General features: G+C 55.9%; 47 protein-coding genes (2 of these 47 running past the window's edge). 20 read left to right on the top strand and 27 right to left on the bottom strand.

Annotated features, from left to right (window positions below; all coding sequences use genetic code 11):
* The 12 genes from ubiG to ACHZBF_RS07865 all read left to right on the top strand — a co-directional run.
* Positions 1-368, top strand: the 3' portion of a protein-coding gene (gene ubiG, locus ACHZBF_RS07920) for a bifunctional 2-polyprenyl-6-hydroxyphenol methylase/3-demethylubiquinol 3-O-methyltransferase UbiG (RefSeq protein WP_321528136.1). 349 nt of this gene lie to the left of the window's left edge; the window shows 368 of its 717 coding nt (coding positions 350-717); its start codon lies off the left edge, out of view; its stop codon occupies positions 366-368.
* The gene (locus tag ACHZBF_RS07915) at positions 361-1,071 is read left to right on the top strand and encodes an HAD family hydrolase (protein WP_321528135.1); all 711 of its coding nucleotides are present in this window, start codon (positions 361-363) and stop codon (positions 1,069-1,071) included. The genes ubiG and ACHZBF_RS07915 overlap by 8 nt, the downstream gene beginning before the upstream one ends.
* Positions 1,072-1,090: 19 nt before the next feature.
* Entirely contained in the window at positions 1,091-1,897 is an 807-nt protein-coding gene (locus tag ACHZBF_RS07910) for a YciK family oxidoreductase (protein ID WP_462691997.1), read from the top strand.
* Between the two features lie 458 nt (positions 1,898-2,355).
* Entirely contained in the window at positions 2,356-3,276 is a 921-nt protein-coding gene (locus ACHZBF_RS07905) for a GGDEF domain-containing protein (RefSeq protein ID WP_321528134.1), read from the top strand.
* A gap of 314 nt (positions 3,277-3,590) precedes the next feature.
* Entirely contained in the window at positions 3,591-4,175 is a 585-nt protein-coding gene (locus ACHZBF_RS07900) for a pseudouridine synthase (RefSeq protein WP_037374689.1), read from the top strand.
* A 43-nt stretch (positions 4,176-4,218) separates the two neighbouring features.
* Complete coding sequence (locus ACHZBF_RS07895) at positions 4,219-4,668, top strand: NUDIX hydrolase (RefSeq protein WP_029132411.1); 450 nt, start codon at positions 4,219-4,221, stop codon at positions 4,666-4,668.
* Positions 4,655-5,269: a hypothetical protein gene (locus tag ACHZBF_RS07890; protein WP_321528133.1), complete on the top strand. Its 615-nt coding sequence runs from the start codon at positions 4,655-4,657 to the stop codon at positions 5,267-5,269. The genes ACHZBF_RS07895 and ACHZBF_RS07890 overlap by 14 nt, the downstream gene beginning before the upstream one ends.
* Positions 5,266-5,829, top strand: a complete 564-nt coding sequence (locus ACHZBF_RS07885) for a hypothetical protein (RefSeq protein WP_321528132.1) — start codon at positions 5,266-5,268, stop codon at positions 5,827-5,829. Before ACHZBF_RS07890 ends, ACHZBF_RS07885 begins: the two co-directional genes overlap by 4 nt.
* A gap of 3 nt (positions 5,830-5,832) precedes the next feature.
* Positions 5,833-6,921 carry a tRNA 2-thiouridine(34) synthase MnmA gene (gene mnmA, locus ACHZBF_RS07880; protein ID WP_321528131.1) on the top strand — a complete coding sequence of 363 codons (1,089 nt, stop codon included), beginning with the start codon at positions 5,833-5,835 and terminating at the stop codon, positions 6,919-6,921.
* On the top strand, positions 6,921-7,538 hold the full coding sequence (hflD, locus tag ACHZBF_RS07875) for a high frequency lysogenization protein HflD (protein ID WP_037374688.1): 618 nt from the start codon (positions 6,921-6,923) through the stop codon (positions 7,536-7,538). The genes mnmA and hflD overlap by 1 nt, the downstream gene beginning before the upstream one ends.
* Before the next feature lie 360 nt (positions 7,539-7,898).
* A complete protein-coding gene (locus ACHZBF_RS07870) occupies positions 7,899-8,327 on the top strand; it encodes a hypothetical protein (protein WP_321528130.1) in 429 nt (142 codons plus the stop codon).
* 372 nt (positions 8,328-8,699) lie between these two features.
* The gene (locus ACHZBF_RS07865; RefSeq protein ID WP_321528129.1) at positions 8,700-11,282 is read left to right on the top strand and encodes an EAL domain-containing protein; all 2,583 of its coding nucleotides are present in this window, start codon (positions 8,700-8,702) and stop codon (positions 11,280-11,282) included.
* A 99-nt stretch (positions 11,283-11,381) separates the two neighbouring features.
* On the opposite strand, the gene acnB is transcribed toward ACHZBF_RS07865, so the two are convergent.
* A complete protein-coding gene (gene acnB / locus ACHZBF_RS07860; protein WP_288106688.1) occupies positions 11,382-13,970 on the bottom strand; it encodes a bifunctional aconitate hydratase 2/2-methylisocitrate dehydratase in 2,589 nt (862 codons plus the stop codon).
* 354 nt (positions 13,971-14,324) lie between these two features.
* On the opposite strand from acnB, the gene purB reads away from it, so the two are divergent.
* On the top strand, positions 14,325-15,692 hold the full coding sequence (purB, locus tag ACHZBF_RS07855; RefSeq protein WP_288106660.1) for an adenylosuccinate lyase: 1,368 nt from the start codon (positions 14,325-14,327) through the stop codon (positions 15,690-15,692).
* Positions 15,693-15,913: 221 nt separating this feature from the next.
* Here purB and ACHZBF_RS07850 read toward each other — a convergent pair whose 3' ends face one another.
* Complete coding sequence (locus ACHZBF_RS07850) at positions 15,914-16,681, bottom strand: OmpA family protein (protein WP_321528128.1); 768 nt, start codon at positions 16,679-16,681, stop codon at positions 15,914-15,916.
* Positions 16,682-17,027: 346 nt separating this feature from the next.
* Positions 17,028-17,513, bottom strand: coding sequence for a YchJ family protein (locus ACHZBF_RS07845; RefSeq protein ID WP_029132404.1), 486 nt, complete (start codon positions 17,511-17,513; stop codon positions 17,028-17,030).
* A 218-nt stretch (positions 17,514-17,731) separates the two neighbouring features.
* On the opposite strand from ACHZBF_RS07845, the gene ACHZBF_RS07840 reads away from it, so the two are divergent.
* Positions 17,732-19,141, top strand: coding sequence for a diguanylate cyclase domain-containing protein (locus ACHZBF_RS07840; protein ID WP_321528127.1), 1,410 nt, complete (start codon positions 17,732-17,734; stop codon positions 19,139-19,141).
* A 31-nt stretch (positions 19,142-19,172) separates the two neighbouring features.
* On the opposite strand, the gene hrpA is transcribed toward ACHZBF_RS07840, so the two are convergent.
* Positions 19,173-23,081: an ATP-dependent RNA helicase HrpA gene (gene hrpA / locus ACHZBF_RS07835; RefSeq protein ID WP_321528126.1), complete on the bottom strand. Its 3,909-nt coding sequence runs from the start codon at positions 23,079-23,081 to the stop codon at positions 19,173-19,175.
* Positions 23,082-23,325: 244 nt separating this feature from the next.
* Here hrpA and ACHZBF_RS07830 point away from each other — a divergent pair, with 244 nt between their 5' ends.
* On the top strand, positions 23,326-24,954 hold the full coding sequence (locus ACHZBF_RS07830; RefSeq protein ID WP_029132402.1) for a methyl-accepting chemotaxis protein: 1,629 nt from the start codon (positions 23,326-23,328) through the stop codon (positions 24,952-24,954).
* Positions 24,955-25,014: 60 nt separating this feature from the next.
* On the opposite strand, the gene ACHZBF_RS07825 is transcribed toward ACHZBF_RS07830, so the two are convergent.
* On the bottom strand, positions 25,015-26,742 hold the full coding sequence (locus ACHZBF_RS07825) for an aminotransferase class V-fold PLP-dependent enzyme (RefSeq protein WP_321528125.1): 1,728 nt from the start codon (positions 26,740-26,742) through the stop codon (positions 25,015-25,017).
* A 178-nt stretch (positions 26,743-26,920) separates the two neighbouring features.
* Between ACHZBF_RS07825 and ACHZBF_RS07820 the strand changes: the two genes are divergently transcribed.
* Complete coding sequence (locus ACHZBF_RS07820) at positions 26,921-27,946, top strand: class I fructose-bisphosphate aldolase (protein WP_321528124.1); 1,026 nt, start codon at positions 26,921-26,923, stop codon at positions 27,944-27,946.
* A 66-nt stretch (positions 27,947-28,012) separates the two neighbouring features.
* On the opposite strand, the gene ACHZBF_RS07815 is transcribed toward ACHZBF_RS07820, so the two are convergent.
* The 7 genes from ACHZBF_RS07815 to acnA all read right to left on the bottom strand — a co-directional run bounded on the left by ACHZBF_RS07815 (position 28,013) and on the right by acnA (position 36,210).
* Positions 28,013-28,459 carry a MarR family winged helix-turn-helix transcriptional regulator gene (locus tag ACHZBF_RS07815; protein WP_321528123.1) on the bottom strand — a complete coding sequence of 149 codons (447 nt, stop codon included), beginning with the start codon at positions 28,457-28,459 and terminating at the stop codon, positions 28,013-28,015.
* 26 nt (positions 28,460-28,485) lie between these two features.
* Positions 28,486-28,893 carry a bacteriohemerythrin gene (locus ACHZBF_RS07810; protein ID WP_051301833.1) on the bottom strand — a complete coding sequence of 136 codons (408 nt, stop codon included), beginning with the start codon at positions 28,891-28,893 and terminating at the stop codon, positions 28,486-28,488.
* Between the two features lie 13 nt (positions 28,894-28,906).
* On the bottom strand, positions 28,907-30,208 hold the full coding sequence (locus tag ACHZBF_RS07805) for a TRAP transporter large permease (protein ID WP_029132400.1): 1,302 nt from the start codon (positions 30,206-30,208) through the stop codon (positions 28,907-28,909).
* Positions 30,209-30,238: 30 nt separating this feature from the next.
* The gene (locus tag ACHZBF_RS07800; RefSeq protein ID WP_051301832.1) at positions 30,239-30,733 is read right to left on the bottom strand and encodes a TRAP transporter small permease; all 495 of its coding nucleotides are present in this window, start codon (positions 30,731-30,733) and stop codon (positions 30,239-30,241) included.
* A 76-nt stretch (positions 30,734-30,809) separates the two neighbouring features.
* Positions 30,810-31,835: a TRAP transporter substrate-binding protein gene (locus tag ACHZBF_RS07795; RefSeq protein WP_321528122.1), complete on the bottom strand. Its 1,026-nt coding sequence runs from the start codon at positions 31,833-31,835 to the stop codon at positions 30,810-30,812.
* Positions 31,836-32,066: 231 nt separating this feature from the next.
* Positions 32,067-33,416, bottom strand: coding sequence for a DUF2254 domain-containing protein (locus ACHZBF_RS07790; RefSeq protein ID WP_321528121.1), 1,350 nt, complete (start codon positions 33,414-33,416; stop codon positions 32,067-32,069).
* Positions 33,417-33,498: 82 nt separating this feature from the next.
* A complete protein-coding gene (gene acnA / locus ACHZBF_RS07785; RefSeq protein ID WP_321528120.1) occupies positions 33,499-36,210 on the bottom strand; it encodes an aconitate hydratase AcnA in 2,712 nt (903 codons plus the stop codon).
* 268 nt (positions 36,211-36,478) lie between these two features.
* Between acnA and ACHZBF_RS07780 the strand changes: the two genes are divergently transcribed.
* From ACHZBF_RS07780 to ACHZBF_RS07770, 3 genes are read left to right on the top strand one after another with little or no spacing between them, the layout of a single operon-like run.
* Positions 36,479-36,961, top strand: a complete 483-nt coding sequence (locus ACHZBF_RS07780) for an ATP-dependent zinc protease family protein (RefSeq protein WP_273437711.1) — start codon at positions 36,479-36,481, stop codon at positions 36,959-36,961.
* 15 nt (positions 36,962-36,976) lie between these two features.
* Entirely contained in the window at positions 36,977-37,882 is a 906-nt protein-coding gene (rimK, locus tag ACHZBF_RS07775) for a 30S ribosomal protein S6--L-glutamate ligase (RefSeq protein ID WP_321528119.1), read from the top strand.
* Positions 37,883-37,885: 3 nt separating this feature from the next.
* On the top strand, positions 37,886-38,929 hold the full coding sequence (locus tag ACHZBF_RS07770) for a succinylglutamate desuccinylase/aspartoacylase family protein (RefSeq protein WP_394707569.1): 1,044 nt from the start codon (positions 37,886-37,888) through the stop codon (positions 38,927-38,929).
* Between the two features lie 86 nt (positions 38,930-39,015).
* Here ACHZBF_RS07770 and ACHZBF_RS07765 read toward each other — a convergent pair whose 3' ends face one another.
* The 5 genes from ACHZBF_RS07765 to ACHZBF_RS07745 all read right to left on the bottom strand — a co-directional run bounded on the left by ACHZBF_RS07765 (position 39,016) and on the right by ACHZBF_RS07745 (position 44,173).
* A complete protein-coding gene (locus tag ACHZBF_RS07765; RefSeq protein ID WP_321528118.1) occupies positions 39,016-40,419 on the bottom strand; it encodes an NAD(P)(+) transhydrogenase (Re/Si-specific) subunit beta in 1,404 nt (467 codons plus the stop codon).
* 15 nt (positions 40,420-40,434) lie between these two features.
* Positions 40,435-40,719, bottom strand: coding sequence for a proton-translocating transhydrogenase family protein (locus ACHZBF_RS07760; protein WP_273437720.1), 285 nt, complete (start codon positions 40,717-40,719; stop codon positions 40,435-40,437).
* A 143-nt stretch (positions 40,720-40,862) separates the two neighbouring features.
* The gene (locus ACHZBF_RS07755) at positions 40,863-41,963 is read right to left on the bottom strand and encodes a Re/Si-specific NAD(P)(+) transhydrogenase subunit alpha (RefSeq protein WP_321528117.1); all 1,101 of its coding nucleotides are present in this window, start codon (positions 41,961-41,963) and stop codon (positions 40,863-40,865) included.
* A 350-nt stretch (positions 41,964-42,313) separates the two neighbouring features.
* Entirely contained in the window at positions 42,314-43,129 is an 816-nt protein-coding gene (gene ppsR / locus ACHZBF_RS07750; RefSeq protein WP_288105952.1) for a posphoenolpyruvate synthetase regulatory kinase/phosphorylase PpsR, read from the bottom strand.
* Positions 43,130-43,144: 15 nt separating this feature from the next.
* Complete coding sequence (locus ACHZBF_RS07745) at positions 43,145-44,173, bottom strand: type I glyceraldehyde-3-phosphate dehydrogenase (RefSeq protein WP_321528116.1); 1,029 nt, start codon at positions 44,171-44,173, stop codon at positions 43,145-43,147.
* 133 nt (positions 44,174-44,306) lie between these two features.
* Here ACHZBF_RS07745 and ACHZBF_RS07740 point away from each other — a divergent pair, with 133 nt between their 5' ends.
* Complete coding sequence (locus tag ACHZBF_RS07740) at positions 44,307-45,062, top strand: class I SAM-dependent methyltransferase (protein WP_273437728.1); 756 nt, start codon at positions 44,307-44,309, stop codon at positions 45,060-45,062.
* Between the two features lie 42 nt (positions 45,063-45,104).
* On the opposite strand, the gene rhlE is transcribed toward ACHZBF_RS07740, so the two are convergent.
* The 10 genes from rhlE to ACHZBF_RS07690 form a co-directional block, all read right to left on the bottom strand.
* Positions 45,105-46,553 carry an ATP-dependent RNA helicase RhlE gene (gene rhlE, locus ACHZBF_RS07735; protein ID WP_321528115.1) on the bottom strand — a complete coding sequence of 483 codons (1,449 nt, stop codon included), beginning with the start codon at positions 46,551-46,553 and terminating at the stop codon, positions 45,105-45,107.
* A 350-nt stretch (positions 46,554-46,903) separates the two neighbouring features.
* A complete protein-coding gene (locus ACHZBF_RS07730; protein WP_273437731.1) occupies positions 46,904-47,758 on the bottom strand; it encodes a ferredoxin reductase domain-containing protein in 855 nt (284 codons plus the stop codon).
* Positions 47,759-47,852: 94 nt separating this feature from the next.
* Positions 47,853-48,029: a hypothetical protein gene (locus ACHZBF_RS07725; RefSeq protein ID WP_169720360.1), complete on the bottom strand. Its 177-nt coding sequence runs from the start codon at positions 48,027-48,029 to the stop codon at positions 47,853-47,855.
* Positions 48,022-48,612: an electron transport complex protein RnfA gene (locus ACHZBF_RS07720; protein WP_029132388.1), complete on the bottom strand. Its 591-nt coding sequence runs from the start codon at positions 48,610-48,612 to the stop codon at positions 48,022-48,024. Before ACHZBF_RS07720 ends, ACHZBF_RS07725 begins: the two co-directional genes overlap by 8 nt.
* Positions 48,602-49,264 (bottom strand): electron transport complex subunit RsxE, encoded by a 663-nt coding sequence (rsxE, locus tag ACHZBF_RS07715; protein ID WP_288105963.1) that lies wholly within the window; start codon positions 49,262-49,264, stop codon positions 48,602-48,604. Before rsxE ends, ACHZBF_RS07720 begins: the two co-directional genes overlap by 11 nt.
* Positions 49,265-49,274: 10 nt before the next feature.
* Positions 49,275-49,964, bottom strand: a complete 690-nt coding sequence (locus ACHZBF_RS07710; protein WP_029132386.1) for an FMN-binding protein — start codon at positions 49,962-49,964, stop codon at positions 49,275-49,277.
* Positions 49,961-51,019, bottom strand: coding sequence for an RnfABCDGE type electron transport complex subunit D (locus tag ACHZBF_RS07705; protein WP_029132385.1), 1,059 nt, complete (start codon positions 51,017-51,019; stop codon positions 49,961-49,963). The genes ACHZBF_RS07710 and ACHZBF_RS07705 overlap by 4 nt, the downstream gene beginning before the upstream one ends.
* Positions 51,020-51,268: 249 nt before the next feature.
* Positions 51,269-52,624, bottom strand: coding sequence for an electron transport complex subunit RsxC (rsxC, locus tag ACHZBF_RS07700; RefSeq protein WP_321528114.1), 1,356 nt, complete (start codon positions 52,622-52,624; stop codon positions 51,269-51,271).
* Between the two features lie 75 nt (positions 52,625-52,699).
* Positions 52,700-53,200, bottom strand: coding sequence for a thiol peroxidase (tpx, locus tag ACHZBF_RS07695; protein ID WP_029132383.1), 501 nt, complete (start codon positions 53,198-53,200; stop codon positions 52,700-52,702).
* 26 nt (positions 53,201-53,226) lie between these two features.
* Positions 53,227-57,671, bottom strand: the 3' portion of a protein-coding gene (locus ACHZBF_RS07690) for a 2-oxoacid:acceptor oxidoreductase family protein (RefSeq protein WP_321528113.1). The gene runs 472 nt beyond the window's last position; the window shows 4,445 of its 4,917 coding nt (coding positions 473-4,917); its start codon lies off the right edge, out of view — the gene reads right to left on this strand; its stop codon occupies positions 53,227-53,229.

The raw sequence follows: 57,671 nt of genomic DNA, 5'->3' as shown, positions 1-57,671 counted from the left end.
CATTCGATATCGTCACCTGCATGGAGATGCTGGAGCATGTGCCGGACCCGTCATCCGTGGTGGAGGCCTGCGCCAGCCTGACAAAGCCGGGGGGCCACGTATTCTTCTCCACCCTGAACCGCAACCCCAAATCCTATCTGTTCGCCATTGTGGGCGCGGAGTACCTGTTGCGGCTCCTGCCCAGGGGCACCCATGACTTCTCCAAGTTCATCAAGCCGTCGGAACTGGATGCATGGATCCGCCGAGCCGAACTGCTGACTCATGAAATGATCGGCCTGACCTACAATCCACTGACAGGCCAGTATCGCCTGGCGCCCGGCGATGTGGATGTCAATTACATGGTGAGCTGTCGTAAAGCACATGACTGATCACCCAGTGATTAATGGCGCCCGCTTTCGCGGACAACCAATCAGGCTGGTGCTGTTCGACCTGGACGGCACCCTGGCCGATACCGCGCCGGATCTCGCCTATGCACTGAACCAGACGTTGATTCGGCATGGCCGTAAAGCGCTGCCCTTTGAGCAGATACGCCCTCATGTCTCTCACGGTGGTATCGCGCTGATTCGCGCCGGCTTCGGCATTGAACCGAACCATCCGGAGTTCCAGGGTTACCGTGATGATATGTTGGCCATCTACCAGGACAACATCGCCCGTGAAACCACCCTGTTTCCTGGAATGGAGCAGGTTCTGGCACAGCTTGAGCAACACGCTATCGGCTGGGGCATTGTCACCAACAAACCCGCCTGGCTGACCGATCCGCTGATGGTGGGCATGGGGTTGAACCGACGTGCCGCCTGCATCATCAGTGGCGACACCACCCCGAACAGCAAACCCCACCCAGGACCAATACTGCATGCCTGCGAACTGACCCGCACACTCCCTCGAGAGTGCCTCTATATCGGTGATGCGGAACGCGACATCATTGCCGGCCGGGAAGCGGGAACCACCACCCTTACCGCCCTGTTTGGCTACCTGGATGCCGCGGACCGCCCGGATACCTGGGGCGCCGACGACAGTGTCGCCTCACCCACCCAGATACTTGAGAAGCTGGGACTCAAATCAAACGGCTGATTAACGGGCACCCAAGCCCATGAAGACTCGAATCGGGGACGCCGCCCGGTTAGAATATTCGGACAACAAACATCAGGACCCCGACATGCGCGACTATCACCCACCAAAAGATCTGCTGGCCGGACGCACCATTCTAGTCACCGGTGCCGGTGACGGCATCGGCCGGGCGGCGGCTATCGCCTTTGCCACTCACGGGGCCACCGTGATTCTGCTGGGTCGGACCATCGCCAAGCTCGAGGCGGTCTACGACGCGATCGAGAACGCCGGCGGGGTCAAGCCTGCGATCTACCCGATGAATCTCGAAGGGGCCAGCCCGCACGACTACACTGAACTGGCGGAGACCCTGACCAAGGAGTTCGGTTCCCTGGAGGGATTGCTGCACAATGCCGCGATGCTGCCCTACCTGAGCCGTCTCGACGACTACGATCCTGAAATCTGGCATCAGGTGATGCAGGTAAACCTCAATGCCCCGTTTCTGTTGACCCAGGCCTGCCTGCCGCTGTTACGCAAGGCGAAGGACGCCTCGGTGGTATTTACCGGAGACCAGGTGAGCCGTCAATCGAAGGCCTACTGGGGCGCCTACGGTGTCTCCAAGTTCGGACTGGAGGGACTGATGCTACTGCTCGCCGAGGAGACCCGTGATAGCAGCGACATAAGGGTCAACAGTTTTGCCCCCGGACCAACCCGCACCAAGTTGCGCCTGCTCGCCTTTCCCGGAGAAGAGATCGAGAGCCTTAAAACCCCCGACAGTCTGATACCCGATTACCTCTGGCTCATGGGACCGGACAGCATTGGCACCAGCGGAGAAGCATTGGAATACAGTTGATATTGGGAGGAAACAGATGATCAAACCTTCCTCTACCAGGCCGATTACCTTAAATGCGGGGGGTAGTGTGATACTCATAATTCCCGGGAATTGATGGGAACGCAAGCTTTGCCCATCCTACCTATCAATACGCGTAATTCCACGTCACGCTCCGTAGGATGGGCAAAGCCAGCATTCGCGATGAAACACACTCTTCACATCTTGTGCCGTAGCCATTGATTGCAGCGTAGCGTGCCCATCTATCCGCTGATAGATGACGGCAGTAGGCGGCCAATACTGCCGCCTGCATGCCATCCGGCGGCAACAAACGGCCACAATTATCCGTCATTTTTTTGGCTATTTAAGTATTGATGCTTATATCTATCTGTTTTTTTAATGTTTTTTACTAATGGCACAGAAATAGCATATTTAACGGCGCATATTCTGTGACATACAAAAACAAGTTGGAAACAGTGATTATGACAAACCAGATGCAGCATGTTTCAGGCAACACCAAAAGGGTCACACCCCATCCATCCCATCCGGATCGGAATCCGGAAAGCCATTATCGGTTTGCCTCAAAAATACTGGCCCTCAGCGGCGTTCTTCAGAGCACCCTGGAGATTAATGAGTTACTGGCACTGTTTGCTAAAGAGATCCGGCAGTTCATCCAGTATGATGGTCTCACTTATAACTTCCCGTCACTCAAAATTGACATCAAGCTGGGCGACCAGCCGGCCAATAACTGCGCCTATGAACTGGTAGTTGCCGGGGATCATCTGGGTGACCTGAACTTCTTCCGCAGCTATCCATTCGAGACATCTGAACTGGAGATGATCGAAAATCTGCTGGCCGGGCTACTCTATCCGCTTCGCAACACCCTGCTCTATCAACGGGCGGTAGAATCAGCCACCATTGACCCGCTAACCGGAGTGAGAAACCGCGCAGCCATGGACAGCGCAATGAAACGAGAGATCGGCCTCGCCCTGCGGCATAAAACTCCACTCTCGGTCATATTGATGGATATCGACCACTTCAAGTCTATTAATGACCGGCATGGTCATCTGTATGGCGACCAGGCGCTGAAGGCGGTTGCCCAATGCGCCGAACAGAGCGTACGTGAGTCTGACATGATCTTCCGCTATGGTGGCGAAGAGTTTCTTATTTTACTGACCGGCACCGATTTGAGCGGAGCTGAACTGCTGGCGGAGCGTATCCGTCAAAATATCGAGACTATGTCACCACAGACGGATAAGGCGATTCAGATGACGGTCAGCCTCGGCGTCACTACCCTGATCCAGGGCGATGATATCAACAGCCTGTTCCAGCGCATGGACAATGCCCTCTATCGCGCCAAGGATGCCGGAAGAAACCGGACAGTCATCGACAAAGCAGTATAATCCTAGAAACCTCAGCTGACCGCTCAGAGGAATAGATAAGGCAATGACGCAAGTGGATATTGTGCAGTTTAACCGCTTCACCCGTTGGGTGAACACGCTACGTGATCGATTGCGCGATTCTGGCGGCACATGGCCGCGTTGCAACTCCTTGGAATGGAACAACCATTCCGCGTCATTGCGCCTTGCCCTGCACCCCCATAACCGTACACTCCATCTCGTCCAACTGAGGTTTCTAGGATAATCATCTCCAGCGTCTTGACGTATGGACAGGGCTGCCGATAATCGGACAGCCCTTTTCTTTGCAAGAACTGATAATGTCCCGATTGATTCTGTTCAACAAACCCTATGGTGTACTCACCCAGTTTACCGATCAGTCGGGACGCAGAACTCTCGCTGAGTTCGTCCCTATCAGCGGGGTCTATCCCGCCGGCAGGCTGGACCGGGACAGCGAAGGACTGCTACTGCTTACCGATGATGGCAAGCTGCAACACCGACTGGCCAATCCAAAGGAGAAGACCTGGAAGCGCTACTGGGTTGAGGTTGAACGCGTTCCCGACACCACCGCTATTCAGCAACTCCGTGACGGCCTGGAGCTGAAAGACGGCCCGACACTGCCGGCACGAGCACGACTGATCGATCCACCGACACTCTGGGAACGCGATCCGCCGGTGCGGTTTCGTGCCAATATTCCGACCCAGTGGCTGGAAATCGAGATTCGCGAAGGCCGCAACCGGCAGATTCGCCGAATGACCGCCGCTATCGGCTTTCCTACACTGCGCCTGGTGCGCGTCCGTATCGGGGAATGGGAACTTGGCGGACTCCTGCCCGGCCAGTATCAAGTCATTGAGTTGCCTGAGGATGGCGCAAAACCCCGGCCCGGAAAAAAGAAACGCCGCTGATCCCACGTACGCCACCAGGCCAATTTCAGGTTAAAATGATCCTATGATCTGGACTCCACACACCACCGTCGCTTCTATTATTGAACAATCCGGACGTTTTCTTATGGTTGAAGAGCTGGACGCTGACGGCAAGACGGTCTTCAATCAGCCGGCGGGCCATCTGGAAGAGGCGGAAAGCTTGCTGGATGCAGTCATCCGGGAAACCCGGGAAGAGACCGGCTGGGGTTTTACTCCACAGACCCTCATCGGTATCTACCGCTGGCAGGTCCCGCCAGCCGAGACCACTTATCTGCGTTTCTGCTTTCACGGCGACTGTCACGACCATCAACCGGAACTGCCGCTGGATGACGGGATTCTGCGTGCTCTCTGGTTGAGCCGTGATGAACTGGCAGCCAATCCGCAACAACTGAGAAGCCCTATGGTGCTGCGCTGCATTGATGACTACCTGGCCGGATGCCGATACCCGCTGGGGTTGATCAATGACCTTAAGTAAGGCAGCCAGTCTCTGTTTCTTACTCTGGCAGCTGACCGGTTCCGGCGGTGCCAACGCCGTGGTATTTGTCAGCAGCGAGATCAACACCACACCTGCTCCCGATAACTTCTCCATCTGTTTTGATAACAGCTGCCAATCCATCAGCCAGCTGGCGCTGTCGGATGATCAATGGCAGGGTATCCGGGCTATTTTCCTTCCTGGCTCGGAGACAGCTGGCGAGGAACGCGCGATGATCGGAAAAGCGGTGGCCAGGTTGGAACAGATCGTCGGTCCCATGACCGGCACCGAGAATGACAAAGGCTTGAACAAATCCAGCGACAATCCGGCAGGACACCGAATGGACTGCATTGATGAGTCCACCAACACCACCACCTATCTGTATATGATGCAGCAGGATGGACTGCTAAAATGGCACCGACTTAGAGACCCGGTGACCCGCGGCTTTTTTTTCTTCGGCTGGCCGCACACCACCGCGGTGATAGAAGCGAGGGAGGATCACAGCCTCTGGGCGGTCGACTCCTGGTTTTATGACAATGGTCTGGCCCCTGAAATCCTGCCACTGGAGCAGTGGCAGGAGGGCTGGCGTCCGGCCGGGTCATGATGTATCGGGCAATCACGCTATTCTGCTGTCTCCTTCCTGCCGGTCAGTTGCAGGCCCGGGGAGCACCGCCGCCATTTCAGGCCTGCACCGATTTTCACTGCGATATTCGGAAACCTGTTACACTTCGCGACCATCAATGGCGGGAGATCCGTACCCTGTTTTCCGCTACCCGGACAGCCGCGGAGGAGCGGCAGCAGATCCAGGCCGCTATAGCGAAAATGGAACAACAGGTGGGCGAACAGACCGGCAGTTGGCGCGACCTGGCGGAAAACGACGGCGAGGGATCCGAAGTCGGTCAGCTGGACTGCATTGCCGAGTCAAAGAATACCACCATCTATCTGCAGCTCATTGCAAAGGACAACCTGTTAAAATGGCATCAGGTGAAGGAACGGCGACGTCGCAATCCCTGGCTGTTCGATATTCACTGGACCGCCACCATCATGGATATCCAGACCAAACAGCAGTACGCGGTAGATTCCTGGTTTTTTGCAAACGGCCAACCGCCTGTCTTGCAGCCGATCGAAGCATGGCTGGCGGGGCAGGATTTCAGACTGAAGTGAATCATGGCTAAAAAAGAAAAGATAATCGTCGGCATGTCCGGCGGTGTCGACTCCTCCGTTGCCGCCCTGCTGATGATTGAGCAGGGCTATCAGGTCGAAGGTCTGTTCATGAAGAACTGGGAGGAAGACGACTCCCGGGAGTACTGCTCAGCCGCAGTTGATCTGGCCGACGCTCAATCCGTTGCCGACCAGCTCGGCATCCGGCTGCACACCATTAATTTCTCTGGGGAGTACTGGGATCATGTGTTCGAGCATTTTCTTGCTGAATATCGCGCCGGGCGCACACCCAATCCGGATGTCCTGTGTAATCGTGAAATCAAATTCAAGGCCTTTCTGGATTACGCCCTGCACCTGGGCGCCGCCGGCATCGCCACCGGGCATTACGCCAGTATCGGCCGCCGGGAAGATAGCTGGCAGATGTTGCGGGCACGTGATGAAAACAAGGACCAGACCTATTTTCTCTATATGCTGGGTCAGGAACAACTCCGCCACAGCCACTTTCCCCTGGGTGACCTGGAAAAGCCGGAAGTGCGAAAAATTGCCGAACAGGCTGGTCTGCCCAACCACAAAAAGAAAGACAGCACCGGTATCTGCTTTATCGGCGAACGTAAATTCAGCGAATTTCTCAGCCGCTATCTGCCGGCCAGACCGGGCCAGATGGTCACCCCTGAGGGGAGCGTGATCGGTGAGCACCAGGGTCTGATGTACTATACCCTGGGTCAGCGCAAGGGCCTGGGCATCGGCGGACGGGCGGACAGTGAAACCGATCCCTGGTTTGTCGTCGACAAGGATCTTGAGAGCAACCGGCTGATTGTCGCACAGGGACATGATCACCCACTGCTGCTGAAACAGGAGTTGGATGCGAGTCAACTACACTGGGTTGCCGGTTCTGCTCCGCCACTACCCGTCACCTGCATGGCCCGTATCCGGCACCGTCAGCCACTTCAGGCCTGCACCCTGTCACCGCTTGAAAACGGTCATCTGCGGGTCCAATTTAATAAAAAACAGCGCGCCGTGACACAGGGACAATCCATCGTCTTTTATCAGGACCAGGTGTGCCTCGGCGGCGGCATAATCGAACAGGCATATTAATGAAGAGTGACCGTGATAGATGCATCGCCCTAGCTGGTGTTTTCCAGGCTGCCAACATGGCAGCACAGATCGCCGAGCAGGGCATTGTGGATACCCAGTCGATGGAGGCCAGCATCCACAGCCTGTTCAAGATCGATGCAGACAGTGTGGATAACGTCTATGGTGGCCTGCAGGGCGTGGAATCCGGACTGCGCCTGATTCAACAGCAGTTGGGAGAAAAACGCACAGATAACGTTCTGGTCACCCAGTATGTCATCGCCCTGCTCCACCTCGAACGCAAGCTGAGTAAAAACAGACCCATGCAGCAACAGATCCAGGAGGGTATCAGATCGGCCGAAGGCAGGATCACTCATTTTCACCTGCTGCATACCAACATCATCGCCCAACTCGCGGACATCTATGCCCATACGATAAGCACCCTCAAGCCACGCATCATGGTCAAGGGTGAACCGCTACACCTGCAAAATCCTGACAATGTGAATCGAATCCGGGCGCTGCTGCTGGCGGGCATCCGCTCCGCCATGCTCTGGCGTCAGTGCGACGGCGGTAGATGGCAGGTGATCTTGGGGCGCAAAAAAATGGCCGAGCAGGCACGGCGGCTTCTGCATATTCTTTAGGAGTCTGTCGGACTTAACACTGATCTACTGCGGAAAAGCCGGATTTGGCCATATTTTCCGATCTTCCTCGTTGAATAGGTCCACTATTCGCCTCGAAAGATCAAAAAATCTGTCTCATTCAATCGCCTGGAGCGATTGACGTGCCAACCCCGAAGGGGTGGAGCACAGGGACGTGCGGAACAAATCAGCTTTCCCTCGCTACGATCGGTCAAGCCCGACAAACTCCTAGGCAACTGTGTGGGGAGTCACAGATCTTCTCACGCTTAGCCATGATCCAACGAAAAGTGGGAACGGTTCGATAACCCCCAGCTTCTGTGGCATGCGACAATGCCGTAAAACCAACACCTGGAACTGATTGCTATGCAAAAAAGACACGTTCAACTGCTGATAGTTATGCTCTTGTTTTCACTCATGAGCCTCTCCGCCTTTGCAAACAGCGACGCGGGACAGGATCAAAGCCAGCCCTCCGCGGCGAGCGATACGGATAAAACCGGGGCATGGGATAAAACCCGTGAGGTGGGATCGAGTACGGTTCAGAGCGGTCAGGAATTTGGCTCAACGGTCGCGCAGAAGTCGAAAGAGGTTTATCAGACCGTCAAGGAGAAAGGAAGCGCGGCCGGCGAGGTAATTGCCGACACATCACGCAACGCCTGGAAAAAGACCAAACAGACCGGGGCACTGGTAGCTGAGAAGGCAAGCGAATTCGGCTCCAGTATTGCGGAGAAGTCAAAATCCCTCTACCGCCAGGCCACCCAACCTGTTGAGTCGGCCCCCAGACAGGATATCTGAGACAAATTTTCCTCTATCAATCACCCCCTCACACGCGATGTTGCGCTAGTGATCCGGGCAACCCACGCGGTTGCCTGTACTTTTGCGGCGCACTGTGACAGCTTCCGGATCAGCAAACAATCCTCCCCCGGCGAAGCCCGGGATCGCCTAAATTTGATTAGTGGCATTTTTTTGCTGCAAGTCAATTATCTGGCGTAGATACCCCCGTAAACTGCCAATAATTGTGTCATTTGACACAGTATCCTGAACAACACTCACTGTACGGCCAATATATCCGCTATATATAACCGAGTTGAGTTAAATCCAGAGACCCAGACCAGCAATGAATTGGCACAACCTTTCTTATCCTTATCACCCGGTTTACCTATTCCGATGCTGGGTCTGAAGTCCAGATTGCTGCTCACTATCGGTACGGTATTTCTGATTGCATTTGGAGTTCTCACCTATATTGACTACCAGGACACCCGCAAGGAGATCGCCGAATCTCTGATCAACGAAGCCCGTTCCATCCGTGGCATGATGGCAGCCACCCGCCGGGTCTATCGTCACCAGTTTATGACCAGCGGATTACCTCTGAATGAGAACACTCTCGGCTTTCTGCCGGCGCACGCACTGAGCCGGATATCCAGGGAGTTTTCTAACTGGGTTACCACGGGTCTCTCATTCAACAACGTCTCCGACCGGCCGCGCAATCCGGACCTCAAAGCCGACAGGATAGAGATGGAGGCGATACAGCATTTCAGAGACAACCCCGGTCAACAGGAGCGAATGATCCCGTTTACGACCCCCGAGGGAAAATCCTTCTATCACTTCTCGAGTCCCATCTGGATCACCAAGGACTGCCTGAAATGCCACGGCAAACCCGAAGACGCGCCACCCGGCATTCGTGAGATGTACGAAGCATCCTATCATTACCAATTGGGTGATCTGAAAGGAATTTTCAGCATCAAACTCCCGGCCGAGGAACTGGAAAGACGCGCTATCAATCAGGTCTGGAACTCCAGCCTGAATTATCTGTTCGGCTTTTTCTGTACCTTTCTGGCGGTCTTTCTGTTGATCAGGCACACGGTATTGAACCGTATCACGGCCCTCACCTCGGCAACCCGACAACTGGCGGCGGGAGACTATACAACACGCGTACCCACAGCCGGAAGTGACGAAATCGCCCAGGTGGGGGCTGCCTTTAACTCCATGACGGAAGCGATTGCGGTCCGCACTCAGCACATGGAGCAGAGCGAACAGGCAGTGCGGGAAAAACAGCAGTTCCTGCAGACGGTCATTGATGGGGTGATCGATCCTATCATGGTGATACGCAAGGATTATCGGGTCATTATGATGAACAGGGCTGCCCGAAACTGCCTTCCTGACGACGCGCCCAGGGATAAGATATATCACTGCTATGAGGCCTCTCATCACCGGAACACACCCTGCTCCGGCAAAGACCACCCCTGCCCGCTCCAGCAGGTGATGGATCAGGCGGCACCGGTCACCCTGATACACGAACATCACTGTGTCGGCATGAAACCAAGAATGTACGAACTGGATGCATCTCCCTTCTGGGAGAGCGACGGCACCCTGATCGGTATAATCGAAACTTCCAAAGACATTACTGATCAGTTGGCCACGGAACAGCAGCTTCGTGAAAACGAGGCGAGACTGAGCCACCTGGCACAACATGACGCCTTGACCGGTCTGCCAAACCGGCTGCTATTCCATGACCGACTGGAACACGCCATGCACAAGGCACACCGGACCGGACATCCGGTAGCGGTTCTGTTCCTGGACCTGGATCGGTTTAAAAACATCAATGACGGTCTGGGTCATGATGTCGGCGACGGCATGCTCAAGACGGTCTCCACACGCCTGCAGCGAGCCATGCGGGAAGATGACACAGTGGCTCGCCTGGGCGGCGACGAGTTTGTCATTATCCTGGAAGAACTACCCGATCCGGGCAGCGCAGCCGCTGTTGCGTCAAAATGTCTTACCACCCTGTCGCGGCGGATGGTGATCAATGGAATAGAGATTTTTCCCACTGTCAGTATAGGCATCAGCCTTTTTCCGGATGATGCCACCACGGTGGACGGGCTGATGAAATGCGCCGACACCGCCATGTATCGGGCCAAGGATGCCGGCCGCAACAGCTTCCAGTTCTATACCCGGGACATGAACGACCGGACAGTCAAGATGCTGCTGCTTGAGGGCAGTCTGCGTCACGCCATATCGAAAAATCAACTCTGCCTGTTCTACCAACCGAAATTTGATCTGACTAACGACCTGCTGGTCGGCATGGAAGCCCTGATCCGCTGGAACCACCCTGAAAAAGGCTTGATCCCGCCCTCCGATTTTATCCCCCTGGCGGAGGATACCGGCATGATCATCCCCATCGGCGAATGGGTGATACAGGAGGCCTGCCGGCAAATCAAGGCGTGGCAGACACTGGCAATCGACCATCTGCACGTAGCGGTCAACATATCGGCACGCCATTTCAATCCGATGATTATTGAGACCATTATCAAGGCACTCAATAAAAATCAGCTTGAGCCCCGGTTTCTCGAACTGGAGATCACGGAAAGCGTATTGATGGACAATGCAGATTCAGCCATTGAGATTCTTACACGACTGCGAGAAATGGGGATATCGCTATCCATTGACGATTTCGGTACCGGTTACTCCTCCCTCAGTTATCTCAAGCGCTTTCCCATCGCCAGTCTGAAGATTGACCGATCGTTCGTCATGGACATGACCGACGACAGCAATGATGCGGCTATCGTTTCATCCATTGTCGCCTTGGCCAGAAACATGGATCTTCAGGTAACGGCGGAGGGCATCGAGACCTCCCGGCAGCTGGAGCTGATCAAACACCTGGGCTGCGATCATGGCCAGGGTTATCTCCTGGGACGACCGATGCCAGCCGAGGAATTCGAACAGCGTTATCTGCTCCCCCTACATACTTAAGTGAAGGCTCAAACCCGCAAAAGTGCGCCCGTGCCGGGCGCATAAAAAAAGCCCCTGGGTGATCCAGGGGCTTTGCAGTTTCCACCCGAGAAGGTGGGATCAGGCGACGAATTCCACCCGATTGGCTACCGACTGGTAGGCCTCGATCTGATCAAAGTTCATGTAGCGGAAGATATCCGCAGACATGGCATCGATCTGATCCGCATAGACCATGTACTCCTCAACCGTCGGCAACTTGCCGATGATAGCTGCAACGGCCGCCAGTTCGGCGGATGAGAGGTAGACATTGGCCCCTGTACCGAGACGGTTGGGGAAGTTGCGGGTCGAGGTAGAGACTACAGTCGCGTTGTCTTTCACCCGTGCCTGGTTACCCATGCAGAGTGAGCAGCCCGGCATCTCCATGCGTGCTCCCGCCTTACCGAAGGTGGCGTAATAGCCCTCTTCGTTCAGCACATAGGCGTCCATTTTGGTTGGTGGTGCCATCCACAGACGGGTCGGTATGTCATGCTTGCCTTCCAGCAGTTTACCCGCCGCCCGGAAATGACCGATATTGGTCATACAGGAACCGATGAACACTTCGTCGATTTTCTGACCAGCCACTTCGGAGAGTTGCTTGACGTCGTCCGGATCGTTCGGACAGGCCAGGATCGGCTCTTTCACGTCCGCCAGATCGATCTCGATCACCGCCGCATATTCGGCATCGGCATCACCTTCCAGCAACTGCGGGTCCGCCAACCACTTCTCCATGCCTTCGATACGCCGTTGCAGGGTACGTGGATCCTGGTAGTCGTTGGCGATCATCCACTTTAACAGGGTGATGTTGGATTGCAGGTACTCGATGATCGGCGCCTTATCCAGTTTGATGGTACAACCGGCCGCCGAACGCTCTGCCGAGGCATCGGAGAGTTCAAACGCCTGCTCCACCTTCAAGTCCGGCAGACCCTCGATCTCCAGCACGCGACCGGAGAAGATGTTCTTCTTGCCCGCCTTGGCGACGGTCAACAGGCCCTGTTTGATGGCATAGTAGGGAATGGCATTGACCAGATCACGCAGGGTGATGCCCGGCTGCATTTTTCCCTTGAAGCGCACCAGCACCGACTCCGGCATATCCAGTGGCATCACACCGGTGGCGGCGGCGAAGGCGACCAGACCAGAACCAGCCGGGAACGAGAGACCGATCGGGAAGCGGGTGTGGGAATCACCGCCGGTACCCAGGGTATCGGGCAACAGCATGCGGTTCAGCCAGGAGTGAATAATGCCGTCACCCGGACGCAGGGCCACACCGCCACGGGAGGAAATGAAATCAGGCAGGGTGTGATGGGTGGTGATATCCACCGGTTTCGGGTAGGCCGCGGTGTGGCAGAAAGACTGCATCACCAGATCGGCGGAGAAACCGAGGCAGGCCAGATCCTTCAGCTCGTCACGGGTCATGGGACCGGTGGTATCCTGGGAACCGACCGTGGTCATCCTTGGCTCGCAGTAGGCGCCTGGGCGGACACCCTCGACACCGCAGGCACGGCCGACCATCTTCTGCGCAAGGGAGTAACCCTTGGTGCTGTCAGCCGCCGGGGCCGGTGATTTGAACAGGGTGGATGGATCCAGACCCAGCGCCTCACGGGCCCGGGCGGTGAGGCCGCGACCGATAATCAATGGGATACGTCCGCCAGCACGCACCTCATCCAGCAATACATCGGTTTTCAACTCGAAGCGACACAGCTCTTCGCCACTCTCATGGTTTTTGACCACTCCCTCGTAGGGGTAGACGTCAATGACATCCCCCATGTTCAGGTTGGAGACATCACATTCGAACGGCAGTGCGCCGGCATCCTCCATGGTATTGAAGAAGATCGGCGCGATCTTGCCGCCGAGGCAGAAGCCGCCAGCACGCTTGTTGGGGATGAAGGGAATATCATCGCCCATGTGCCACAACACTGAGTTGGTAGCCGATTTACGCGACGAGCCGGTACCTACTACATCACCGACATAAGCCACCGGATGGCCCTTCTGTTTCAGCTCTTCAATGAACTTGATCGGCCCAATGACTCCCGGCTGATCCGGAGTGATGCCCTCACGCTCCATCTTCAACATAGCATTGGCGTGCAACGGGATATCCGGGCGGGACCAGGCGTCCGGCGCCGGAGAGAGGTCATCGGTATTGGTCTCGCCGGTGACCTTGAACACGGTCAATGTGATCTTTTCGGCCAGTTCCGGCTTCTGGGTAAACCACTCTCCCTCAGCCCAGGACTGCAGAATAGCCTTGGCGTGGTCATTGCCGGCATCGGCCTTCTCCTTGACGTCATTAAAGGCATCAAACACCAACAAGGTGTGGGAGAGCGCCTTGACCGCGGTCGGTGCCAGCGCTTCATCATCCAGCGCCTCCACCAGCGGAGCGATATTGTAACCACCCAGCATGGTACCGAGCAGTTCGGTCGCCTTAACGCGGTCAATCAGGGGACAGTTACAACTTCCCTTGGCCACATCCGCCAGGAAGGCGGCCTTCACATAAGCAGACTGGTCCACTCCGGCAGGTACACGGTGGATTATCAGGTCCAACAGATAGGCTTCTTCACCAGCAGGAGGATTCTTCAGCAGTTCAACCAGCTGAGCGGTTTGCTCCGGATTGAGCGGTAGCGGGGGGATGCCCTCCGCGGCACGCTCTTCTACGTGTTTGCGATAGCTTTCTAACACCGAGTGATCCTCCTGGGTTGGCGCCTGGATCAGGCTCTGTTTCATCTAAATTTTCAAGGAATTAGCGTTCGTCATTTCAGGGACGATGCCTATTTATAACTCAAAACCGGGAAAAATTCTGCACTGCAGCAGAAATATTTCTCAAAAAAGATCCTGCATATTAGGACAACCGTCTGTTTTATCTTGGAGCAGATGTCGGCGATATTACCCCATCATGCCGGCATTAGCGAGCAGGCCGACCGCGTGCTGTTGGGCAGAACTTAACCTTTGGTCACTACCGGGAATCGAATGGTATAATCCGCTGCTTTACCAGTCTTGGCTTTGAATAAACTAACGCAGGCGCGCAGAAATCCCATGGAACTCTCTACTTTAACCGCAATATCCCCGGTTGACGGTCGCTATGGCAGCAAAACCGTTGATCTTCGTCCTATTTTCAGCGAGTACGGACTGATCCGTGCCCGGGTGCAGGTCGAGGTCAGGTGGCTTCAGGCTCTGGCCGCCAATCCTCAGATCACGGAAGTGCCCCCACTCAGCGAGGAGGCCGAGACGGCACTGAACAGTATTCTGGACAACTTCAGTACCGCGGATGCCGGCCTGGTCAAGGAGATCGAGCGCGAAACCAATCATGACGTGAAGGCGGTTGAATATTTCCTAAAGCGCAAAATTGCCGGCAACAGCGAACTGGAGGCGGTTAGCGAGTTTATACATTTCGCCTGCACTTCCGAAGACATCAACAATCTCTCCCATGCCCTAATGCTGCAACAGGGGCGCGAACAGCAACTGCTGCCGGAAATGGACCAGCTGATCGAGGCCATCCGCAAGCTCGCTCACGCACACGCCGAAATACCCATGCTCTCCCGCACCCACGGCCAGCCCGCCTCCCCCACGACCCTGGGCAAGGAGATGGCCAATGTGGTCTACCGGCTTCAGCGTCAGCGGGACCAGGTAACCAAGGTCCCGCTGCTGGGCAAGATCAACGGTGCGGTGGGCAACTACAACGCCCATATATCAGCCTACCCGGACATCGACTGGGAGCAGTTCGCACAACGCTTCGTTGAATCCCTGGGTCTGGTCTGGAACCCCTACACCACCCAGATTGAACCCCACGACTACATGGCGGAACTGTTTGACGCCACGGCCCGCTTTAACACCATCGTTATCGATTTTTCCCGGGATATCTGGGGCTATATCTCGCTCGGCTATTTCAAACAGCGCACCATTGCCGGCGAGGTAGGCTCATCCACCATGCCGCACAAGGTCAACCCGATCGACTTCGAGAATGGCGAAGGCAACCTGGGCATTGCCAATGCCCTGTTCAGTCACCTGGCGATGAAACTGCCGATCTCCCGCTGGCAACGCGACCTGACCGACTCCACCGTGTTACGCAATGTGGGTGTCGGCTTCGCCTACACCTCGATAGCCCTGCAGTCCATTCTGAAAGGCATCGGCAAACTGGAAGCGAATGCGGCGATACTGGCCAATGACCTGGATGGCAATTGGGAAGTGCTGGCAGAACCGATCCAGACCGTGATGCGCCGCTACGGTATCGAGAAGCCTTATGAAAAACTGAAGGCATTGACCCGGGGACAGCGCATTGGCGCCGATGAAATGCGCACATTCGTGGATGGACTGGACATACCCGAAGCGGCCAAAAAGGCATTAAGGGAAATGACACCCGGCAGTTATATCGGCAACGCCATCGAGCAGGCAAAAAAAATCTGACTATCTGCACTGCCTAGCCGAATGCCGGTAGCCCTTCAACTTCGCAGTATTGCGGATCGTCACCACTGGTGGTGGTTTAATCGCGGCTGAAGCCGCTCCTACAGCAGCGTAACTTTAGTAGGAGCGGCTTCAGCCGCGAAACATTACTCATAACGAGAAAACCGGGGCTGATTCAGCCCCGGTTTATTATCAGAACCTGGCCTTTTCAGGCCGTGCCCGGATTACTTCATCATCACATTGAACTCCACCCGACGGTTCATTGCCCGTCCCGCCTTGGTGTCGTTACCAAAGGCCGGTTGAGACTCACCGGCGCCACGCGCCTGAAGCTTGCTGGCATCTGCGCCCTGGCTGATCAGGTAATCACGTACCGAATTGGCACGACGCTCGGACAGGCCCTGGTTATAGGCATCAGATCCCGAGCTGTCGGTATGACCGGTAATGGTAACGGACTTGACAGCATCGTTGCCTTTGAATTTGGCATAGCTGTTATCCAACACATCGGTGGAACCTTCCTTCAGTTCTGCACTATCAAAGTCAAACAGCAGAATGTTGTCGATCACCACCTTCTCCGTCTTGGCCATCGGTTTCATCATGATCTCACAACCATCTTTATCAACCTTAGCGCCCGCTTTGGTGCCCGGACATTTATCCAGATAGTCCGGCACTCCATCGCCATCGGAGTCGAGCGGACAGCCTTTGGCATCCACCGGTGCTCCCCGTGGGGTATCGGGGCACATATCCTTGTCGTCGGTCACGCCATCGCCGTCTGTGTCAACCAGGATAACGTCACCACAAGCCTCAATTTTCTCCTGCAAACCACCTGCGGTTATCCAGCACTCATTTGCACTGTTTTTGACAACGCCCTTGGATGCATCGATCGCATAGCGATTATGGTTATCAGCCAGCCCTGCTGTAGATATCGCCATGCCGCTGATCAAACCCAAGGGGGCCAGCATTGCGATAATTTTTTTGTGTTTGAATTGTGCCATCTTTTCCTCTCTATTATTAACTATGGCGCCTGATGCCCAGACGTCTTCTGCCTTGAAGTTTTGAATTGAACACATGAAGTATGCAGTTACTTCAACCTTGTCCTTTATCGGTTGCGTGTAAGAAGCTTGTCACAGCATCCGTGGAATATCCAGAGTACGAAACAATTTATTACAATTGATAATTTTCTTAATAAAAGCAGGGATATCTACTATTTACAGTTCATCTATACAGATACCCGTGACCCATAACATGCCCCACATATCCATGCTGGGTAAGGCTTTTATAAAGTCCAGTATAGTTGCTTCGGCTGAAATGTCCGGATAAACATACTCCACGGTGCCATAACTAGCCACAGCACTTCTTAAACTTTTTTCCGCTACCGCAAGGACAGGGATCATTTCTGCCGATCTTTGGCGACTCATTGATTTTGGTTTCAGGCAGTACCAATTCGCCATCAACAAAATACCACTCACCATCCACCTTGCTGAAGTTACTGCGCTCGTGGTGATAGCGGATTACCCCTTTTTCTTTAAATCTGGCGATAAACTCCACGACACCTTCGGTGTCCGGTTCCCCACCCCGCTCACTCTCCACAATCTGCAATCCAAGCCACTCGGAATTTTCAGCCCAGCGTCTGGTGGCTTCCACGTCATGATCATCACGATGATCCGGATGCAGACTGCTGCTGAGAAAATCAACTCTCCCCAATGCAAAAGCACAGTAACGTGCTCGCATCAGGTTCTCGGCCGTGACCGCCTTGCGTTCACCATTGATTACGGGACTGCAACAGTCAGCTGCAAGTTTGTTGGAACCACAAAGGCAAAGCGACATCTGAAAAAATCTCCTAATTCATGGACCATTGAATCGTTTAAGTATGCAGTTATCCGGGCTGCGATACCAGATGCGATTAACAGTGTGTGTTTTCCCATCCTGCCACTTATCGGTTATATTGGGGCCCGTGGGTTCCATGTCAACTTGTCGCAATTGGTCGGCATTTTTCCATGGATAGAATAAATGGCTGACCAGTCAGTTGTTTTGGACAATCAAGAATGAAAAGAACCTACTCTCCTTATATCCTCGGTACGGTGATCCTTATTATCTCGATAGGCATTACGCTGCTGATCGCGATCAATCAAACCAGAAAGCATGAACAGGAGAGTAGAAACCAAACCCTTACCTATCTCAGTACCGTACGCGCCCGGCTGGAAGGCACCTTTAACTCCACTATTTACCTGAACCGCGCCCTGTCGGTAATCATCACCGCGGAAAACGGCATCAGCCAAACGAAATTCAACCTGATCGCTCGCGAACTCATGAACAGCAATCCCTATGTCCGAAATGTGGCTGTAGCGGAGGGGTATGTAATCAAACTCATGTATCCGTTAACTGGAAATGAGAAGGCAGTCGGCCTGGACTATCGAAAAATTCCAGCCCAGTGGAAGGCTGTGAAACGGGCCATCGAAACGCGACAGACCGTCGTGGCCGGTCCCGTCGACCTGGTTCAGGGTGGCAAGGCCTTTATCAACCGGACACCGATATTCAAATCGAGCTTCTCTGCCGAACCAGACTCGGGTGACTACTGGGGCATTACCAGCATGGTGATCGACATGAATGCGGTGTTCGAGTCCGCGGGATTGCCCGATACCGGCTCAAAATACCAGGTCACCATCCGCGGAAAGGATGGACTAGGCGCCGATGGTGCGGTGCTTTTTGGTGACCCCGCGTTATTTGAACAGCGCCCGGAACTGTTGGATGTCACCTTTCCCAACGGTTCCTGGCAACTTGCCGCCATCCCGAAGGGAAACAGCGACATCCTCAGTGAGGATCTCCTGTGGATCATGGTTACCGGTATCATCATATCCCTGCTACTGGCCATCCTGACCACCGTCATCTACAGCAATAATCTTCGTATCAAGCATATCGCGCTGCATGACCAGTTAACCAAATTACCCAATCGACTGCAGTTCAATGAACGGGTTACCCAGGCACTGGCCCATGCCCAACGTAATCAGGGTCAGGTGGCCATTGCCGTTCTGGACCTGAATAAATTCAAACCGGTCAACGACACATACGGCCACCTTGCCGGGGACTATGTATTGGAACAGGTGGCTAACCGAATCCGCAGTACACTGCGTCAGGAGGATGTTGTCGCCAGGACCGGTGGTGACGAGTTCACACTGCTGTTGGTTGAAATCAATTCCATGAAAAATATCAGCGTAATCGCAAGAAAGCTGACCGAGCGTCTGCTGGAGCCCTTTATCTGGAAAGGACGACAGATGAATGTCGGCGTCAGTATCGGGATTGCACTCTACCCCACTCACGGTGAAAATCTTACCGAGCTGTTCCACCATGCAGACATTGCCATGTATCACGCCAAGCATGATCCGGAAACACACTGGGTGCTTGCATCGCCGCCGTCAAACCAGCCTATTGGAGAGCAAGCCACTCTTCCGATCTGAACGTCTTTGCCGGCATCCCGCGGTGGCTGTTTTATAAGCCCAACTCCTTCCAACGCTTTGCTATTCGCTTTATGGAAACCGGATAAGCCGTTTTCAGTTCCTGGGCAAACAGGGAAACACGCAACTCCTCCAGTGACCAGCGGATCTCTTCCAGCCGCTCATCCACTGTGCCGCTCTTACGCTCCCGCTGATCGCGTTCCAACCACATCTGATACAGTGTCTGCATCTCCCGCAGCAGTTGCTGATCACGTGCGGCGGCGTGGTTGAGCTTGTCCAACCGGCGTTGCAAGGCCTCCAGGTAGCGAGGTATCTGGCGTAACTGTTGTATCGGAGTCAGCCTGAAAAAACCCTTGAATACCAGACGGTCCAGTTGTTGGCGCATATCGGCCAGGGAGGACATCCAGTTGATCTGGGTACAGGCGGCCAGCTTTTTTGCGACCTGTTGATACTGTTCGAGAATTTCACCCGCAAGCTGGATCACCGTGTTGGCTGTCGGTACCAGTTGCGGTTTACATAGATTGATACGCGCATTAAACGACTCGGCATCCCTGATCTCCGGCTGATCGGCAACGAATGTCAAATCCACAATAAGCGTTACCAACTCCTGTTCCAGATCGACCGCGTCGGCCTGATCCTGATCTGACAGCACCGGTGCCTTGGCATACTGCAGCCGCATCTTCTGCAGCTGCGGGATATTGCGCCGAATGTAGCGAATATCCTTGGCCAGCCGGAGCATCACCAGTCGTCCCACGCCAGCGCGGTGGGCGTCCCTGGCATGCTGTTCGGAATCCACTACGCGCACGGCCAGCCCCTGTTCCGTCTCCACCAGTGCGGGGAAACCGGGCAGTCTGATCCCGGCGCGTTGCAGCATGACTGATTTCGGCAGCGGAGCGAAGTCCCAGTCGGTCACCTCTTCACGTTCCAGGCCGGTTTCCGTGGAGGAGTGGAAGCGTGACTCACCCTGACTGGCGTGCTGCTTTTTCAGCGCCTGCAGATCACGCCCTTCCGCTATCGGGCGACCTGCTTCATCCAGCACCTGAAAGTTCATTCGCAGGTGCTTTTCGACCGCCGCCTCCTGCCAGGCATCCTCGGGGATATAGACTCCGGTCATCTTATGCAACTGTTCCGACAACTGACGGATCAACGGCTTGTCCGACGGGGTCATCACCTTAAGACAGGCATCTGCATAATCCGGAACCGGCACGAATGATTTACGCAACGCCTTCGGCAAGGATTTCAACAGGGCGATTATCCGCTCGCGCAACAGCCCGGGGACCAGCCAGTCGGTGCGTGCTTCAGGGACCTGATTAAGTACCGCCTGTGGAATCTTCAACTTAACGCCGTCAGTCGGGTCGCCCGGGTTGAAGTGATACTCCAGGGATAGCCGCAGACCATCCATCTCCAGGGTATCGGGGTACTGATCCGCCACATCGCCGGCCGCATTGGCCATCAGGTCATCCGTTCGCATATGCAACAGCTTGGGCTTCTCCCGAGTTTCCTGACGCAACCATTTTTCAAACTGAACGGCACTGTAGATACCGACCGGTATCCGTTGGTCGTAATAGTCATACAGGGTCTGCTCATCCACCAGCAGATCACGTCTTCGGGTCTTCTCCTCCAGCAGATGAATCGAGTCGATCACCTGTCGGTTGTGGCGCCAGAACGGGGCCCGGGTATGAAAATCCTGATCCACCAGGGCCGAACGGATGAAAATCTCCCGCGCCTCGACCGGATTGATCGGGCCATAATTGACCTTGCGTCGGGGGATAATAGGCAGGCCAAACAGGGTGATACGGGTATAGGCGGCCACCTGTCCGCGCTTCTTTTCCCAGTGGGGTTCGGAATACTCCTGCTTGACCAGGTGCCCGGCGACCGCTTCCACCCACTCCGGCTGAATTTCGGCAACCGTTCTTGCATAGAGTTTACTGGTCTCAACCAGTTCGGCCGCCACTAGCCATTTGGGCTGTTTTTTAAACAGGGCTGAACCGGGAAAGACGAAAAAATGGCTGTTTCTGGCCCCCAGGTATTCCCGGCTGTTACCTGCCTGGCGCATGCCGATATTACTCAACAGACCGCTCAACAGTGATTTGTGTATCGCCTCATAATCCGCCGCTTTTTCATTTTCCCGATAGCCCATTTCATGCAGTTGCCCACGCAACTGATGATGGATATCGCGCCACTCCTGCACCCGGTTCCAGGAGAGAAACCGGCCCCGGCAATGGGCCTGGAACTTGCGCCGGGAGAGATGGTGCTGAATCTCCTCAAGATGTCGCCAGAGATTGAGGGTACCGAGAAAATCCGACTCTTCATGGCGGAATTCCCGATGTGCCTCATCCGCTGCCTGCTGCTTGTCCATCGGACGTTCCCGCGGATCCTGCACGCTGAGCGCAGAAGCAATTACCAGCAGTTCACTCAGACACTGATTTTCCGTAGCGGCCAGCAGCATGCGCCCCACCCGGGGATCGACCGGCAGACGGGACAATGCCCTGCCGATCGGCGTTATCCGCCTATCCGCATCCATCGCCCCGATCTCCTCCAACACCCGGTAGCCATCCCTGATCAACCGGTTGTCGGGCTTATCGACGAAGGGAAACTGTTCGATATTGCCGAAGCCAAGCAGTTTCATCTGCAGGATTACCGAGGCCAGGTTGGTGCGCTGAATCTCCGGCTCGGTAAATTCCGCACGGGCAGCAAAGTCCTCCTCGTCATAGAGCCGGATACAGATACCGGCAGCGACCCGGCCGCAGCGTCCCTTGCGCTGGTCGGCACTGGCCCGTGCGATGCGCTCCACCGGCAAGCGCTGCACCTTGCTGCGGTGGCTGTAGCGGCTGATGCGGGCATAACCCGCGTCGATGACATAGCGAATGCCGGGGACGGTGAGCGAAGTTTCCGCGACATTGGTGGCGAGAATAATGCGCCGTTTACCTCCACTCCTGAACACCCGTGCCTGCTCGGCAGGTCCAAGCCGGGCATACAGTGGCAGCACCTCGGTCAGGGGCAGTTTGTGTTTGCGCAGATTTTCCGCAGTCTCGCGGATTTCACGCTCGCCGCTGAGAAACACCAGGATATCCCCCCGGTCGATACGCGACAGTTCATCCACCGCTGACAGGATTGCCTGCTGTACGGCATCGTCCCGTTCACCGCCGCTCTCCTCCTGGGGTGGTCGATAGCGCACTTCCACCGGGAAGGTGCGGCCGCTGACGTTAATGATAGGGGCATTCCAGAAATGTTTGGAAAAGCGCTCGGGGTCAATGGTCGCCGAGGTAATAATCAGCTTCAGATCACGCCGTTTCGGCAGCAGCTCTTTCAGATAACCCAGAAGAAAATCGATATTCAGGCTGCGCTCATGGGCCTCATCGATAATCAGGGTGTCATACTCATTCAGATAGCGGTCCTGCTGGATCTCCGCCAGCAACATGCCATCAGTCATCAGCTTGATGTGGCTATTGGGGCCCACCCGGTCATGGAACCGCACCTTGTAGCCGACCGAATCCCCCAGTTCCCTGCCCAGTTCCTCGGAGATGCGGGCGGCAAGCGCACGGGCCGCGATACGCCGTGGCTGGGTGTGGCCGATCCGCCCGAATATCCCGCGCCCCAGGCCCAGGCAGATCTTCGGCAACTGGGTGGATTTCCCTGAACCGGTTTCTCCACACAGAATGATTACCTGGTTTTGCGCGATCAGGTCGGCAATCTCCACCTGTCGTTCACTAATCGGCAGGTCCGCCGGAAAGCGGGGTTCAGGCCGAAGCTGTCGCCGCTGCTCCACCGCCTTCCGGGACTGTTCAAGCCTTGGCCACAGGTGCGCCAGATCGGAATCCAGGGTTTTTCCTTCACGCTGCTTCCTGTGCAAGGTTCTGATTCGCTTGCGCAATGGATGGCGATCCTGAATCAGGCAGCTATCCAGTAATTCAAGCGCGGGGATTGTCGACTCAACCTTCACAACAGCAGTCCGTTTAGCAGAAGAGCGGCTATTTTACAGATTTGTACTGATTGAACACACATCCCCCATACAGGATCCGTCCTGCCCGGAGATATTGATCCAGATCATTTTTTGGGTGAAATGTAGGGAAATACCTAAAGAAACGATCCGGCAAGTCGCAATAAAGAGAGGAAAAATCATCGAATCAACCTTCTCATTATCGAGACAGTGACTGACACAATCCGACATACCCGGGGATCTGTAAATGAAACAAGCCAGTAAAGCCTCTGCCAGTGGTCTCTCCATCAGCACCAAGATTGACCTTGCCCTGATTGTGCTGTTTCTGCTGATCCTGGTGGTCTCCGCCCTTTACCAGTTTAACAGTCAGCGTAACCTGGTGGAGCATCTGGTCATGGACCAGACCGAAACCCTGGCTGATTCCTACTTCGACAACGTCAACACCCTGATGCTGACCGGCGGCATGGCCAACAAGGAGATCTCCCGAAAGAAGGTGACTGCACGCGAAGAGGTGCTGGATGCCCGCATTATACGCGGCGAGGGGATCATCAAGGTTTTCGGTGCCGGCACCGAACAGAACACCATCAAGGATGAACTGGATAAACGTGCCCTGGCAGGTGAAAAAATCGACTCCCTTTATAAAGACGAGAGCGGACGCGTGCTGACCGTCATCATGCCGATGCGTGCGCAAAAGGATTATCGTGGCACCAACTGCTTGCTCTGCCATCAGGTACCCGAAGGCGAAGTGCTGGGTGCCGTGCGGGTGGATTACTCGCTGAAGAATCTTGACAATACGGTACTAAAAGAACTGTGGATGAATATCGGACTCAACTCCGGACTTTTGATTGCCGGGCTTTTGATCATCAGTTTCATCCTGAAAAAACTGGTAGTTTCACGCTTGCGACGGGTCACCGATGTGGTTCGTGCCATCGAGCAGCAATCCGATCTCAGCCTGCGGGCCGAGGTTAAGTCCAATGACGAACTCAGCCGGCTGGCGCTTGCCATCAACCTGATGATGGAAAAGTTCGGCTCCATCATCAATCAGGTCAATACCTCCACCCTGAAACTGGCCGAGGAGTCCGGGCACCTCACCGATATCACCACCCAGAGCATCGAAGGCGTACGGCGCCAGCAGTTGGAGAGTCAGCAGGTGGCCACGGCCATGACCGAGATGGAAGCTAACTCCAATGAAGTGGCCAGTAGTGCCGGCAACGCCTCCGAGGCGGCCAATCAGGCCGATGCGGAAGCGCTTGAAGGGGGCAATGTGGTGAACAACGCCATCGCCTGCATCAACACCCTGGCCGAAGATGTTAACCAGGCGTTCGATGTGATCCGGCAGCTGGAGTCGGACAGTGACGGCATCGGCAAGGTAGTGGAGGTGATTACCAATATTGCCGAACAGACCAACCTGCTGGCTCTGAATGCGGCTATCGAGGCAGCGCGAGCCGGTGAACAGGGTCGTGGATTTGCCGTGGTGGCCGACGAGGTTAGAACCCTGGCAACCCGCACACATAAGGCGACCCAGGAGATCCAGAGTATGATCGAGGGGCTGCAGCGCCAATCCCAGAATGCCGCCAACATGATGTCCCAGAGCCAGAAGCGGGTGGAAACCAGTGTCGCCGAGGCGGCCCATGCCGGTGATTCGCTGAACAAGATTACCCAGTCAATCAACACCATCAGCCAGATGAATGAGCATATCGCCACCGCTGCCCAGCAACAGAGCATGGTGGCCGGGGAGATCAGCCGGAATATCACTGCCATCAGTGATGTCACCGGACAGACGGCTGATCACTCGGAACAGATCGCCCAGACCAGCAAGCAGCTCTCGGGACTGGCATCAGAACTGAAACAGGTGATGGGACAGTTCAAAGTGTAAGAACTGAACTGCGCCAGGCCTGAGGAAGATATCGGCATATCCTGCGCAACCCGCCCGGTTCTAGCCCGCCAGACTCTCCCGGGTAAGCAGAAAAAACTGCAGGACGCCCTCTTCCCCGTCCAGGGTCACTTCATGGCGATAGGCATCACCCAAACCGTCTGCGTAGGTGTGTGCCGCGGCAAGATTGGCCGCATAATGCTCACGCCGTTGTTCCACGGTAAAACATTGCTCGGGCTCAGCCGGATTTTCTAGCGCATCATCCAGTGAAAACTCGATCGCCGATTGGGCTTGCTCACGGTGAGTCCAGAGGCCGGTGGGGGAATCGAACCGATATAGTGGTAAAAAGCGATAGCCATAATCAGCCACAAACTCCACCGCCTCCAAGAGATAGGCCACCTCCGCCTCGTCAAACAGATAGTGAAAGCCGATCCGGCACCAACCAGGTTTAATGCCACAGTGCCCGTCGGCGATTACCGCCCTGAACTCCTCTGCCCGGGCATCATCGATACCCAACAGTTTGTGCCCATAGGGACCGGCACAGGAGCAGCCGGCCCGACTCTGGATGCCGAACAGATCATCCAGCAGCGTGGTGATGAAACGCGGATGATAGTAGCGTCCACCCGGTCCTTTGAGATTGAATGAGACGATACCGATGCGCCGCTCCGGATCCGGATTGCCCATGATCTCGATAGCGGGATGGCGGCCCCAGCGGTCGAGCGCCCGGCGAATATAGTCCGTCTCGCGCTGCTCGATCACCTCATGCCCCACCGCCTGTTTAATCTGAAACACCAGGGCTGCCTTGAGGGTTTGCAGTATCCCCGGTGTACCGGCATTCTCCCGGGTTTCGATATCCTTGATGAAGTCATGGCTCTCCGGTCCGACATAGTCGACCGTTCCACCACCCGCCACGCTGGGCGGCAATTCGGGATGGTAACAGTGGCGGTTGAACACCAGCACGCCGCTGGCACCGGGGCCACCGACAAACTTATGGGGTGAAATGAACACGGCATCCAGTGAAGCATCCCCGCCCATCTGATCAGGTTCCGGATTCATGTTGATCTCGACATAGGGTGCACTGGCCGCATAGTCAAAAAAAGCCAGGGCATCGGACTGATGTAACAGGGCGGCTATCTCATGCACCGGCGACTTCATGCCGGTCACATTGGAAGCCGCCGAGAAAGAGCCGATACGCAGCCGCCCCGTATAGTCCGGCAGTTTCAGCAACCTTTCCAGATCCGCCAGATCGATACCCCCGTCCTCACTCAACCGCACCTCCACCACGGTCGCCAGGCTCTCGCGCCAGGAAACCTCGTTGGAGTGGTGTTCGTAGGGCCCGACGAACACCACCGGCTGGTGCGCGCGGCAATAGTCGGCAAAGGCCCCAGCCTGGGCATTCCCGGCAAAGCCCTGCAACAGGGACATCATGACTTGGCGGCTCGCCGCAGGCAGTTTTACACCCACCAGTTGTTGCATGCGATCAATGGCACCCGTGGCGCCGGTGCCGCAGGCGATGATGCGCCCATCCGGCCCGGCATTAAGCGCCCGTTTGATCACCTGCTCGGCCTGATGCAGCAGTTGGGTGGTGGTGCGACCACTGGTATCGTCCTCCGTATGGCTGTTGGCATACAGCCGCAAAATCCGCTGCAGATAATCCTCGACAAACCGCACTCCCCGGCCCGACGCGGTATAGTCCGCATAGACCATCAGCCGCTCGCCGAAAGGGGTCTGCAGGAGCGTATCCACACCAATAATCTGACTGCGTAAATAGTCTGGTTCCAGCCGTTTCATTCCCATTTCACCCATAACCGTTTTATCTGTACCTATCCTACACTCCTGTGTAGGGCAGTTGTTGCTCTATTAGTTATTTTCCAACCGCCCTGTTCCATTTTGTCGGAACCTGGGTGGTCACTGTCTATACTTCACAGAAGATCGTCAAATTGTTCAGACTGCATCGGGGGTGGGGAAAATGAATATCCAGGACCAGCTTCAGGCAACCATCGATCTGTTGGTACAGAAAGGCAAAGGCATTCTTGCGGCCGATGAGAGTAGCCCGACCATAGCCAAACGTTTTGATGCTATCGGGGTTGAATCCACCGAGGAGCAGCGCCGCCGATACCGAAGCCTGATCCTGGAGACAGCCAATCTGGGTGATTATATCAGTGGCATCATCCTGTTCGAGGAGACCCTGGAACAACGCGCGGATGACGGCACACTGCTGCCGGAGCTGGCCACACGACAAGGCGTGGTGCCAGGCATCAAGGTCGACAAGGGCAAGGGACCGCTGGCCAATGCGCCAGGTGATGAGATCACCCAGGGTCTGGATGGCCTGGGTCAGCGACTGGAGGGCTATAAGGCACAGGGGGCACGTTTCGCCAAGTGGCGCAATGTCTATCATATTTCGGACAGCACACCGAGCCGACTGGCGATCGAGGCCAATGCCGAGATGCTGGCCCGCTATGCCGCCATCTGTCAGGCACAGGGCATCGTACCCATCGTCGAGCCGGAAGTATTAATGGATGGCGACCACGGCATCGCTCGCTGTGCGGAAGTGAGCGAGGCGGTGCTGCATGCCCTGTTTCACGCGCTGCACCGGCATCACGTGGTACTGGAACACGCGCTGCTGAAACCGAGCATGATCACGCCGGGAAAAAACCATGCACGCCAGGCAAAACCGGATGAGGTGGCCAGACAGACCGTGCGAATCCTGCGCCGCACCGTTCCGGCCGCCCTGCCCAGCATCAATTTTCTCTCCGGTGGTCAGACACCGGAGGAGGCCACTGCCAATCTCAACGCGATGAACTGCCTCACCCCGCAGCCCTGGGAGCTGAGCTTCTCCTACGGAAGGGCGCTGCAACAGCCTGCACTGCAGGCCTGGAAGGGTGATCCGGGTAATGTGGCGGCGGCCCAGGACGCACTGTACCGACGTGCCGCATTGAATGGCGCAGCGCGGCGCGGTGAGTATCAGTCAACGATGGAATCGGCAGGTGAATAAAGGAAGGGAGCATCCGGGACCGGAGTCAATCTGACGCCGGTCCCGCCACTACGTCAAATCCGGTGGTCAGTCGACCTTCAGGGTATTCAGCGCTTCCGCCCGCCTCTCCAGCTTTTCCAGAATCGCATCCAGTTGCGCCCTCTCCTGTCGGTTCAGAACTGCGATTAACTGCCGCTCCCGTTCCAGCGCGATCGGCACAATTTTTTCATACAACTGCAGACCTTTTCTGCTGAGCTTCAGCGAGGATTTTCGTTTATCCAGCTTGTCGAGCGTGCGCAACACCAACCCCTTATTGATCAGCTTGGTCAACGCCCGACTCATCTGCACCTTATCCAGATTGACATGGCTGCCGATTTCATTGGCGGATAGCGGCGGCCCATTACCCAGATTGGCAATGATGCGCCACTCCTGGGCCGAGATGTGAAACCGGCTTGAATAGATCGAGGCAATACTTTGTGAAATATTGTGCGTCAACACAGAGAACCGGTAGGGCAGAAAACTGGCAAGTTTCATGGTAATACCTCGACCCGTGCCGCCGCTTACCCCGGTATATGTCCGGTCAAGGTCTCTTTATACGCCATATCCTTGGCCAGGATATGGGTGATGAGCCAGTCCTTGAGAAAGTCATGCACGCTCTCGGCAATGTAGTAAGCGGAGGCGCCGCCACTGTTGTAAACCATTTCAATGGAGGTCAGCCACTCTTCAAACTGCCGATGCCCCTGTATATGAGCCTCAAGGTCCGCATAGCCGGCCGCTCGCATCATCGCCTCTTCATCCCTGAAGTGTTCCCTGACATAACGTCGCAACTCGGCAAATACGCTGACGATCAAGCCGCCGGTACGCCGCTCCTCTTCCAACTGGTTGATAACCCGGATCAGCACCTTGTGCTGTGCATCCAGCCGTGGCACGCCGACACTGTAACTCTCACTCCATTCCAATCTTGCCATAGTCAGTTCCTTGCTACTGCATAAACGAAGGTAACCAGAGCACCAGGGCTGGGAACAGGATCAGCAGCGTAATCCGCACGACATCGGCCAGCAGAAAAGGTATCACCCCCCGACTGACCGTGCCCAACTTCAAGCCAGGTGTTGTTGCCATAATCACGAACAGGTTCATCCCGACCGGCGGTGTGATAAGACCCACCTCCACCACGGATACCATGATGATACCGAACCAGATCGGATCGAAACCCAGTGACTGGATAAGCGGAAAGACAAATGGCAGGGTCAGCAGCAACATGGAGAGCGCATCCATCACACAGCCGAGCAGGATATAGAAAATGATCAGCATGAGCAGAATGGCAAACGGAGCCCAGCCCAACTCACCCACATAGCCGACCAGCCGATGCGGCAGGCCGGTGGTCTCGACAAAATAGTTAAACAGTGCCGTACCGATCAGTATCATAAAAATCATGCCGCTGGTGGTGGCGGTTTCACCGAGACCGTCGAGAAATACTTCCCGGTTCAGTTTTCGCTTCAGCGCGGCCAGCAGGAAGGCGCCAAAAGCACCGATGGCGGCGGCTTCTGTTGGAGAAAACCAACCCATATAGATACCGCCGATGACCACACTGAACAGCAGCAGAACCGGCCAGACGTTGATTAATGCCTGAATACGCCCGCGCATCCCCACCCGCTCGTCGGCAGGCCCGGCTGCGGGGTTGACCAGGGTCTGTCCCCAGACCGCCAGCATATAGAGCAGCGTGGCGACAATCCCCGGAATAATCGCTGCCGCAAACATCTGCCCTATGGACTGTTCTGTCAGCAGGGCATAGATCACCATAATGACGCTGGGAGGAATCAGCACGCCCAATGTGCCTCCCGCCGCAATACTTGCCGCAGCCAGGCCATCATGATAATTGCGCTTGCGCATCTCCGGCATGGCCACCTTGCTCATGGTGGCGGCCGTGGCCAAGCTGCTGCCGCAGATGGCCCCGAAAGCGGCGCAGGCACCGACCGTCGCCATGCCCAATCCACCACGGTAGTGTCCAATAAAGGCATGCACCGCTGCGTAGAGGCTTTTTGAGAGACCGGCTCGGGCGGCGAACACCCCCATCATGATGAACAGTGGAATCACCGATAGGCTGTAGGGAAAGACCGTTTCAAATGGAAGCGATCCCATGACAAAAATAACACTGTCAGGTCCATTGAGAATCAGACCACCAATCGCACCCACCGTCGCCATGGCAATGGCAATGGGCACACGCAATCCGATCAGCACAAACATCACCCCGAAGGCGACTAATCCAATGGCTGTTTCAGACATGGACAGTCACCGGGAAATAATCAGCAATAATCATGACAGGGAGCGCTCCCCCAGCAGCGTTTTATAAATCGACTCACCACTCATCATCAGGGAAATCAGACTGGACAAGGCACAACCGTAGATCACCGGGACCCAATACCAGACAATTGGAATGCCGATTGTCTGGGAAACATCGCCATACTCCATCTGCATGCTTGCATGATTAAAACCAAACCAACCGAACGCCGCCATAATAACGGTACCCAAAAAGGCTGCCAGAGCCGAGATAGCGGCCCGTCCGCGATCACCGAATTTATCGGTGAAGATGGCGACCGCGACATGGCTGCGAGTGATAAAGGCATAGGGAATGGACAAGAAGGCGGATGACAGAACAAGCAGCTGAACAATATCGATCGTACCCTGATAAGTGAAACCGAACAGCTTTCTGGCCAGGATATCGGCCGTGGTGGTAAATACAGCGCCCAGCAGCAGTATCATGCCACTCCAGGCCGACCATTTGCTGATCTGTAGCAGAGCGCGGTTCATTCGTTGAAACATAGTAACCTGTGCGTCGGTTTGAGCGGATGTGGTGATGGACGCCGCCCATCACCACAGCTGCAACTTACTTGCCTTCAAATTCGGCGACATACTCCTGAGCTTTCTGGTAAATTTCGCGGGCATCCTTGACACCCTGCTGCTCAAGGCTGGCGAGATACTTATCAATCACCGGTGCCAGGCGCTCCCGCCACTTGTCCCGCTGTTCACCGGTCAGGCTTGCTATCTCATTACCCTTCTTGACAGCGGCATCCAGGCCTGGCTGATCCCACTGGTTCCACCAGTCTCCGAACTTGTTTACCAGGGTCTGTCCGGACATCTCATCAATCACCTTTCTGACATCCTCCGGCAGGGACCTGTACTTTCGCTCATTCATTACAAAATAGAACGATGTGGTATACGCCTTGGCGTCCAGATGGTAGTTCAACGGTTCGTAGAGCTTAAAGCCGTTCACCGCCTCCCAGGGAAACACGGTACCGTCTATCACGCCCTTCTCAAGGTTTTCATACACCTGGGTGGGTGGCATGCCGACGGGAGACGCACCCAGCTCTTCCAGCATCATGGAGATGGCGAGGGACGGTGCACGCAACCGCAATCCATTCAGATCCTCCATGGTGGTCACTTTTTTGCCGCGCGTATGGATCAGGCCGGCATTGTGCGCATGCAGCGCCAGCACCTTCACACCCTTGTATTCATCCGTCAGGTGATCTGGATAGAGTTTCCACAGGGTTTTACTCGCGGCATCGGCACTTTGAACCAGAAAGGGCAAATCGATAATCGAAGTTTTGGGAAGGCGTCCCCGCGGGATTCCGGAAAGACCATGTGCGATATCCACCACCCCGGCACGCGCCTGGTCCATCTGTTTGGCTACATGACCGAAGGATGAACCCGCCGGAAAAATCTGCACCTTCACCTGTCCGTTGGTGCGTTCTTCCAGCTCTTTGGCCCAAGGCTCCAGGAAATCCCGCTGAATCGGATGTGTCGATGGAAGAAAATGACTCATCTTGAGTTCAATCGGGTTTGCTGCAGATGCAGCAAAACTGGTCAGAGTGGCCGCGATCAACAAGCCGGCTGTTATGGTTCTCTTTATCATGTGCATCCCTCCTCCAGGATCTGCTTGTCAAATGAACTTAGTTGCATGTGCAACCTTTGTCAACAGCAACAATCCACCAAAATAAAAGGGGTAATGCCGAACTATATCGACATAATATAGCTGGCCGCAGGTGCCAAGTGAGCAAACCCGCCGGTTGCTGCATGACGAAACAGGCCCTGCCGGACACCCAAAACACCAATGCCGCACTATCAGGATTGGCGTATTGATTGATCAGGCATCGGCTTTATTGATCTCACCAAGCTGACTGACTGCCTGTTGAAAACGCGCATCGATATCGGCCCGGTCCCCCTTGTTCCGGGCAGATTGAGTTGCCGCCGCATGAACGGCATCGGCATGCCGCCTCAAGACGCTGCGCTGCTGTTGATCAGAGAGTGTTGATGCAACGTCTCCGATCACCTCCAGCATGCGTATCATTACCGCGACGTGGCGGCTACCGGCCTGTCTGATCTGATTAAATGCGATATCGGCAAGGCCTTCAAACTCCACCGCCTTTACCAGTATCCGGGGTTTTCCTCCAGTGTCCCGCCATATTCTTGGCTGTGACCCGCGCATTGCAACCAGGGCAATCCCCGAGCCAAGTTCCTCCACACATGACATTGCGGTGAATGGGTCGTTTATTCCCGGTGACAAAGCCCGTACGCCGATTTCAACAAGTTGTTGAAACGCAAACTCGATATCCTGAACCAGGGTACGCTTATTGCCAAATCGAAACGCATCGTGCAGCAGGACCAACTGATCCACGGGCACGCGTTCACGAGGGTACACTTCAAACAGGGGGGTACCACGAATGACGAACGCCCCCGGGCGATGATATAGCCGGATCAACAGATCATGTCGCTGTGCCCACTCCAGCAATTCCGCCTCTTCAATAGCCTGCAGAATACCCCGGTCACGCGCCGCTATAGGCATGGACGAGAAATCGATCATATCCATCAGGCGCTGCCATTCGGTTTCCTCGGACAATCCTGTCCCGGATCGCTCAGGCATCAGTCGCGTAACGATGAGTTCAAGTTCATTGCGTACATTGGCGATTATTCTGCTGGCATGGATGCTGTCGGCAATGTGATGAATAAAGAATATCAGCGTACCCACACTGAACAGCGCGAACGCCATGGCGGCGGTGGTGCCAAGCTGTGGCACGAAATTTCCCGCAACATCCGATTTCACAGAACGCAATATCAATATGCAAAACACAAAACAAGCCAGAAAAACGCCCAACGCAACCTGGTTATTGCGGTCGCGCATAAAATTGTAGATCAGGCGTGGTCCAAACTGGGAACTGGCGAGTGTCAAAACCACAATAGTCATGGAAAATGTCAGGCTGACAATCGTGATCATGGCGGTGGCAATGGTGGAGAGAATCACCCGAGCAGACTCCGCCGTGCCCAGGAACAGCCAGGATGAGCGGGATGTCTGATCAAACGGGTAACGGTGATCGGCGAAGATCAATAACGATGCCAACCCTATCGACAGCGCTACAATAACAGTTGGCAAAAACCAGTAACTGGAGCGCAACTGATCCCAAAGCTTGTAGAGCCGGGTAATTTTTAACGGTCCCACATGAGCCTCGGCTCCCGATAGATACCGGCATTCAGCCGGTGACAATAAACAGTGGTCTTAAGCACTTACCCGACAGGTTCAGCTACCCGGCCAATCGCCTTAACACAAAGTGTAATATTCCCCCATTTTCGTAATAGGCGAATTCATTGGGTGTGTCGATACGAATTTTTGCCTTGAAACTGATCATACCGCCACTTTCCCTGCGGGCGGATACCACAACCGATTCCTGGCCCTCGGTGATAGCGGGAATTGAAAAATATTCCGTGCCTTCCAGATTGAGCACATCGGCAGATTCCTCCGCCCTGAACTGCAGTGGCAAAATCCCCATGCCGATCAAATTGGAACGATGAATACGCTCGTAACTCTCGGCAATTACCGCCTTGACCCCCAGCAACGCCGGACCCTTGGCCGCCCAGTCGCGGGACGAACCGGTACCGTACTCTTTGCCGGCAAGCACAATGAGGGGTGTCTGCGCTTCTTTATATCGCTCTGCTGCATCAAATATGGAGAGCTGTTCTCCGGATGGAAAGTGGGTGGTCCAGCTACCTTCCGTTCCCGGCGCCAGTTGATTCTGTAGACGGATATTGGCAAAGGTACCGCGCATCATCACCTCATGATTGCCCCGTCGTGACCCATAGGAGTTGAAGTCCTGTGGTGCCACCCGGTGAGCCTGCAGATACCGTCCCGCCGGGCTGTCGACAGCGATGGCGCCAGCCGGTGAAATATGGTCGGTGGTGATACTGTCGGCCACTTTCACCAGGCAACGGGCATCCTCTATCGAGTTCACGCCTGGACGCTTTTCTGCAATACGCTCAAAGAATGTAGGTAGTCGTACATAGGTGGAATCCGACCAGGCATAGCGTTCACCGGTCTCAATCGGCAGATTGTTCCAGATCTCATTCCCGGTGTAGACATCCTGGTATTTCTTCCTGAACATCTCCGCATCCAGCGAACCGGCCATCACTTGCTGAATCTCGCTACTAGCCGGCCAGATATCCGATAATGTCACCGGCTTGCCTTTGGGATCATGACCGATGGGGTCGTTATACAGATCGACATCCATGTTGCCGGCAAGGGCGTAGGCCACTACCAACGGTGGAGATGCCAGGTAGTTGGCTCTGACCTCCTGATGTATCCGCCCTTCAAAATTGCGATTGCCGGAGAGTACCGAGGTGACCAGCAGATTGCCGGCATTGATTCCCTGACTGATCTCTTTGGCCAGCGGTCCTGAATTACCGATACAGGTGGTACATCCATAACCGACCAGATAGAAACCCAGCGCCTCAAGTTCCTCCATCAGTCCGGCACGTTGCAGATAGTCAGTTACCACCTTGGACCCAGGGGCAAAACTGGTCTTGACCCAGGGTTTGGCTTTTAATCCAAGCTTGCGTGCATTTCTTGCCAGAAGACCCGCGGCCACCAGAACGGCCGGATTGGAGGTATTGGTACAGCTGGTAATGGCGGCAATCACCACGGCACCCTGTTCAAGATTGAAGGTCTCCCCCCGATAGGTGACTTCAACCGCACCGGAATCGCTCGGCGGGTGTCCACCCTCTTCATCAAAATCGGTTACATCAGCGGTGGCGGGGGCCTGTTGTCTGTGCTCCGAAAGAAGATGCAAAAAGCTGGCCTTGGCTTCAGTCAATGGGATTCTATCCTGTGGCCGTTTGGGCCCGGCAATGGAGGGCACCACTTCCGACAGGTCCAGTGTCAACAAAGCACTGTAGTCCGCCTCAGGCGTATCCGCATCGTGCCACAACCCCATCCTGCGCGTGTAACTTTCCACCAACTGCAGCGTATGTTCATCCCTGCCGGTCAGTTGCAGGTAACGAATGGTCTCGGCATCTATCGGAAAGATGCCGCAGGTAGCGCCGTATTCCGGTGCCATATTGGCAATAGTGGCGCGGTCGGCAAGCGACAGGTTTGCCAGTCCGTTGCCAAAAAACTCAACGAATTTCCCCACCACACCAAACTGGCGCAGACGCTCGGTCACCGTCAACACCAGATCGGTGGCGGTTGCCCCTTCCGGCAGTTTTCCAACCAGCCGGAATCCCACCACCTGGGGTATCAACATGGTTATCGGCTGACCAAGCATGGCGGCTTCCGCCTCGATTCCCCCCACCCCCCATCCCAGCACACCCAAACCGTTGATCATGGTGGTGTGGGAGTCTGTTCCCACCAGGCTGTCCGGATAGGCCAACTGTTCGCCGTCACACTGCTTTGTAAAGACCCCGCGGGCGAGATATTCGAGATTAACCTGATGCACAATACCGGTACCCGGCGGCACCACACTAAAATTCTCAAAGGCCGTCTGGCCCCAGCGCAGAAACTTGTAACGCTCAAGATTACGCGATATTTCAATTTCCGTATTTTGGTTCAACGCTTCAGCCGTGCCGAAGTGGTCCACCATCACCGAATGATCGATTACCAGTTCCACCGGAGAGAGCGGATTGATACTGGCGGGAGAACCACCCAGTTCGACCATGGCATCACGCATCGCCGCCAGATCCACAATGGCCGGCACACCGGTAAAATCCTGCAGCAGCACCCGGGACGGAACAAAGGCGATCTCCTGTGTTGGTTCGGCCTGTGGATCCCAATTGGCAAGGAACTCGACATCTTCATCCGTCACAAAGATCTCAGACCCGTGCCGCAGCAGGTTTTCCAGCAATATGCGCAGTGAAAAAGGCAGCCGCTCAATTGCATACCGCTTCTGTAGCTGGTCAAAAGGATATATGGTGTAATCTGTTTGCCCGACCGTCAGCGTTACGGCCTGCTTATACGAGGTACTCATCTCCTCAAGTCTCCCTGGTCTGAATTTGAAATGCTGCAGTCACCGCAGCCGGCTGTATAGTCAGAAAATGTTCCGATACTGTCGTAAAGTTTAGCAGCTGATTGAACGGCGCCGGGTCGCGTGCAGAAAAAGACCCAAACCAACATAGAGACACGAGTACGATCACAACCGGGAATCGCCATGCCTTGCCAGATCGAAAGGCGGGATACGCCTGCATTATTAAAATTTGCTCCGGGCTGGAAATCCCAGATGCTAAGATAGGACTGAGATGCAAGAAATTGAAGAAAAGCAAGCACACCCCGCTCCCGCCCTGTTGACACTGGGCTGGAGGGAGTGGCTCGTCCTGCCAAAGCTGGGCATTCCACATATCAAGGCCAAGGTGGACACGGGTGCCCGTACGTCGGCGCTGCACACATTCTTTATCGACCCTTACAAGGAGCGTGGCCGGGACCGGGTGCGCTTCGGTGTTCACCCGCATCAGAGAGATCGAGAAACGGCGATCATCTGCACGGCGGATCTGCTTGATCAGCGGATGGTAACCGATTCGGGCGGGCATCGTGAAAATCGCTATGTGATAGAAACCGAAGCGATCATCGGCTCACTTAGCAAACAGATAGAACTGACATTGACCGATCGGGATACGATGCTGTTTCGGATGCTGCTGGGTCGCACAGCACTGCGCGGCGACTTTCTGGTCGATGCCGCACGCTCATATCAGGCCGGCAAGCCGGACAACCCTTTATCAGAATAACCAGGAAACCACCGAATGAAAATCGCCATACTGTCACGCAATTCCAAACTCTATTCCACCATGCGACTGGTGGAAGCAGCCAAGGCACGCGGACATCAGGTACGAGTGATCGACCCGTTACGTTGCTATATGAACATTACCTCTCACCGGCCATCCATCCACTACAAGGGCGAAACCCTGGATGATTTCGATGCGGTGATCCCGAGAATCGGTGCCTCCATCACCTTCTATGGCACCGCCGTACTGCGTCAGTTCGAGATGATGGGGGTCTACCCGCTGAATGAATCGGTGGCTATCACCCGGGCCAGGGACAAGCTGCGCTCGGCACAACTACTGGCACGCAAGGGCATAGGGCTGCCGGTCACCGGTTTCGCCCACTCGCCGGACGACATCAATGACCTGCTGACCCAGGTCGGCGGCGCACCGGTTGTGATCAAACTGCTGGAGGGCACCCAGGGAATCGGCGTGGTGCTGGCGGAAACTCACAAGGCCGCAGAGAGCGTGATTCAGGCCTTCATGGGGCTCAAGGCCAACATCATGGTCCAGGAGTTCATCGGTGAATCAAAGGGCTCCGATCTGCGTTGCCTGGTGATCGGTGACAAGGTGGTGGCAGCGATGAAGCGCCAGGCGCGGGAAGGCGAGTTCCGATCCAATCTGCATCGCGGCGGCTCGGCCACCCTGGTCCGCATCACCCCCGAGGAGCGCTCCACCGCGGTTCGTGCCGCGCGGGTCATGGGGCTCAATGTCTGTGGTGTTGATCTGCTGCGCTCCAATCACGGCCCGGTGGTGATGGAGGTGAACTCCTCACCCGGTCTGGAAGGGATCGAGAACGCAACCAACAAGGACATCGCCAATACCATTATCGAGTTCATCGAAAAAAACTGCCGCCCCTATCACACCAAAACACGAGGAAAGGGCTGAATGATGAGCAAACCGCTTCGGATCGGTGCTAGCGAGGTGTTGCCGGGGGAAAATCTCACTATTGATCTGCCCATTGCACAACTCTATACCCATACGCCGATGACCATGCCGGTGCATGTAATCCGTGGTCGCAGGGAGGGACCACGGCTGTTCGTCTGCGCCGCCATTCACGGCGATGAGATCAATGGCGTGGAGATTATTCGGCGACTGCTCAGCCTGCCACTGCTGAAAAAACTGCGTGGTGATCTGATCGCAGTCCCCATTGTCAATGTCCCCGGTTTTCTGCACCGTTCACGCTATCTGCCGGACCGGCGGGATCTGAACCGCTCCTTCCCGGGTTCAGAAAAAGGCTCGCTCGCCGGCCGGGTGGCGCACCTGTTTCTGAACGAGATCGTGGCCCAGTGCACCCATGGCATTGATCTGCACACGGCTGCCATCGACCGGGCCAATATGCCCCAGGTGCGGGCCAATCTGGATGATCCGGTTGCCGCCTCCATGGCGGAAGCCTTCCGCACGCCCGTAACGCTCAATGCCGGTCTGCGCGAGGGTTCTGTCCGCCAATCCGGGGCGGCCCTTGGGGTACCGATGGTGGTCTACGAGTGTGGCGAAGCACTGCGTTTCGATGAACACTCAATCCGAATAGGTCTAAGGGGAATCGTGCGGGTAATGCGCCATCTCAATATGTTGCCGGCTTCACGACGGACCAGTACCAAACAGGCCTCGGTCATCACCCATGCCAGCGCCTGGGTGCGCGCCTCCCAGAGCGGCATTCTCAGGGCGGTATCACCTCTTGGGGCAACCGTGAATAAAAATGAAACTCTAGGATATATCAGCGACCCGTTTGGAGAGCGGGAGACCCAGGTGCTGGCACCATGGCGCGGCATTGTGATCGGTCGCACCACGCTGCCTTTGGCCTACCAGGGTGAAGCACTCTACCACATCGCCCGGCTCGGTCGGGACGAAATGGAACTGCTGGAAGACGCCATGCATGAAGAAGATCCACTACCCTCGATCCCCTATCTGCAGGATGAGCCGGTGATTGTGTAGGTCCAGAAGGGAATGGGGCCATTCACAATAGTGGCAGGGCAGACAAGCCGAAAGGCACAACCAGCCTACATGGCTCGCTCAAGCGTTTAGTGCCCACCACCCTTCAGCGCACCAGCCAACCCCTCACACACCGCCTTGGCATCGCCAAAGATGAGTGAGCAGTTATCCTGGTAATAGAGCAGATTATCCACACCGGCATAGCCGGGATTCATGGAACGCTTGATCACATAGATCTGCTTCGCCTTGGAGACATCCAGAATAGGCATGCCGTGAATCGGGCTCGATGGATCAGTCTTGGCCGCCGGGTTGGTCACGTCATTGGCACCTACCACAAGCGCCACATCGGCAGTTGGGAACTCCGGATTGATCTCATCCATCTCCAGCACATGATCGTAGGGGATATCGGCTTCCGCCAGCAGTACATTCATGTGCCCCGGCATGCGCCCCGCCACCGGATGAATGGCAAACTTCACTTCAACACCGCGGGCCAGCAGCAAGTCCATAAACTCCTTAAGGGCATGCTGGGCCTGTGCTACCGCCATGCCATAGCCCGGGATGATGATCACCTTGTTGGCATCTTCCATCCAGTAGATAGCGTCTTCCACAGAAGCAGAACGGACACCCTTCTCCACCGCCAAAGCGGCCGCACTGGAAGCACCGCCGGATGAATCACTGCCGAAACCACCGAATACCACATTGATAATGGAACGGTTCATTGCCCGGCACATGATGTAGGAGAGAATGGCACCGGAAAAACCGACCAAGGCGCCGACGATAATCAACAGATTGTTTTGCAGAGTGAACCCGGTTGCCGCCGCCGCCCAGCCGGAGTAGCTATTGAGCATGGAGATGATCACCGGCATATCGGCACCGCCGATGGGGATAATCAGGGTAAAACCCAGTACAAAGGCGAGCAGAGTCATCAGCGCCAGCGACACCACACTCTCCGTCATGCCGAAGTGCACGCCGAAGGCGACAATCACCACACCCAGCAGGGCATTCAGCAGATGCTGGCCCTTGAAAATTACCGGCTTGCCGCTGATGATGCCCTGCAGTTTACCGAAGGCGATGACCGAACCACTGAAAGTGATGGCGCCGATCACAATACCGACCGCCAGTTCGGTCATCAGCACCGGATTCAGGGTCCCGGCTGCGGCGCGGTTGATATAGGTGCCGATGGCCACCAGCACTGCGGCCATACCGACAAAACTGTGCAGTGCCGCCACCAACTGGGGCATAGCGGTCATTTTTACCTTAGACGCCAGTACGGCACCGATTACGGCACCCGCGGCAACACCAGCGATAATGAAGCCGTATGACTGTACTTCGGCACCCAGCAGTGTAGCCACGATGGCTAGTGCCATACCGGCCATACCGTAGTAATTACCGCGCCGGGCGGTAGCCGGGTGGGTTAAGCCCTTCAGGGCAAAAATAAACAGAATGGCGGAGACCAGATAGGCAAGTGCCTGGTAGTTGGCTGAAATCTGCATTGCAAACGGGCTCCCTTATTTCTTCTTTTTAAACATGGCGAGCATGCGATTGGTCACCAGGAAGCCACCGAACACATTGATCGAGGCCAGCAAAACGGCAAAGAATCCCATAACCCTCGCAGCGGCGCTCGCCTCTTCAAGCCCGGCGACCAGAAGCGCACCCACAATAATGATCCCCGAAATGGCGTTAGTGAGGGATACCAGCGGCGTATGCAGTGAAGGGGTAACACCCCAGATTACGTAATAACCAATAAAGCAAGCGAGCACAAAAACGTAGAGTGCTACCAATGTATCAGGCATCTAACTGCCCTCCTGTTAAATTCAAACCGTGCAGCCCTGTTATCCATGAGATCTGTCTTATGCTGATTGCAAGTGCATTGATAACCTGCAACCCATGCGACTGAAAGCGTTATTCACCTATTCCCGGTATCGCTGTCCGTCGACTACTTCGACTCGGGCCTGACCAATGCCGCCTGGGTAATCTCATCCAGTTCAAAATCATTCAACACTGGCTTACCCTCTTCCACCGCGACCATGATATCGAGCAAATTGGCGATATTCTTGGCATAGAACGCACTGGCGTCCGATGGCATCATGGCGGGATAGTTGGTATGCCCCACCAGTATCACGCCTTCCTTGTTGACCACTTGATCCTTTTCCGTCAACGGACAGTTGCCACCGGTCTCCGCTGCGAGATCGACAATCACCGACCCCTCGCGCATCCGGTTGACCACTTCTTCAGTGACCAGAACAGGCGCGGGTCGACACGGGATCAGCGCAGTGGTTATCAGGATGTGTGCCTTGCTCAGCTCATCAGCCAGCAGTTGCTGCTGTTTCGCCTTGGCTTCATCCGAAAGTTCCTTGGCATAGCCGCCTTCACCGGAACCGCTCTCGCCAATCTCCAGGTCAATCGGTTTGGCACCCAGCGAAAGTATCTGCTCCCGCGTCTCGGGCCTGATATCGTAGGCGTATACATCGGCTCCGAGACGGCGTGCGGTGGCGATGGCCTGCAGACCCGCAACACCGACACCCAGCACCACCAGCCGTGCCGGCTTGGCTGATCCGGCGGAGGTCATCATCAAGGGTAAAAAACGTCCAAAAAGGCTGGCCGCCTCAATCACCGCGCGATAACCGGCGATATTACTCTGGGACGAAAGTGCATCCATCGACTGGGCACGGGAGATGCGAGGCACCCGCTCCAGGGCAAGCGGTCGAATGTTTTTATCAAACATGGCACGCAGGATGTCGTCCTCTTCACAGGTCTCGATAAAACCGACCAGCACCGCACCATCGGTCATCATGGCGACTTCATCAAGATCCGGTTTGCGCACTTTCAGCACGATGTCAGCCGCCAGCGCAGCAGCCCGGTCCACCAATGTCGCACCGGCCTGTTCAAATTCCGCATCGGTAAAATGCGCGGCTTCCCCGGCGCCCTTCTCGAGCAGCACTGAAAAGCCTTTGGAAACCAGTTTTTTTACCACATCAGGCGTGGAAGCAACCCGCGTCTCCCCTGGCCGTGTCTCTCTCGGAACCCCAATTTTCATATTATTCAGCTTTCAGAAAAAACCCACAAAAAAGGTTAATTTATTAATAAAAACAGGCCATTATGTTTATTAAAATCACGCCATACAAGCGGGAAATCTTATGGAATGCCAAAAAAAAATTTATCCGCACAGTACCCTTGACATGACCGACTACACAGCAGTCGAAAAAGCTATCTAGAGTGAGTGTAGTGGTTTTTTTCTTGACTTTCAGAGATTTTCGTCAATGACAAAAAGTAAGGATTAAAGCGATCGGACCTGCAGACCTGGGTATCCTGGCATAGCGCTATGACCGAACACCCGGCGAGCAGCTGCCAGCCATGCAAATACCCGGGCACACAAAATCGCGTGCCTCAACGAGAGCGTATCGCCTTGGCGATGCGTGATGAGACCTCTTCGATCGAATGGGTGGTGGTATCAAGTACCCAGATATTGTGTTTCCGGAACATCTGCAACGCCTGCCTGACTTCCGAAGTGCAACGCTTCAGTGAGGCGTACTCACTACCCGGCCGCCGCTCTTCACGGATACGGTTCAAACGTGGCGGATCAATGGTCAGGGCAACCAGCTTATCCTTGTGTTTAAGCAGACTGTCGGGGATTTTATTCTGTTCAAAATCATCCGGTGTCAGAGGATAGTTAGCAGCCTTGATACCGAAATGCATGGCCAGGTAGAGACAGGTGGGGGTCTTGCCGGAACGCGATACGCCGATCAGGATCACGTCCGCCTGATCATACTTGTCCAGGCGGGCTCCATCATCATTCACCATGGCGAAGTTGATGATATCCATCCGGTCCTCATAGCTGTCGCCATTCAGCATACCGTGACTCAGGCCGGTCTTGCCGGAGGGATTGACCCCAAGCTCCCGGCTCAAGGGCGCGATAAAGGTGTCGAACAATTCGATATAAAGGCAGTTTGAGCGCTTCAGAATGACTCGCGTTTCATACTCCACCATGGTGGCAAAGACAATCGGACGGGCTCCGTCCCGCTTCGCCACCATGTCGAACTGTTTGGCCAGTTTCCGGGCCTTCTCGACCGTGTTGATAAACGGCATATAGATCGCCTTGAATTCGATGGTCTGCTCGAATTGGGAGATCAGGCTGTGTCCCAGCGTTTCTGCCGTGATACCGGTGCTCTCCGAGACATAATATACCGTGCGTTGTCGGGTCATCTGCTTTCCGTAGGATTAAACATTCCGCTGGGGATCCTGTGCCATGGCAATGGCGGTGTCCAGCATGCGATTGGCGAACCCCCACTCGTTATCGAACCAGGTGACCACCTTGGCGAAGTGATGGTTACAGACCTGGGTCTGGTTGCTGTCAACAATGGACGAGCGGGAATCATGATTGAAATCGCAGGAGACCAACAGTTCCTCGATATAGCCAAACAACCGGCCACCCTGCTTTTCACTCAGCGCCCTGAGCACCTGGTTGAGCTCGTTGCGGGTGGCCGGCCGTTCGAGTTCCACCGAGAGATCCATCATCGAGACATTGATGGTGGGGACGCGGATCGCCTGGGCATGCACACGATTGTTAAGTTCCGGCAATATCCTTACCACGCCTCGGGCCAATCCCGTTTCAACCGGGATAATCGACTGCAACGCGGAACGGGTCTTGCGCAGGTCCGTATCGTAGGCGTCAATCACCGGCTGATCATGCATGGCCGAATGGATCGTGGTGATCAGGGCACATTCGATACCGAAACTCTCCTGTAGCGCGTTCAGTACCGGAATAATGGCATTGGTGGTGCAGGAAGCATTGGAGACAATGGTATCGGTCGACTGCAGCAGATGATCATTGACGCCATAGACAATGGTGGCATCCACATCCGGCTCCGCCGGATGGGAAAACAGCACTTTTCCGGCGCCGGCGCGGATGTGTCGTTCGGCGTCCTGGCGAGACTTGAACACGCCGCTGCATTCGAGCACCAGGTCCACTTCAAGCGCACGCCAGGGCAATGACTCGGGATCAGGCTCGGAGAGCAGCGCAACTTTGTCTCCATCGATCAGCAGATGCCGCTCATCCCGCGTCACGCTGCCGGGAAAGCGGCCATGCGTGGTATCGTATTTGGTCAGGTGGGTCACCACATTGAGATCGGCCAGCTCATTGATGGCGACGATCTCTATATGGCTACGATAATAGGGCGACTCATACAGGGCTCGCAGAATACAACGGCCAATGCGTCCATAACCATTGATGGCAACTTTTAGTTTCATTTAACCGGATGCTCGATTTTAGGACTGGCCGATCAGTGCGGACCGCTGGCAATAGCTCAAGAAGGCCATATTTTCCCATATTCGGCGGCCATTTCCCAGCCGAATACAGATACCATACGGCTCGGTGCTCAGTATGAATAATCGCTTCAAGGACCACTTCTCCAAAGATTCTACCGCCTACTCACAATATCGGCCGGGCTACCCACCGGACCTGTTTGAATATCTGGCATCCCTGACCAAAACCCGCCACATCGCTTGGGATTGTGCCACTGGCAGCGGTCAGGCGGCATACCAGTTGGCCGGGTATTACGACCGGGTTATCGCTACCGATGCCAGCAGCAGCCAGATCGCCGCAACGACATCGCACGACAACATAGACTATCGGGTCGCTACAGCGGAGCAGAGCGGCATAGATGATGCCTCCGTTGATCTGGTGACGGTCGCACAGGCTCTGCACTGGTTTGATCTGAAGGCGTTCTTCGACGAGGTAAGGCGGGTGGTCAAACCCGGAGGAGTAATTGCGGTCTGGAGTTACAACTTATTGAAAATAGCTCCAGGGATCGACCCAGTCATCGACAGGCTGTATCACGACACGCTGCAGGGCTATTGGCCGGAGGAACGGGAACGGGTGGAACGGGGCTATGGGGATATCCCTTTCCCTTTCACACCAGTCTCTACAATGCCGGTCTTCTCAATGACCGCCGACTGGAGCCTGCCCCACCTGCTGGGTTATCTGGGCACCTGGTCAGCCGTGCAACGAATGATCCAAGAGACCGGACATAATCCCGTTGAGCAGATCGGGCAAGCGCTGACCCGCATCTGGGGCGACCCAGACAAACCGCGCCCCGTGGCCTGGCCGCTGAGTATCAGGGTCGGTTACAACCCCTGATACCCAACCGCCATTCACTCAGGGCGTAACCGGATGGATGGTTCAGCCGCCAAGCAGGGATGCGCGTTGGCGTCGGTTTTGTGATGAACGCCGGTTGCCGTTGGTTGCAGCCGGAGCCGACTGGCCCTGGCTTCTGGCCTCCGCAGGGCGTTGATGCCGATCGGTATTAGCCTTGGCAGCATGGTTTCCCGCCTTTCCCTTCACCGGTTCGGAGCGTTCACGCCTGACCGGTTTCTCCTGGTGGGTCTGCGCTTTCTGGCCATTGCCACGCTTGCGCGGGGCCTGCTGCTGCCTGCCGCGGCCACGATCACCGCCGCCGTTGCGGCCGTTCTTGATCGGTTCCGGCTTGATGCTGGGATCAGGCTCATAGCCGGCCAGAACTTCACGATCCAGTTCGCGATTCAGCACGCGTTCGATATCACGTAATAATCGATGCTCATCCACGCAAACCAGTGAAATCGCCTCGCCCTCGTTACCGGCACGCCCGGTACGGCCGATACGATGCACATAATCCTCCGGCACATTGGGCAACTCATAGTTGACGACATGGGGCAGTTGATCAATATCCAGCCCGCGCGCGGCGATATCAGTGGCCACCAGGACGCGGATCTCGCCCTGCTTGAAGCCGGCCAGGGCACGGGTACGTGCCCCCTGGCTCTTGTTACCATGAATCGCAGCGGCACTCAGTCCATCCTTCTCCAATTGCTGTGCCAGACGGTTGGCACCATGCTTGGTGCGGGTAAACACCAGCACCTGACGCCAGTTGCGCGAACCGATAAGGAACGAGAGCAGCTCGCGCTTGCGCTCGCGATCGACCGGATAGACTCGCTGTTCAACCGTTTCGGCTGCTGTATTTCTCCGGGCTACTTCAATCAGAACGGGGGCATTCAGCAGTTTATCCGCAAGGGTCTTGATCTCTTGCGAGTAGGTGGCGGAGAAGAGCAGGTTCTGCCGATTCGAGGGCAGCATCGCCAGCACCTTGCGGATATCATGGATAAAACCCATGTCCAGCATCCGGTCCGCCTCGTCCAGCACCAGGATTTCCACATGAGAGAGGTCCAGGGTTTTCTGCTGGGCGTGATCGAGCAGACGCCCCGGCGTCGCCACCAGGATATCCACCCCGTGGCGCAGCTTCTCAATCTGTGGATTGATCTTCACGCCGCCAAACACCACGGTGGATTTCAGCGGCAGATGTGCTCCGTAGGTCTCAATACTCTCAGCGACCTGTGCGGCCAGTTCGCGGGTGGGCGTCAACACCAGGGCGCGAATGGGGCGGCGCCCCTTGCCCTGACAGTGCTGACTCAGCAATTGCAGCAGTGGCAAAGTGAAGCCGGCAGTTTTGCCGGTGCCCGTCTGGGCGCCGGCGAGAATATCCTTTCCCTCAAGCACGACGGGGATGGCTTGACGCTGTACAGGCGTCGGCTCCGTGTAACCCTGTTCTGAGACAGCACGGAGTATTTCGGCGGAAAGGCCGAGTGAATCAAACGACATACGAATAAATGCTCCTGAATGCCTACCCTTCATGGGGCCAGCCTAGGCAAAACGATGAAAGATGCTAAATCGAGGTGTTCCTGAAGGTGTTACCGCGATGGAGTTACGCAGACCGGAGTGCGTGAAGGCCGCCATTCTAGCCCTTTCCGCCAGAAACACAAGCAAATCCGTGGGATATCCGCACAGGGGCAGCCCACGGGAAGGTTTGAATTCAGGATTTACCCCGGTGGACAGGTCGGGTCAGCCGAACGGGTAACCCGACATGATCTTGTCACGGGCGGCGGTTCCGGCTTGTCGAATTACGCTACGCGAATCCGACTACCTGTCAGTCCTCCCCTCAGCGGACAATGTTAGCTGTACAGCAACTGCGACCAGCGACCCTGCTGGGCCATCTGCTCCTTAAGCGCCTCCCAGTTTTCGCTGGAGCCCGCTGCTTCACTGAAGACATGGTCCATTGCCTTTTGAACCTTGGCAAGCCCTGCGACACAGACATAGGTATCGGGCTTCTGGATCAACGACCACGCTTCCTCAACATGCAGATCGAGTGACTGTTCAAGCGCCTCTGCATCACTCATCAGAGGGCGATTGGCCAGTGCGTTATAGGCGATAAAGGTTTCCTCATCAAAGAACTCTTTCAGATCGCTGTTGTGGTCATTCATGTAGAGCATATCCATGCCGGTCCGGGCGCCGTAGAACAGTCGCACCTGGCCTTTCCAGCCCCCCTGCTGCCGGTAAATGTGCTGCATGAAAGCCCGGAACGGGGCAATGCCGGTGCCGACGCCGATCATCACCAGATTGGCACGGTTGTCGGAGGGCACATTGAACGGACTTTTATAAGGCCCGGTCACAGAGAGGCTCTGACCAACCTGCGCATCGCAGAGAAAGTTGGAAGCAACGCCGGGATAGCGTTCGCCATTCACCGGGTCGATATAGAAACAGCGCCGTACCAGAATGGAAAACTCTACACTCTCTTCGTTTGATCTGCTGCGGTCATTGGCGATGGAGTAGCGCCGCATATGGTACTTGTTACCAAACGCGTGCGGTCCGGGCACCACCACACCAATGGATTGGCCTTCACGATAGCGGAACGAGGGCTCATTAACCCGCAGCACGATATGCCGTACCTCATCCGTCGACTCGGGCGTGATACGCCGACTCTCGATGACCTCGGCCACTACCGCAGGACCCAATTCAGTTTCACTCATGCTTTTCTCCGCACTTTAAAATTTTTGCTTGGAGCCTGTCGGGTTTAACACGGCTTTTCCTCGCTACGACCTGTCAAATCCGACAGGCTCGTGACTATCTTTTGCAACTCGAACCACCACTGCAGGAGCAGTTACCGCCGCATCCCCGCTTCTCCTGATAAGGTCCGAACTCCGGATGCCGACGGGCGAACTCTCGCGCCATCTGTTGCACCATGATCCAGCCGACCAGCACACCCATGATGACCGCACTGGCCAATAGTACCTTAAGCATGGGAACCTCCCAATCCGGCAAAACCCATAAATGCCAGCGACAGCAGGCCGGCCAGCATCAGGCCCATGGCCGCCCCCTGACTGACGGTGGGCAGTTTCGCCAGCTCCAGTTTCTCACGCAAACCCGCCATTAGCATCAGGGCAATAGTGAATCCCACTCCAGCCCCGGTACTGAACGCCAGAGACTGAAAGAAATCATACTCGCGGAAAGTCTGGAACAGGGCCAGACCGAGAATGGCGCAGTTGGTGGTGATCAGGGGCAGAAAAATGCCCAGTGCCCGGAACAGCGCGGGGCTGAACTTTTTAACCGTCATCTCCACCAGTTGCACGGCCGACGCAATCACGGCGATATAGCAGATCAAACGCAGGAATTCGATCTCGAACTTCACCAGAATCCAGTTGATGCCATAGGCGGAGATGGAACTGACCAGCATCACGAACATGGTCGCAAGGCCCATGTTCCAGGCGGTCTCTTTCTTGGCCGATACGCCGAGGAAGGGGCAAAGTCCCAAAAACAGCGCCAGCACAAAATTGTTGATCAGCGCCGCATTGAGAAAGATGAATGTGAGTGAATTAGGATCCATTGGCTACGGCCCCCTCAGCGTTCAGCAGTTTCTGCTCCTTGCGCTGTTTCAGATAATCGAACAACAGTAACCAGGCCCCCAGTACAAAGAAACCGCCTGGCGGCAGAATCATCACCACCCAGGGTTCAAAATTGCTGCTGAAGATCTGCACACCAAGAATGGTGCCGGCACCAAGCAATTCACGCACCGTCCCGAGACAGAGCAGCGCGATGGTGAATCCGGTGCCCATGCCGATGGCGTTAATAACAGATGCCCCGACCTTCTGTTTCGATGCATAGGCCTCGGCCCGTCCGAGAATCACACAGTTGGCGACAATCAGTTGGATAAAGGCACCCAGGGCGTTGTACAGGTCCAGGCTGATCGCCTGGATCACGTAGTCGACGATGGTCACAAAGGTAGCGATGATAATGATATAGGTGGCGATGCGCACCTGCTTGGGAATCATCTTGCGCAACAGCGACACCAGCGTGCTGGACGCCACCAGCACGAACAGCGTGGCCAGTCCCATGGCAATTGCATTCATGGTGGAGTTGGTCACCGCCAGCACCGGACAGAGCCCGAGCAACATGACGAATACCGGGTTCTCTTCCCAGAGCCCCCTCATGAAGGTATCCAGGGTCACCTTCTCCTGTTTATTGGGCAGTACTGACATGCTTTCTACCTCAATTGGCCTGTCCGGCTCTTAACTCATCCAGATGCTTTATGATCAACGGGAACATGCGCTGCCCGCTGTCGTTGATCATGCGTCCGATCGCCTTGGAGGAGATGGTGGCACCGGAAATTGAATCGATCTCCCACTGCTCCCGCTTGGTCCCGTGCTTGACCGTGACAATGGTGTTCTCCAGCGCGTTCTTTGCTTCGTTCAGCCGGGCATCCAGCGCTTCGAAGTTTTTCAAAAAATCCGGATCGAACGCAATCTTGTCCCCCAGCCCTGGCGTCTCCGCCATTTTCAGCACCTTGATACCGGTGACACACTGGCAGTCCTGGTTGTAACCGTAAAGAATTCGGATCACATCCTGATAGCCGGTAGCCGCCGCTTCCAGGGCAACACCCTTCAGCTCGCCCTTGGCGTCGTAGGCGGCATAGACCTTTTCACCCTTCAAGTCCTTCCCTCCCGCGTCGAACAGACCATCCGGACCGAGAATAAAATCCTTTTTACTCACCACGCCAGGTATCACCCTCGATACTGCCTGCTCAATGGCTATGCGCTTGTTTTCCTCAATAATCGGCTGGGTATACTGAAACACCAGCACCACCAGAAGACCGGAGAGCATGGCAATACCACCCAGGGTACGCAGCATGGCGAAGCTGGGGGTCTGGGGCTGAATCTGACTCTGTTCCGCACTGCTCATGACTCGGCCTCTTTACTGGTAGCGCCATAGATTCTCGGCTGGGTCACTGAGGCGATCAGCGGAGAGAGGGCATTGGCCACCAGAATGGCGTACATCACCCCCTCGGTGAGGCCGCCGAACTGCCGGATCAGGACCGTCAGGACACCGATGACAGCCCCATAGAGCCATACACCCCGCGGGGTCATGGGCGAGACCACCATGTCGGTGGCCATGAACATGGCACCCAGCATCAAACCGCCCGACAGGATCACAAACAGTGGCGTCGGATAGATTGCCGGATTCATCAGATGAAGCGGACCGGATATCAGGGCGGTGGCGAGAAATATCGCGGCAGGAATACGCCAGTCCATCATCTTGCGGAAAGCCAGATAGAGCCCGCAGACAAAGATCAGCAATGCCGAGGTCTCGCCGGCGGAACCCGCCACGCTGCCGGTCAACAGATCCAGGGTACCGGCTGTGATATGTTCAAACTTCTGCAGGGCCAGCGGGGTCGCCCCGGTAAAACCATCCACGGCATGCGATTTCACCCAGAGTCCGGTATCCACCGGGGACATGAAAGGGAGCGCCAGGGTGGAGGGGATAAATTCGTAAAAACGCCCCGCCGCAAAACCCGGTGTCCAGGTGGTGATGGCAACCGGAAAGGCTGCCTGAACAAAGGCGCGCCCCACCAGTGCGGGATTCATGACGTTGTAGCCCAGGCCACCGAACAGCGACTTGCCCAGACCAATCGCGATAAAACCGGCCACCGCCGCCATCCAGAGCGGGAAGCCGGGTGGCAGGGTCAGGGCCAGCAGCAGGCCTGTGATGACTACGCTGAAATCCCCGACGCTGTTGGGCCGCCCGGAGAGCCGGCAAAACAGGGATTCGGTCAGGATACAGGTCAGGGTGGTCACCAGGATAAGCACCAGTGCACTGATACCGAACTGATAGACCGACCAGCCACACACCGGCAACAGGGCATACACCACATTGCGCATGATCTGCTCGACGGAGATTGCCTTCTTCAGATGGGGGGAAGTACGGATCTCGACAACTTTTTTCTGTTTTCTACTCATGCTCTACTCTGCAGGGGGCTTCCGGTCCCGTTCACTACTCAGGGGTGGTGGCAACCCGCCACAGCATCAACTCCACACCCTCGATTAAACATCTCGCTCACACCTAACTCGTGCAAACCGTTGCTACAATGGATATCCCCGTAGGAGCGGCTTCAGCCGCGAAGGGGGTCCCCGACCACGCACAGGTCGCAGCTAAAGCAGCTCCTACATACCCTTCCGCTTCACGGCCTGCGACCATCCCTGGACAAATCAGGCGGCGGCAGCCCTGGCCTCCCGGTTCACCGCCTTGGCGATACGGAAATATTGGGTCAGCGGAATATTCGATGGGCAGACATAACTGCAACAACCACATTCAAAACAGTCGTTGAGATGAAAATCGGCTGCCATCACATCGTATTGCCGGACACTGGCCAGTTGACCCAGCATGGACGGATTGAGATTAATCGGACAGGCATCCAGACAGGCGCCGCATTTGATACAGGGATATACGGGCCGCTCCTGCTGGTCTTCCGCCTCTACCTCAAACACCACCACGCCGGACAAGCCTTTGGTGACCGGCACATCCAGTGAGGCGACGGTCATACCCATCATCGGTCCCCCGACGATCACCTCGTTGGCCTCTGAGCTCGAACCCACCTGCTCCATCAGAAAACGCAGCGGCGTGCCGATCGGCACCAAATAGTTACCCGGTTTACCAACCCCTGGACCCGACACGGTCACTACCCGCTCGATCAGGCCACGACTGCGCGGTATCAACTCACCCAGTTGCGCCATGGTACCCACGTTGTATACCGCCACGCCAATATCTACCGGCAATCCACCGGAGGGCACTTCCCTGTTCAGCAGGCTTTTGATGAGCATCTTTTCCGCGCCCTGTGGATATTTGGTTTCCACTGCCTCACAGCTGATCGCCTCACCTGCGGGCAGTTTATCCCGGATCGCTTTCACCGCATCCAGCTTGTTATCTTCGACACCGATAATGGCCTGCCTGGCACCGGTGGCGCGCATGATGGTGCGGATACCGGCAATCAGCCTGTCGGTCTGCTCCAGCATCACCCGATGATCACAGGTGAGATAGGGCTCGCACTCGCAGCCGTTGATAATCAGGGTCTCGATTATCTTCCCTTCTGGCGGTAGCAGCTTCACATGACTGGGAAAGGCCGCACCGCCCAGTCCCACCATGCCACTGGCCTGCACCGCCTTGATCAACTCATCCCGGGTCAGCGTATCCAGGTCCTGATCCAGTCCGTACAGCACCTCCTGGGTCGCGGCCTCATAAGTCTCTATAACAATCGCCGGGGTCTTGGGGCCGGCGGCCGTGGGCACCAGATGGTCAATGGAGCGCACTATACCGGTTACCGGGGCGTGCATCGGGACTGAAACAAATCCACCTGCCTCGGCTATCGGCTCACCACGGACCACCTCCTGCCCCGGTTTTACCAACGCAACGGCAGGGGCACCGATATGCTGGGCAAGCGGTACATATACTTTCGGGGCAAACGGCAAACGCTTGATCGCCAGATGCGCCGTCTGCTCCTTGTGGTCCATGGGATGCACACCATGCCTGAAGGTCCGGGCGCGCTTGAATAGATTGAGTAGACCCATTCTCTCTCCGCTTATCTCAACAACCTGACCGATCGCTCGGTGTGACCGCCAGGCGGCCACACCGTTTCCCGGCACTTATTTCAACGCTGCAAGCGCCGCCTCGTAGTCAGGTTCATCGCCGATCTCAGGCACCAGTTGGGTATAGGTAACGGTACCGTTTTCATCGACCACCACCACGGCCCGACAGGTCACCCCGCGCAGCGGACCGTCGGTGATCAGCACCCCATAATCCTTGGCGAACTGCTGATCATGCATCAGCGACAGCGTGACCACGTTCTTGAGTCCCTCGGTCTCGCAGAAGCGCCCCTGAGCAAACGGCAAGTCGGCAGAAATCACCATGGCCACCGCATCATCACGCGCGGCGAACGACTCGTTGAACCTCTTGGTGGAAATGGCGCAGGTTGGTGTATCCAGGCTCGGTACAATATTGAGCAGCCGCTTCTTGCCTGCAAAATCAGCCAGTCCCACATCGGCCAGCTCCTTGTTGGCCAGGGAAAATTCAGGCGCCTTGCTACCGACCGCCGGGAGCTCGCCACTGGTGGAGACAGGGTTTCCGTGTAAGGTTACTGTTGCCATGTTAATTCTCTCCTTTGCTGGTTGGGTTACTGGTACTTTGCTGCACGCTTGACCAGTTTATCGAGGTCTTTCTCATTTGGATTCCAGGGTGTGCCAGGATGCAGACAGCCTGCGGTACACTTCTCCGCCGCCTTGACGATATCCTTGAACGGCGCCCCTTTGGGATCAATGACAACGGCCAGTTTCTGATCATTGTACTTGAACACGTTGGGTGCAATATCGGTGCACTCATCACAGGCGGTACACTCCGGGGTCTCGATCCAGACCGGTTCATAGTCAGCAGGCGCAGCAGTGCTGGGAGCCGAAGCGCCATTACCACCACTGGACGACGCCGGCAGGTCCGCCAATGCTGAAATATCTCCGTTGTTGGCCAGGGCCAACAGGCTGGAGGTAAGTTTCTGGGCCATTTCGGCCTTGGCGCGATTGGCGATCTCAACCTCATCCACCACTTCACCGACACCGGCCAGGGAACGCAGCTGATACCAGAAATTACGCCGTTCCTCACAAGAGAGGACGATCTCCTGGGAAACCAGTACCCGCATCAGGCGGCTCTTTTTGTCCACCGCCCAGATATAGGGATACTGGCCTTCCCGATCATCATCATCCATGTCGAGGAACTCGTGCAATGGCACCATGTCGTCGTTCCAGGCATCCTGCGGCACCGAGCGGAAGTGCTTGCGGAAGCGGCCCTCGCTGAAGGCGAAGTCGGCAAAGGTGACCGGCAGCTCCATCCTGGACTCCTTGCCATTCTCATCCTGGTAGTTGAGCTGGTAGGTTGGCCAGTCGGCATGCATGGCCGGGTTACCCTCCACGCTGGAGCACTCGCTGAAGGTAACACCGGCATCCGGGTCGTAGCGGAACAGCGGGTAGGCGCGCGACTCCAGGGCCAGCTTGGCCTGGTGCTCGGAGGCGTCGTCCGCCACTCCATGCTCCGGCTGACAGGTGGTGTAGATATTGAACATGGCCGGACGGCGGCTGTTAAGGCCATCAATGAAGCCTTCCAGCAGGTGGGTGACATTGGCCTGAGAGCTCTGCAGCACGAAGCTGGTGCGATGGGCCATGCCGATCACGCCCATCTCCTTGCGGATCTCGGTCTTGCCTTTCCACGCCTTGCCGTAAGGTGCCATGTCCGCCACCTGGCCGATAAAGCCTGAAGTACAGGACTGACCACCGGTGTTGGAGTAAACTTGGGTATCCAGGATCAGCACCTTGATCGGCGTCCCGGAAGCCAGGGCGCGGGAGAGGTTCTGGAAGCCGATATCGTACATGGCGCCATCACCACCGATTGAGACTACCGGCGGACAGAGCAGCCACTCCTCGTCGCTGAACGACTTCCAGTCAAAGTAGGTGAAGAAGTCGTCATGCACATCCGCATCATATTTACCTTCCAGCTCCAGCTTGGCCTGGCGGATCACCTTGAAGCCCTGGGCCATCTTGGCCATGTGACCTTCGAAGATACCCATGGCCACCGAGGGGCTGTCCTGGAACAGGTGACTGGTCCAGGGGAACGGATAGGGATTGAACGGGAATGTCGATCCCCACACCGAGGTACAACCGGTGGCGTTGATAATACCCATAGTGGCGCGTCCCTGATTGGTATTGCCATCAGTATAGAGCCATTTCAGGTGGCGCAGCTTTTCCAGCAGCTGGGTGGCCCATTTGAGCCACTTCGGATCGACCGGTTCCACCACCTGCCCCTCCGCCAGAGTAGCGGAGAGATTGGTCAGGGTCAGGTCACTGTCCTTGTTTTCTTCGACCGCCTCGTTGATGGCGGCGGTATTGGAGAGATCCATGCCGGCGGCCAACTTCAGGCGGATATGAGTCTCCAGCCGGTTGATCAGGTCATCCAGTTCGGCGATATGCGCCTTCACCCGTGGCTGCATCAGGGCGGTGGCAGTACCGGTAAACAGGTGGATGGCGGTCTTCTCGCCGCAACCCAGACAGGCACCGTCACCGGATACCATGGACTGGTAGTTGGTCTTGTCCAGCAGCAGGGTCTCCAGCGCACCAATCTTTTCGTTCAGATCATCGATACGGATGAAATCTGCATTGGTAGTGGGCAGATCCATCCAGAATTTCCAGTCCTGCTGCAATTTCTCGACTGCGGCCTCGGTCTGCAATTCGACCACCAGTGCGCCGTCGTCACAGACATCGACACACTCCATACAGCCCTTGCAGGTGTAGGGATTGACGGTAATGGAGAACAGCCCACCGGAGCCTTTGTTCTTCTTCTCCCGATTGCTGTAGTAGGGTTTAGTGACCGAGAACTCGAAACCGCCGATGGATTCCAGGAACAGTCCGAATTCACGCTCCAGACCGGCCTTTTTGGTCTCATCCAGCTCTGATTCGGCCAGCACTTCCAGTACCGCCTGATCCAACAGCCTGGAGACCACGGAGGCCTCACCCTGGGCGTCGATCAGAGCGCGCAGTTTCTTCTCCACGTTGCGGGTTTCACGTCGCAGATAGAGAGTCGGTGTACCCCTCTTCTCAATCCGTTCGATGGCGGTATTGAAGATATCGCTGATGGTATTGACCAGCCCCGGAATGGCACTGTCGGGACAGGCGGTGTAGCAATCACCACAGGCCGTACAGTTCTCCGTGATGAACTTCGGATAGTCGAAGCGGATCTGGGTCATGTCACGGAAGATGCCGGTAGCCGCCGGGATCAGGCTGGTGGCCATGAACGGATCAACCAGGTTTTCCGAACCCTTGCCACTCATGTAGAAAGAACCGGTCTGCTCCCAGAAACGATGTACGTCGGAAAGCCGGCCGTCACCCTGGGGCAGCTCCTGCAGCATCACAGGGATCTTCGCCGCCTTACGGATATCCTGCTGGGTCAGGCCGACCTGCTTGTTGGTGATCTCGCGGATCTCGTCGAAACCGCGCCGCACCACCCGCAGGTTGTCGGTGACCACGCGCTCGCCCTTGCCGCCAAACTTGTCACGCAGCTGTGTCTCAATGGCGTCAAACAGACCCTGCTCGGTCAGGTGTGCCCGTTCCAGCAGTGGCGAGGCGGCAAAGAAGGCTCCCTGGAAGGCGTTACCCTGCATGCGGAACTGCAGCTCCGCATCGGACGCCTCCTCCTTGGCGATCTTGAATCCGTCAACGAAGTAGACATGGATATTGTGATCAACAATGTATTTCTGATACATCGTCGGAATCTGTGCCCACACCTCGTCCTCGGTTTCCAGATGGCTCTGAATGATGAAGAAGCCGCCCTCTTTCAATCCGTACAACGGATTAGAGTGCAGAAACACGTTCGGATCGGGCGAAAGCACCACATCCACATAGTGATATTCGCAGTTCAGTCGAATCGGCTCGGGAGCGGCCGACAGGTAATAGGTGGTCGGCTGACCTTTCTTTTCAGAACCGTACTTGGGATTGGCACGGATATCGTAACCGAGCAGATCATACAGGGTCATCGCCAGGTTCTTGCCGGTGGTGATGGCACCCCAGCCGCCTACCGAGTGCATGCGCACCGTGATCGCACCCTTGGGCAGCAGGTCGGGATTCTCGCTGCCACGGATAGCCATCTCGCCAATATGGGGATAGGCATCCAGCAACTCCTGTTGACGGATCTCCGCCTTGGGATCAGTCGCTTCCCGAACAAAATCCACACCCAGATAGAAGAAGCGGCGCTTCTTGCCGTCCGGCAGCATGTTCTCGATCGCGCCAATCAGTCCTTCCGGCTGCAGATCACGCGAGCCCAGACCGTAGGAGCCGGAATAGAGCGCAGGTGCTTGGCCCGACTTATAGGAGGCGTATGTGGCATACGGGGGATCACCCGCAGTGATGCCGTTCTCGATGCACTTGGTCAGGGCAGCACGGATTTCGCGGATCAGCGGCAGGTCTTCCGCCAACGGTTGATCGGTACGCTCCAGCACCACCACGCCCTTGCGCCCCTTCAGCACCTTGCCGATCAGATCGCCCGGGAACGGCCGGTACATGGTGACATTGAGCACGCCCACCTTCAATTTGCGGGTCTCGCGCAGATAATCTGCCACCACTTGCGCCTGCACGATCATGGAGCCCTGACCGGCAATCACATACTCGGCGTCGTCCATGCGGTACTGGCCAACCCGGTTGTAGCGTCGTCCGGTCAATTCGTAATATTCATCCATCACCTGATCGGTGATGCTGGAGATGTGATTGAAGAAATAGGGGCGCTGCGCAGCGACCGCCTGCATGTAGGCGTCCTGGTTCTGCACCGAACCGGAGAGCATGGGGTTGTCCACGTCCCAGATCTCCGGGACACGACGGCGTTTTTCACCGTAGATCATCTTCTGCGCCGGTGTCGGGCAGCTGATAATGTCGTCGGGCCGACCACAGAATTCTTCGATCAGTTCGCGCTCCGGCACCATCACAGGCTCGATCAGATGCGTAGTCAGGAAGCCATCCTGTGCCACCGCAGCCGGGGTCAGACTCAGCTCGGCGATCTTGCGGCCAATCAGGTTCAGGTCCGCCGCCTCCT

Source organism: Sedimenticola selenatireducens (assembly GCF_963675335.2).
Classification (GTDB): Bacteria; Pseudomonadota; Gammaproteobacteria; order Chromatiales; family Chromatiaceae; genus Sedimenticola; species Sedimenticola selenatireducens.
The sequence above is the reverse complement of the archived record's forward strand: the minus strand, read 5'-3'. Positions and strand labels throughout refer to the sequence as shown.

What these genes read in the sequence shown, in the direction of transcription:
- ACHZBF_RS07845 (WP_029132404.1), bottom strand. Translation starts at nt 17,513, where the DNA reads ATGTCGCTTTGCCTTTGTGGTTCCAACAAACTTGCAGCTGACTGTTGC.
- rhlE (WP_321528115.1), bottom strand. Translation starts at nt 46,553, where the DNA reads ATGTCGTTTGATTCACTCGGCCTTTCCGCCGAAATACTCCGTGCTGTC.
- ACHZBF_RS07850 (WP_321528128.1), bottom strand. Translation starts at nt 16,681, where the DNA reads ATGGCACAATTCAAACACAAAAAAATTATCGCAATGCTGGCCCCCTTG.
- ACHZBF_RS07825 (WP_321528125.1), bottom strand. Translation starts at nt 26,742, where the DNA reads ATGAAACGGCTGGAACCAGACTATTTACGCAGTCAGATTATTGGTGTG.
- ACHZBF_RS07865 (WP_321528129.1), top strand. Translation starts at nt 8,700, where the DNA reads ATGCTGGGTCTGAAGTCCAGATTGCTGCTCACTATCGGTACGGTATTT.
- ACHZBF_RS07725 (WP_169720360.1), bottom strand. Translation starts at nt 48,029, where the DNA reads ATGCTTAAGGTACTATTGGCCAGTGCGGTCATCATGGGTGTGCTGGTC.
- ACHZBF_RS07755 (WP_321528117.1), bottom strand. Translation starts at nt 41,963, where the DNA reads ATGAAAATTGGGGTTCCGAGAGAGACACGGCCAGGGGAGACGCGGGTT.
- tpx (WP_029132383.1), bottom strand. Translation starts at nt 53,200, where the DNA reads ATGGCAACAGTAACCTTACACGGAAACCCTGTCTCCACCAGTGGCGAG.
- purB (WP_288106660.1), top strand. Translation starts at nt 14,325, where the DNA reads ATGGAACTCTCTACTTTAACCGCAATATCCCCGGTTGACGGTCGCTAT.
- ACHZBF_RS07800 (WP_051301832.1), bottom strand. Translation starts at nt 30,733, where the DNA reads ATGAACCGCGCTCTGCTACAGATCAGCAAATGGTCGGCCTGGAGTGGC.
- mnmA (WP_321528131.1), top strand. Translation starts at nt 5,833, where the DNA reads ATGGCTAAAAAAGAAAAGATAATCGTCGGCATGTCCGGCGGTGTCGAC.
- ACHZBF_RS07805 (WP_029132400.1), bottom strand. Translation starts at nt 30,208, where the DNA reads ATGTCTGAAACAGCCATTGGATTAGTCGCCTTCGGGGTGATGTTTGTG.
- acnA (WP_321528120.1), bottom strand. Translation starts at nt 36,210, where the DNA reads ATGAGTACCTCGTATAAGCAGGCCGTAACGCTGACGGTCGGGCAAACA.
- ACHZBF_RS07705 (WP_029132385.1), bottom strand. Translation starts at nt 51,019, where the DNA reads ATGAGTAGAAAACAGAAAAAAGTTGTCGAGATCCGTACTTCCCCCCAT.
- ACHZBF_RS07760 (WP_273437720.1), bottom strand. Translation starts at nt 40,719, where the DNA reads ATGCCTGATACATTGGTAGCACTCTACGTTTTTGTGCTCGCTTGCTTT.
- hflD (WP_037374688.1), top strand. Translation starts at nt 6,921, where the DNA reads ATGAAGAGTGACCGTGATAGATGCATCGCCCTAGCTGGTGTTTTCCAG.
- ACHZBF_RS07895 (WP_029132411.1), top strand. Translation starts at nt 4,219, where the DNA reads ATGATCTGGACTCCACACACCACCGTCGCTTCTATTATTGAACAATCC.
- ACHZBF_RS07745 (WP_321528116.1), bottom strand. Translation starts at nt 44,173, where the DNA reads ATGAAACTAAAAGTTGCCATCAATGGTTATGGACGCATTGGCCGTTGT.
- ACHZBF_RS07870 (WP_321528130.1), top strand. Translation starts at nt 7,899, where the DNA reads ATGCAAAAAAGACACGTTCAACTGCTGATAGTTATGCTCTTGTTTTCA.
- ACHZBF_RS07830 (WP_029132402.1), top strand. Translation starts at nt 23,326, where the DNA reads ATGAAACAAGCCAGTAAAGCCTCTGCCAGTGGTCTCTCCATCAGCACC.
- ACHZBF_RS07910 (WP_462691997.1), top strand. Translation starts at nt 1,091, where the DNA reads ATGAAGACTCGAATCGGGGACGCCGCCCGGTTAGAATATTCGGACAAC.
- ACHZBF_RS07820 (WP_321528124.1), top strand. Translation starts at nt 26,921, where the DNA reads ATGAATATCCAGGACCAGCTTCAGGCAACCATCGATCTGTTGGTACAG.
- ACHZBF_RS07840 (WP_321528127.1), top strand. Translation starts at nt 17,732, where the DNA reads ATGAAAAGAACCTACTCTCCTTATATCCTCGGTACGGTGATCCTTATT.
- ACHZBF_RS07795 (WP_321528122.1), bottom strand. Translation starts at nt 31,835, where the DNA reads ATGATAAAGAGAACCATAACAGCCGGCTTGTTGATCGCGGCCACTCTG.
- ACHZBF_RS07730 (WP_273437731.1), bottom strand. Translation starts at nt 47,758, where the DNA reads ATGAGTGAAACTGAATTGGGTCCTGCGGTAGTGGCCGAGGTCATCGAG.
- ACHZBF_RS07720 (WP_029132388.1), bottom strand. Translation starts at nt 48,612, where the DNA reads ATGGATCCTAATTCACTCACATTCATCTTTCTCAATGCGGCGCTGATC.
- ACHZBF_RS07890 (WP_321528133.1), top strand. Translation starts at nt 4,655, where the DNA reads ATGACCTTAAGTAAGGCAGCCAGTCTCTGTTTCTTACTCTGGCAGCTG.
- ACHZBF_RS07740 (WP_273437728.1), top strand. Translation starts at nt 44,307, where the DNA reads ATGAATAATCGCTTCAAGGACCACTTCTCCAAAGATTCTACCGCCTAC.
- ACHZBF_RS07900 (WP_037374689.1), top strand. Translation starts at nt 3,591, where the DNA reads ATGTCCCGATTGATTCTGTTCAACAAACCCTATGGTGTACTCACCCAG.
- rimK (WP_321528119.1), top strand. Translation starts at nt 36,977, where the DNA reads ATGAAAATCGCCATACTGTCACGCAATTCCAAACTCTATTCCACCATG.
- ACHZBF_RS07915 (WP_321528135.1), top strand. Translation starts at nt 361, where the DNA reads ATGACTGATCACCCAGTGATTAATGGCGCCCGCTTTCGCGGACAACCA.
- ACHZBF_RS07710 (WP_029132386.1), bottom strand. Translation starts at nt 49,964, where the DNA reads ATGAGCAGTGCGGAACAGAGTCAGATTCAGCCCCAGACCCCCAGCTTC.
- ACHZBF_RS07770 (WP_394707569.1), top strand. Translation starts at nt 37,886, where the DNA reads ATGAGCAAACCGCTTCGGATCGGTGCTAGCGAGGTGTTGCCGGGGGAA.
- ACHZBF_RS07810 (WP_051301833.1), bottom strand. Translation starts at nt 28,893, where the DNA reads ATGGCAAGATTGGAATGGAGTGAGAGTTACAGTGTCGGCGTGCCACGG.
- ACHZBF_RS07780 (WP_273437711.1), top strand. Translation starts at nt 36,479, where the DNA reads ATGCAAGAAATTGAAGAAAAGCAAGCACACCCCGCTCCCGCCCTGTTG.
- ACHZBF_RS07765 (WP_321528118.1), bottom strand. Translation starts at nt 40,419, where the DNA reads ATGCAGATTTCAGCCAACTACCAGGCACTTGCCTATCTGGTCTCCGCC.
- rsxC (WP_321528114.1), bottom strand. Translation starts at nt 52,624, where the DNA reads ATGGGTCTACTCAATCTATTCAAGCGCGCCCGGACCTTCAGGCATGGT.
- ACHZBF_RS07885 (WP_321528132.1), top strand. Translation starts at nt 5,266, where the DNA reads ATGATGTATCGGGCAATCACGCTATTCTGCTGTCTCCTTCCTGCCGGT.
- ACHZBF_RS07905 (WP_321528134.1), top strand. Translation starts at nt 2,356, where the DNA reads ATGACAAACCAGATGCAGCATGTTTCAGGCAACACCAAAAGGGTCACA.
- ACHZBF_RS07815 (WP_321528123.1), bottom strand. Translation starts at nt 28,459, where the DNA reads ATGAAACTTGCCAGTTTTCTGCCCTACCGGTTCTCTGTGTTGACGCAC.
- rsxE (WP_288105963.1), bottom strand. Translation starts at nt 49,264, where the DNA reads ATGTCAGTACTGCCCAATAAACAGGAGAAGGTGACCCTGGATACCTTC.
- ppsR (WP_288105952.1), bottom strand. Translation starts at nt 43,129, where the DNA reads ATGACCCGACAACGCACGGTATATTATGTCTCGGAGAGCACCGGTATC.